Origin of the sequence: Kitasatospora sp. NPDC004669 (assembly GCF_040609455.1) — a bacterium.
In the GTDB taxonomy this organism is placed as follows: Bacteria; Actinomycetota; Actinomycetes; order Streptomycetales; family Streptomycetaceae; genus Kitasatospora.
Genome location: NZ_JBEXKB010000039.1, coordinates 8,839 through 64,276, shown reverse-complemented (window position 1 = coordinate 64,276; position 55,438 = coordinate 8,839). Strand labels below are relative to the sequence as shown.

Annotated in this window: 51 protein-coding genes, 5 pseudogenes and 1 riboswitch (1 of these 57 cut by a window edge); of the genes and pseudogenes, 37 read left to right on the top strand and 19 right to left on the bottom strand. The window is 71.6% G+C overall.

Annotated features, from left to right (window positions below; all coding sequences use genetic code 11):
- The 3 genes in view from ABZW30_RS28490 to ABZW30_RS28480 are tightly spaced (at most 49 nt apart) and all read left to right on the top strand, a layout consistent with a single transcriptional unit that may run on beyond the window.
- Nucleotides 1-92, top strand: partial view of an NADP-dependent oxidoreductase gene (locus tag ABZW30_RS28490; protein ID WP_355674060.1) — the 3' end only. 877 nt of this gene lie to the left of the window's left edge; the window shows 92 of its 969 coding nt (coding positions 878-969); its start codon lies off the left edge, out of view; the stop codon is at nucleotides 90-92.
- Nucleotides 93-122: 30 nt separating this feature from the next.
- Complete coding sequence (locus tag ABZW30_RS28485; RefSeq protein WP_355674059.1) at nucleotides 123-443, top strand: NIPSNAP family protein; 321 nt, start codon at nucleotides 123-125, stop codon at nucleotides 441-443.
- Nucleotides 444-492: 49 nt separating this feature from the next.
- Complete coding sequence (locus ABZW30_RS28480; protein ID WP_355674058.1) at nucleotides 493-939, top strand: heme-binding protein; 447 nt, start codon at nucleotides 493-495, stop codon at nucleotides 937-939.
- A gap of 59 nt (nucleotides 940-998) precedes the next feature.
- Here the strand turns inward: ABZW30_RS28480 and ABZW30_RS28475 are convergent, their stop codons facing one another.
- Nucleotides 999-1,181, bottom strand: coding sequence for a hypothetical protein (locus tag ABZW30_RS28475; RefSeq protein ID WP_355674057.1), 183 nt, complete (start codon nucleotides 1,179-1,181; stop codon nucleotides 999-1,001).
- A 563-nt stretch (nucleotides 1,182-1,744) separates the two neighbouring features.
- On the opposite strand from ABZW30_RS28475, the gene ABZW30_RS28470 reads away from it, so the two are divergent.
- Together ABZW30_RS28470 and ABZW30_RS28465 are read left to right on the top strand one after the other, a co-directional pair.
- A complete protein-coding gene (locus ABZW30_RS28470) occupies nucleotides 1,745-2,440 on the top strand; it encodes an alpha/beta hydrolase (protein ID WP_355674056.1) in 696 nt (231 codons plus the stop codon).
- 50 nt (nucleotides 2,441-2,490) lie between these two features.
- Nucleotides 2,491-2,661, top strand: coding sequence for a hypothetical protein (locus ABZW30_RS28465; RefSeq protein ID WP_355674080.1), 171 nt, complete (start codon nucleotides 2,491-2,493; stop codon nucleotides 2,659-2,661).
- A 102-nt stretch (nucleotides 2,662-2,763) separates the two neighbouring features.
- Here the strand turns inward: ABZW30_RS28465 and ABZW30_RS28460 are convergent, their stop codons facing one another.
- Nucleotides 2,764-3,054: a muconolactone Delta-isomerase family protein gene (locus ABZW30_RS28460; protein ID WP_355674055.1), complete on the bottom strand. Its 291-nt coding sequence runs from the start codon at nucleotides 3,052-3,054 to the stop codon at nucleotides 2,764-2,766.
- A gap of 169 nt (nucleotides 3,055-3,223) precedes the next feature.
- Between ABZW30_RS28460 and ABZW30_RS28455 the strand changes: the two genes are divergently transcribed.
- The 4 genes from ABZW30_RS28455 (at nucleotide 3,224) to ABZW30_RS28440 (ending at nucleotide 5,695) form a co-directional block, all read left to right on the top strand.
- On the top strand, nucleotides 3,224-4,138 hold the full coding sequence (locus tag ABZW30_RS28455; RefSeq protein ID WP_355674054.1) for a LysR family transcriptional regulator: 915 nt from the start codon (nucleotides 3,224-3,226) through the stop codon (nucleotides 4,136-4,138).
- A 191-nt stretch (nucleotides 4,139-4,329) separates the two neighbouring features.
- Entirely contained in the window at nucleotides 4,330-5,046 is a 717-nt protein-coding gene (locus ABZW30_RS28450; RefSeq protein ID WP_355674053.1) for an SDR family oxidoreductase, read from the top strand.
- 32 nt (nucleotides 5,047-5,078) lie between these two features.
- Complete coding sequence (locus tag ABZW30_RS28445) at nucleotides 5,079-5,462, top strand: hypothetical protein (protein WP_355674052.1); 384 nt, start codon at nucleotides 5,079-5,081, stop codon at nucleotides 5,460-5,462.
- 41 nt (nucleotides 5,463-5,503) lie between these two features.
- Nucleotides 5,504-5,695, top strand: a complete 192-nt coding sequence (locus ABZW30_RS28440; protein WP_355674051.1) for a hypothetical protein — start codon at nucleotides 5,504-5,506, stop codon at nucleotides 5,693-5,695.
- Between the two features lie 30 nt (nucleotides 5,696-5,725).
- Here ABZW30_RS28440 and ABZW30_RS28435 read toward each other — a convergent pair whose 3' ends face one another.
- A complete protein-coding gene (locus ABZW30_RS28435; protein WP_355674050.1) occupies nucleotides 5,726-6,334 on the bottom strand; it encodes an ABATE domain-containing protein in 609 nt (202 codons plus the stop codon).
- Between the two features lie 278 nt (nucleotides 6,335-6,612).
- On the opposite strand from ABZW30_RS28435, the gene ABZW30_RS28430 reads away from it, so the two are divergent.
- Together ABZW30_RS28430 and ABZW30_RS28425 are read left to right on the top strand one after the other, a co-directional pair.
- The gene (locus ABZW30_RS28430; protein ID WP_355674049.1) at nucleotides 6,613-7,329 is read left to right on the top strand and encodes an alpha/beta hydrolase; all 717 of its coding nucleotides are present in this window, start codon (nucleotides 6,613-6,615) and stop codon (nucleotides 7,327-7,329) included.
- Nucleotides 7,330-7,410: 81 nt separating this feature from the next.
- Entirely contained in the window at nucleotides 7,411-8,265 is an 855-nt protein-coding gene (locus ABZW30_RS28425; protein ID WP_355674048.1) for an alpha/beta hydrolase, read from the top strand.
- Nucleotides 8,266-8,450: 185 nt separating this feature from the next.
- Here the strand turns inward: ABZW30_RS28425 and ABZW30_RS28420 are convergent, their stop codons facing one another.
- Nucleotides 8,451-9,575, bottom strand: coding sequence for a ferritin-like protein (locus tag ABZW30_RS28420; RefSeq protein ID WP_355674047.1), 1,125 nt, complete (start codon nucleotides 9,573-9,575; stop codon nucleotides 8,451-8,453).
- Between the two features lie 515 nt (nucleotides 9,576-10,090).
- On the opposite strand from ABZW30_RS28420, the gene ABZW30_RS28415 reads away from it, so the two are divergent.
- From ABZW30_RS28415 to ABZW30_RS28400, 4 genes are all read left to right on the top strand, one after another.
- The gene (locus tag ABZW30_RS28415) at nucleotides 10,091-11,461 is read left to right on the top strand and encodes an MFS transporter (protein WP_355674046.1); all 1,371 of its coding nucleotides are present in this window, start codon (nucleotides 10,091-10,093) and stop codon (nucleotides 11,459-11,461) included.
- A 28-nt stretch (nucleotides 11,462-11,489) separates the two neighbouring features.
- Nucleotides 11,490-13,307: an asparagine synthase (glutamine-hydrolyzing) gene (gene asnB, locus ABZW30_RS28410; protein ID WP_355674045.1), complete on the top strand. Its 1,818-nt coding sequence runs from the start codon at nucleotides 11,490-11,492 to the stop codon at nucleotides 13,305-13,307.
- Nucleotides 13,308-13,337: 30 nt separating this feature from the next.
- Entirely contained in the window at nucleotides 13,338-14,618 is a 1,281-nt protein-coding gene (locus tag ABZW30_RS28405; protein WP_355674044.1) for a cytochrome P450, read from the top strand.
- A 78-nt stretch (nucleotides 14,619-14,696) separates the two neighbouring features.
- Nucleotides 14,697-15,641 (top strand): isocyanide synthase family protein, encoded by a 945-nt coding sequence (locus ABZW30_RS28400; protein WP_355674043.1) that lies wholly within the window; start codon nucleotides 14,697-14,699, stop codon nucleotides 15,639-15,641.
- A 42-nt stretch (nucleotides 15,642-15,683) separates the two neighbouring features.
- Here the strand turns inward: ABZW30_RS28400 and ABZW30_RS28395 are convergent.
- Nucleotides 15,684-15,818 (bottom strand): annotated as a pseudogene (locus ABZW30_RS28395) (ABC transporter ATP-binding protein); the annotation flags it as partial.
- 400 nt (nucleotides 15,819-16,218) lie between these two features.
- Here ABZW30_RS28395 and ABZW30_RS28390 point away from each other — a divergent pair.
- The 6 genes from ABZW30_RS28390 (at nucleotide 16,219) to ABZW30_RS28365 (ending at nucleotide 20,900) form a co-directional block, all read left to right on the top strand.
- Nucleotides 16,219-16,437, top strand: a complete 219-nt coding sequence (locus ABZW30_RS28390; protein ID WP_355674042.1) for a hypothetical protein — start codon at nucleotides 16,219-16,221, stop codon at nucleotides 16,435-16,437.
- Between the two features lie 373 nt (nucleotides 16,438-16,810).
- Nucleotides 16,811-17,557, top strand: a complete 747-nt coding sequence (locus ABZW30_RS28385; RefSeq protein WP_355674041.1) for a hypothetical protein — start codon at nucleotides 16,811-16,813, stop codon at nucleotides 17,555-17,557.
- A gap of 167 nt (nucleotides 17,558-17,724) precedes the next feature.
- Nucleotides 17,725-18,501 (top strand): YcnI family protein, encoded by a 777-nt coding sequence (locus ABZW30_RS28380; protein ID WP_355674040.1) that lies wholly within the window; start codon nucleotides 17,725-17,727, stop codon nucleotides 18,499-18,501.
- 98 nt (nucleotides 18,502-18,599) lie between these two features.
- Nucleotides 18,600-19,250 carry a hypothetical protein gene (locus ABZW30_RS28375; protein ID WP_355674039.1) on the top strand — a complete coding sequence of 217 codons (651 nt, stop codon included), beginning with the start codon at nucleotides 18,600-18,602 and terminating at the stop codon, nucleotides 19,248-19,250.
- 202 nt (nucleotides 19,251-19,452) lie between these two features.
- Nucleotides 19,453-20,238, top strand: coding sequence for a thioredoxin domain-containing protein (locus ABZW30_RS28370; protein WP_355674038.1), 786 nt, complete (start codon nucleotides 19,453-19,455; stop codon nucleotides 20,236-20,238).
- A gap of 17 nt (nucleotides 20,239-20,255) precedes the next feature.
- A complete protein-coding gene (locus ABZW30_RS28365) occupies nucleotides 20,256-20,900 on the top strand; it encodes a vitamin K epoxide reductase family protein (protein ID WP_355674037.1) in 645 nt (214 codons plus the stop codon).
- A 718-nt stretch (nucleotides 20,901-21,618) separates the two neighbouring features.
- Here ABZW30_RS28365 and ABZW30_RS28360 read toward each other — a convergent pair.
- Complete coding sequence (locus ABZW30_RS28360; RefSeq protein WP_355674036.1) at nucleotides 21,619-22,380, bottom strand: hypothetical protein; 762 nt, start codon at nucleotides 22,378-22,380, stop codon at nucleotides 21,619-21,621.
- A 310-nt stretch (nucleotides 22,381-22,690) separates the two neighbouring features.
- On the opposite strand from ABZW30_RS28360, the gene ABZW30_RS28355 reads away from it, so the two are divergent.
- Nucleotides 22,691-23,443: a DUF1775 domain-containing protein gene (locus tag ABZW30_RS28355; protein ID WP_355674035.1), complete on the top strand. Its 753-nt coding sequence runs from the start codon at nucleotides 22,691-22,693 to the stop codon at nucleotides 23,441-23,443.
- Nucleotides 23,444-23,501: 58 nt separating this feature from the next.
- On the opposite strand, the gene ABZW30_RS28350 is transcribed toward ABZW30_RS28355, so the two are convergent.
- The gene (locus ABZW30_RS28350) at nucleotides 23,502-24,242 is read right to left on the bottom strand and encodes a hypothetical protein (protein ID WP_355674034.1); all 741 of its coding nucleotides are present in this window, start codon (nucleotides 24,240-24,242) and stop codon (nucleotides 23,502-23,504) included.
- Nucleotides 24,243-24,629: 387 nt separating this feature from the next.
- A pseudogene (locus ABZW30_RS28345) lies at nucleotides 24,630-25,046 on the bottom strand (superoxide dismutase); the annotation flags it as partial.
- Here ABZW30_RS28345 and ABZW30_RS28340 point away from each other — a divergent pair.
- Nucleotides 25,045-25,326, top strand: a pseudogene (locus tag ABZW30_RS28340) (HoxN/HupN/NixA family nickel/cobalt transporter); the annotation flags it as partial. The pseudogenes ABZW30_RS28345 and ABZW30_RS28340 sit on opposite strands and share 2 nt — an antisense overlap.
- Before the next feature lie 344 nt (nucleotides 25,327-25,670).
- On the opposite strand, the gene ABZW30_RS28335 reads toward ABZW30_RS28340, so the two are convergent.
- Entirely contained in the window at nucleotides 25,671-26,102 is a 432-nt protein-coding gene (locus tag ABZW30_RS28335; RefSeq protein WP_355674033.1) for a hypothetical protein, read from the bottom strand.
- Between the two features lie 271 nt (nucleotides 26,103-26,373).
- Nucleotides 26,374-27,123, bottom strand: coding sequence for an FCD domain-containing protein (locus tag ABZW30_RS28330; RefSeq protein WP_355674032.1), 750 nt, complete (start codon nucleotides 27,121-27,123; stop codon nucleotides 26,374-26,376).
- 222 nt (nucleotides 27,124-27,345) lie between these two features.
- Here ABZW30_RS28330 and ABZW30_RS28325 point away from each other — a divergent pair, with 222 nt between their 5' ends.
- Genes ABZW30_RS28325 through ABZW30_RS28305 form a run of 5 tightly spaced genes read left to right on the top strand, consistent with a single transcriptional unit; the run spans nucleotide 27,346 to nucleotide 33,191 of the window.
- On the top strand, nucleotides 27,346-28,959 hold the full coding sequence (locus tag ABZW30_RS28325; protein WP_355674031.1) for an amino acid permease: 1,614 nt from the start codon (nucleotides 27,346-27,348) through the stop codon (nucleotides 28,957-28,959).
- Nucleotides 28,956-30,314, top strand: a complete 1,359-nt coding sequence (locus ABZW30_RS28320) for a glutamine synthetase family protein (RefSeq protein ID WP_355674030.1) — start codon at nucleotides 28,956-28,958, stop codon at nucleotides 30,312-30,314. Before ABZW30_RS28325 ends, ABZW30_RS28320 begins: the two co-directional genes overlap by 4 nt.
- A gap of 11 nt (nucleotides 30,315-30,325) precedes the next feature.
- Entirely contained in the window at nucleotides 30,326-31,039 is a 714-nt protein-coding gene (locus ABZW30_RS28315) for a gamma-glutamyl-gamma-aminobutyrate hydrolase family protein (protein WP_355674029.1), read from the top strand.
- Entirely contained in the window at nucleotides 31,036-32,409 is a 1,374-nt protein-coding gene (locus ABZW30_RS28310; RefSeq protein ID WP_355674028.1) for an aldehyde dehydrogenase family protein, read from the top strand. Before ABZW30_RS28315 ends, ABZW30_RS28310 begins: the two co-directional genes overlap by 4 nt.
- Nucleotides 32,410-32,423: 14 nt before the next feature.
- Nucleotides 32,424-33,191: a 3-oxoacyl-ACP reductase gene (locus tag ABZW30_RS28305; RefSeq protein ID WP_355674027.1), complete on the top strand. Its 768-nt coding sequence runs from the start codon at nucleotides 32,424-32,426 to the stop codon at nucleotides 33,189-33,191.
- Between the two features lie 62 nt (nucleotides 33,192-33,253).
- Here the strand turns inward: ABZW30_RS28305 and ABZW30_RS28300 are convergent.
- A pseudogene (locus tag ABZW30_RS28300) lies at nucleotides 33,254-33,861 on the bottom strand (aldehyde dehydrogenase family protein); the annotation flags it as partial.
- A gap of 436 nt (nucleotides 33,862-34,297) precedes the next feature.
- Between ABZW30_RS28300 and ABZW30_RS28295 the strand changes: the two are divergent.
- On the top strand, nucleotides 34,298-34,543 hold the full coding sequence (locus ABZW30_RS28295; protein ID WP_355674026.1) for a protease inhibitor I42 family protein: 246 nt from the start codon (nucleotides 34,298-34,300) through the stop codon (nucleotides 34,541-34,543).
- Nucleotides 34,540-35,022 (top strand): hypothetical protein, encoded by a 483-nt coding sequence (locus ABZW30_RS28290; protein WP_355674025.1) that lies wholly within the window; start codon nucleotides 34,540-34,542, stop codon nucleotides 35,020-35,022. The genes ABZW30_RS28295 and ABZW30_RS28290 overlap by 4 nt, the downstream gene beginning before the upstream one ends.
- A 54-nt stretch (nucleotides 35,023-35,076) precedes the next feature.
- Here the strand turns inward: ABZW30_RS28290 and ABZW30_RS28285 are convergent, their stop codons facing one another.
- Both ABZW30_RS28285 and ABZW30_RS28280 read right to left on the bottom strand, forming a co-directional pair.
- Nucleotides 35,077-38,541, bottom strand: coding sequence for a hypothetical protein (locus tag ABZW30_RS28285; protein ID WP_355674024.1), 3,465 nt, complete (start codon nucleotides 38,539-38,541; stop codon nucleotides 35,077-35,079).
- 368 nt (nucleotides 38,542-38,909) lie between these two features.
- Entirely contained in the window at nucleotides 38,910-39,461 is a 552-nt protein-coding gene (locus ABZW30_RS28280) for a helix-turn-helix domain-containing protein (protein WP_355674023.1), read from the bottom strand.
- 93 nt (nucleotides 39,462-39,554) lie between these two features.
- On the opposite strand from ABZW30_RS28280, the gene ABZW30_RS28275 reads away from it, so the two are divergent.
- The 5 genes from ABZW30_RS28275 (at nucleotide 39,555) to ABZW30_RS28255 (ending at nucleotide 44,002) form a co-directional block, all read left to right on the top strand.
- The gene (locus ABZW30_RS28275; protein WP_355674022.1) at nucleotides 39,555-40,802 is read left to right on the top strand and encodes an MFS transporter; all 1,248 of its coding nucleotides are present in this window, start codon (nucleotides 39,555-39,557) and stop codon (nucleotides 40,800-40,802) included.
- Nucleotides 40,803-41,238: 436 nt separating this feature from the next.
- A complete protein-coding gene (locus tag ABZW30_RS28270; RefSeq protein ID WP_355674021.1) occupies nucleotides 41,239-41,676 on the top strand; it encodes an ester cyclase in 438 nt (145 codons plus the stop codon).
- Between the two features lie 319 nt (nucleotides 41,677-41,995).
- Nucleotides 41,996-42,724, top strand: coding sequence for a prolyl oligopeptidase family serine peptidase (locus ABZW30_RS28265; protein ID WP_355674020.1), 729 nt, complete (start codon nucleotides 41,996-41,998; stop codon nucleotides 42,722-42,724).
- Nucleotides 42,725-42,747: 23 nt separating this feature from the next.
- Nucleotides 42,748-43,659: an MBL fold metallo-hydrolase gene (locus tag ABZW30_RS28260; protein WP_355674019.1), complete on the top strand. Its 912-nt coding sequence runs from the start codon at nucleotides 42,748-42,750 to the stop codon at nucleotides 43,657-43,659.
- Nucleotides 43,660-43,822: 163 nt separating this feature from the next.
- Nucleotides 43,823-44,002: a hypothetical protein gene (locus tag ABZW30_RS28255; RefSeq protein ID WP_355674018.1), complete on the top strand. Its 180-nt coding sequence runs from the start codon at nucleotides 43,823-43,825 to the stop codon at nucleotides 44,000-44,002.
- Between the two features lie 115 nt (nucleotides 44,003-44,117).
- Here ABZW30_RS28255 and ABZW30_RS28250 read toward each other — a convergent pair.
- Nucleotides 44,118-44,255 (bottom strand): annotated as a pseudogene (locus ABZW30_RS28250) (exodeoxyribonuclease III); the annotation flags it as partial.
- 98 nt (nucleotides 44,256-44,353) lie between these two features.
- Between ABZW30_RS28250 and ABZW30_RS28245 the strand changes: the two are divergent.
- Nucleotides 44,354-45,910: a recombinase family protein gene (locus ABZW30_RS28245; protein WP_355674017.1), complete on the top strand. Its 1,557-nt coding sequence runs from the start codon at nucleotides 44,354-44,356 to the stop codon at nucleotides 45,908-45,910.
- 383 nt (nucleotides 45,911-46,293) lie between these two features.
- Here the strand turns inward: ABZW30_RS28245 and ABZW30_RS28240 are convergent, their stop codons facing one another.
- The 5 genes from ABZW30_RS28240 to aceA form a co-directional block, all read right to left on the bottom strand.
- A complete protein-coding gene (locus ABZW30_RS28240) occupies nucleotides 46,294-46,722 on the bottom strand; it encodes a hotdog domain-containing protein (RefSeq protein ID WP_355674016.1) in 429 nt (142 codons plus the stop codon).
- A gap of 59 nt (nucleotides 46,723-46,781) precedes the next feature.
- Nucleotides 46,782-49,121 (bottom strand): 5-methyltetrahydropteroyltriglutamate--homocysteine S-methyltransferase, encoded by a 2,340-nt coding sequence (gene metE / locus ABZW30_RS28235; RefSeq protein ID WP_355674015.1) that lies wholly within the window; start codon nucleotides 49,119-49,121, stop codon nucleotides 46,782-46,784.
- A 148-nt stretch (nucleotides 49,122-49,269) separates the two neighbouring features.
- A riboswitch (cobalamin riboswitch) is annotated at nucleotides 49,270-49,464 on the bottom strand.
- 48 nt (nucleotides 49,465-49,512) lie between these two features.
- Entirely contained in the window at nucleotides 49,513-50,379 is an 867-nt protein-coding gene (locus ABZW30_RS28230; protein WP_355674014.1) for a 3-hydroxybutyryl-CoA dehydrogenase, read from the bottom strand.
- A 25-nt stretch (nucleotides 50,380-50,404) separates the two neighbouring features.
- On the bottom strand, nucleotides 50,405-52,015 hold the full coding sequence (gene aceB / locus ABZW30_RS28225) for a malate synthase A (RefSeq protein ID WP_355674013.1): 1,611 nt from the start codon (nucleotides 52,013-52,015) through the stop codon (nucleotides 50,405-50,407).
- Between the two features lie 168 nt (nucleotides 52,016-52,183).
- Complete coding sequence (aceA, locus tag ABZW30_RS28220; RefSeq protein WP_355674012.1) at nucleotides 52,184-53,476, bottom strand: isocitrate lyase; 1,293 nt, start codon at nucleotides 53,474-53,476, stop codon at nucleotides 52,184-52,186.
- Nucleotides 53,477-53,821: 345 nt separating this feature from the next.
- Here aceA and ABZW30_RS28215 point away from each other — a divergent pair, with 345 nt between their 5' ends.
- Nucleotides 53,822-55,213, top strand: coding sequence for a short-chain fatty acyl-CoA regulator family protein (locus ABZW30_RS28215; protein WP_355674011.1), 1,392 nt, complete (start codon nucleotides 53,822-53,824; stop codon nucleotides 55,211-55,213).
- Nucleotides 55,214-55,438 lie beyond the last annotated feature (225 nt).

Below are 55,438 nucleotides of genomic sequence, written 5' to 3'. Positions count from 1 at the left end.
AGACCTTCCCGCTCGAGCAGGCCGGCGCGGCCCACGCCCGCGGCGAGAACCTGCGCACCCGCGGCAAGCTCGTCTTGACCGTCACCAACTGAACTTCCCTGCAAGGACTTTGGAGCGACACCGTGTATTACGAGATCCGCCGCTACCAGGCAAAGCCCGGACGTCGGGCGGAGTGGGTGCGCTACATGGAGGACGTGGTCATCCCGTTCCAGGCCTCGCAGGGCATGGACGTGACCGCCTCCTTCGTCGACGATCAGGATGAGGACGGCTACGTCTGGATCCGCCGGTTCGAGGACGAGACCCAGAGCGAGGCCCTCAGTGCCGCGGTCTACCACCACGACCGCTGGAAGAACGAGATCGGCCCGGTCGTCCACAGCCTGCTGATTCCCGAGAAGTCCGTCGTCACCCGCGTGGTCCCTACCCCCGCCTCGCCACTGCAGTGAGGGCGGACCCGACCACTGCGACCGCAGAACAGCAAAGGAAATCCCGAGCGTGAGCACTGACACACTTTCGACCTCGTCCCCCGCCTCCTCGATCACTCAGGCCGCCGCCAACGCACTCGTCGACGCGGTGCACACGGTCGCCGCCCGGCTCGGCTTCCCGGCGGCGGTCGCCGTCACCGATCAGGGCGGCCACCTGAAGGCGTTCGACCGCGCCGACGACGCGCCCTTCCTCACCGCCGAGGTGGCCGTCGACAAGGCCTGGACCGCGGCCGCGTTCCACACCCCCACCCACACGTGGAACGGGTACCTGGCCGATCCCCAGGTCGCGCCGCTGGCGGGCCACCCGCGCCTGATGGCGGTCGGCGGCGGCTACCCGATCCTCGTGGACGGCCGGTGCGTCGGGGGCCTGGGAATCTCCGGCGGCAGCTACGAGCAGGACCAGCAGGCCGCCGAGGAGGCCCTGACCGCCCTCGGCTTCACCCAGCCCGCGCTCTAGCCGCCCGCCGGTCGGGCTCCGTCCTCGCCCGCGTGTTCGCCTCCGATCGAGCGGTACGGTCAACGGGAGGCGGACACGCGGGCGGTGAGGCTCCGCAGGATCCGCATGGACTCGCGGTCGTCCTCGGGCGACAGTCCCATCGCGTCACCGATGGCCTCGGGGTCGGCGCGGGCCCGGCTTCGCAGGTCGCCGCCCTCGTCGGTGAAGGAGTCACCCCGCGACGGTGGACTTCGACCTTCCAAGTCGGCGAGAAGATCGCGTAGCGCCGTGCACACTCGCTGACCTTCGTCCGGCCGAGTATCTCAGCCGCCTCGACCACTTCGTCGACGGTCATACCGAACCGGAGCGGTCCGACGCCGACAGTCGGCGAATAGGACCACTCGTCCCGTTCGACGACTTTGAAATCGGCTCCGGTCTTGAACGCCATAGTCGCTCCTCTGGAGACACCTGAGACTTGCCGCCGCCCATCACGTCAATCGCCGACCAGAAGGCTGCCGGGTGCCGCCGAACTCGCGAAGATCACTCAACGCGAGCCCCATCTGGGCTCGGCCGCGAATACGCGACACCTGAATATGCGAGCTCACCAGCCCCCCGGACCAAGCTCTGGTCGACTGATCGACGCAGACGCCCCACCCCGGTCGGCGCACCACCCCCCACGCCCGCAAGGTGATCCCGCTGCGGGAACGCCCTGCTCCTTGATGGCGAGCCAAGAGCCGAGCCTGTGATCATCGGTGATGAGGTGGGTGACGCGGCACTATGTGCAAAGGGGCAGTCGACGGCGGTCGAGGCCGACGTGGAGGTGGCGATGAGAGTCGTGTTCGTGCACGGGGCGTGCGTGCGGGACGGGCAGTGGTGGTGGCACCGTACCGCCGAGCTGCTGCAGGAGCGGGGGGTGCCGAGCGTGGCCCCGGCGCTGCCGAGCTGCGGCGAGGCGGGCCTGCCCGGCGGCGTCGGCGGTCCGGGGCTGCCCGAGGATGTCGCCGCGGTACGGCAGGTGCTGCAGGCCGGCGACGAACCGACCGTCGTGGTCGCCCACAGCTACGGTGGTGTCGTCACCGCGGAAGCCGCTGCGGGAATCGGGTCGGTGCGTCACCTGCTGCTGGTCTCCAGCTACCTGCCCGAGGTCGGGCAGAGCCTGTCGGAGTTCGGGGACGGCAGCCCCGCCCCGTTCCTCGACGTCGATCCCGACGCCGGCACGTTCGGGGTCCGCCCAGAGCTGCTCGTGGACACGTTCCTACAGGACTGCGACCCCGAGGTCCAGGCGCAGGCGGCGGACCACCTCGCCCGGCAGAGCGTGCAGGTGACCGGGCAGCCGGTCGGGGCGGCCGCATGGCGGCAGTTGCCCTCGACGTACCTCGTCTGCGCTCAGGACCGGGGCACCCCGCCGCGGCTGCAGCGCGAGTTCGCCCGCCGGGCCGGAAGTGTCGTCGAGCTCGACGCCGGCCACCACCCGTTCCTGTCCCATCCTGCAGCGGTCCTGGACCTGCTGCTGAGCCTGTGACGGCAGCCGCGGACGAGCCGGGCCGGCGATCCGGGGGCCAGGAGGCCGTCGTGAGCGCCGCGGAAGAACTGCTGTCGGGGGCATACCCGGCCGCCGGCCTCGCCCTTCCGCATCACAACGGCCGGACCGAAGGCGTCGACACCCGCACCAAACGGATCGTGAGGCAGATGCACGGGCGTGCCGGGTTCGCCCTTCTCCGCCACCGAATCCTCCTGCAGTGATCGCCACATAGCGCCACCACCGATTACGGGACGGAGCCGAATTCCATGACACTCCCGCCCGGAGCAGGCGCGTCGACCGGGCGGGGTGGGTCGGCAAGGGAGTCAAGGCTGGCCCGGGTCGTTGGGGTGGGGTTCGAGGACGGTCACGGTGAGGGTCATCCACGGGCGTAGCGGGAGCGTTTCGAGGACCTCGTCGTGCAGCTCGTGCTCGTCGGTGGCGCGCCAGATGCCGATGCTGCGCAGTTCGCCGACCGGGCGCCAGAGGCGGGCCAGGTGGCCGGCGGCGGCGAGTTCGCGGGCGCGGACGGCTTCGGCGGCCCCTCGGCGGTGGACTTCGTCGGGGGTGGTGCCTTCGGGCACGGTGGTGGTGATCTCGACCAGGAATTCGCGCATCGGGACTCCTCGGTGGGCGCCCCGGCGAGGGGCCGGGGTGTTGTGGGGGTGTGCCGTGGTTCCGGAGCACCGGCGTGACCTCATGGTGCGTCGGGCTCAGGGGGGGATGCCACGACAGGTGTCCTCGTTGCTGGTAGGCGTGGCCTCCTACCGGCCGTACCATCGGGGCGTGGAGCTGCGCCAGCTGCGGTACTTCGTCGCGGTCGCCGAGGAGCTGAATTTCGGGCGGGCCGCGGCCCGGCTGCTGATCGCCGGCCCGTCCCTGTCCCAGCAGATCAAGGTACTCGAACGCGATCTCGGGGTGCGACTGTTCGACCGCGACCGGCGCTCGGTGGCCCTCACTTCGGACGGCGCCGCGCTGCTGCCCCACGTGCGCGCCCTGCTGGAGCGGGCCGACGACCTCCAGCGCCGGGCCGGGCGGCTGTCCGGGTCGAAGCCGGTCCGGCTGGGGTACGTGAACTGGCTGCCGTCCGACCTGGCCGCCCGTACGTCCGCGGTGGCTCGGGTGCACGTCGACGCGTGGGTGGCGCCCTCACACGCCCAGGCGGCCCGGGTCGCCGACGGCGGTCTGGACCTTGCGGTGTGCTGGGTGCGGGAGGAGGACCTGGAGCGGCTGGGCCTGGTGGCGCGGCTGGTCGGTGCCGACCGGCTCTACGCCGTGTCGGCGGGGGCCGCCACCGGCGCCGTGCCCGCCCGGGACACCGTCGTGCTCCTCGACGAGGACGTCACCTCGTGGGCGTCCTGGAACGTCTATGCCGAGGAGCTGGCCCGCGCCACGGGCGCACGGGCCGAGCGCATCTCGGACGGCGGCGTCACCGGCCCCGCGTTCTTCGACCATGTCCGCCGGATCGGCCGACCGGTCGTCAACACCCCCAAGGGCCAGACCGCTGCGCTGCCGCCGGACCTGGTTCGGCGCCCGGTGGTGGCACCGGAGGTCCACTGGACGTGGTCGCTGGTCCGGCGTGCCGACGAGGTCCGCCCGGCGGTGCTCGCGGTGGTCGACGCGCTCTGTGACGGTGTCGGGGACCTCGGCCTGCACGGCGCGCAGGCGTGGCTGCCAGCCGGGGACCCCTACCGGCGCTGAAGCGCTGACCAGGCCTGGAAGGCCGGGCCTTCCAGCAGGGAGGAAGCCGGTCCCGGCGCCGGGCCGGTTCGGCGTTGCCTCGCATGTGGTGGCCTGCCTACCGTCGAGGAGTCGACCGGCGGCCCGAGCCGTGGTCGGGAAGACCCCACTCCACCGCCGTGCCCCGCGCGGCCACATTCAGGAGGAATGTCATGAGCATGATCCAGCAGGCGAAGGTCGCCGTCATCACCGGTGCATCGCAGGGCATCGGCGCCGGCCTCGTCGACGCCTACCGCAAGCTCGGCCACGCCGTCGTCGCCACCTCACGCACCATCGTCCCCGTCGATGACGCCGGCGTGCTGACCGTCCCCGGTGACATCGCCGACCCCGCCACCGCCGAACGCGTCATCACCGCCGCCGTCGAGCGCTTCGGCCGGGTCGACACCCTGGTCAACAACGCGGGCGTCTTCATCGCCAAGCCGTTCACCGACTACACCCCCGAGGACTACGCCACCGCGACCGGCGTCAACCTCACCGGCTTCTTCCACCTCACCCAGCTGGCCCTCGGCCAGATGCTCGCCCAGGGCGGCGGACACATCGTCACCATCACCACCAGCCTGGTCGACAACGCCGACGCCCGCGTCCCCTCCGTCCTCGCCTCGCTGACCAAGGGCGGGCTGCAAGCCGCCACCAAGTCCCTCGCCATCGAGTACGCCACCCGCGGCATCCGCGCCAACGCCGTCTCCCCCGGAACCATCCGCACCCCCATGCACGCCGAGGAGACCCACGAGTTCCTCGCCGCCCTGCACCCCGTCGGCCGACTGGGCGAAATCGACGACATCGTCGACGCGGTCGTCTACCTGGAGAACGCGCCGTTCGTCACCGGCGAGATCCTCCACGTGGACGGCGGCATGAGCGCCGGCCACTGAACCCTCCGCCCCCGAACACCGAGGAGCACGTGATGCACGACAGCACGACGGACGAGCGAACCATCCTGCGCGGCGTCCTCGACCGGTGGAAGGCCGCGGTCGACGGACACGAACCCGAGCTGGTCGCAGCCGAGTTCACCGAGGATGCGGTCTTCCAGGGGCTGCACCCGTACAGCGTCGGACGCAAGGGCGTCGCCGAGTACTACGACTCCCAACCCCTGGGCCTGGCCGCCGAGTACCGGATCCTGGAGACCAGACGCCCGGCCGAGGGTCTTGTCCTCGGGTACCTGTCCGTGGACTTCTCGTTCACCGACCGGCCGACGACCAGCGTGTACCTCGGCGTCCTGCTGACCCGGACGACCGACGACTGGGCGATCATGCACTACCAGGTCTCCCGGCTGAGCGACGGCACCTGACGAGCGCCGCGGCAGGCCCGACGGCGGCCCACGTCGGCCAGGTGCCCGGCTACTCCAGCGAGGACTACACCGCCGCCGCCGGTCGTCGCACGGTGTCCGTCTTCACGACCACCGTCTTCGGCCTGGCCGAGCCGCAGGCCGCCGCCGCTCACCAGGCTCTGGTCGACACCGCGGTCTGCGCGATGCTCGGCAAGCCCGTTCCCGCGAGCCCGCCCCCCCGGCCGGCTCGCTGACCCTTGGTTGTGGCGCTCGTCGTCGGTCACCTACGGGCTGTTCCTGGTCTCCCCGCGTGTGCGCTCGTAGTGGCGGGCGACCCTGACCCGGTTGCCGCACACGTTGGCCGCGCACCAGGTCCTCCGCTTGGTCGCGGCGAGGAACAGCATCGAGCAGGACGGATTCGCGCATCGACGCAGGGTGGCCAGTCGCGCGGGCGAGGCGAGCAGTTCGATGGTCTCGGCTGCGACGGCGGCGAGGGCGGCGTTGCCGCCCTGCTCGGTGTGCCAGCGGGTCTGGGTGGTGATGCCGGCCTCGGTCCTGACGATGCGCGGGCTCGTGGGCACGGCCGCCGCGGCCGCGTTGATGTCCTCGATGGAGGTGTCCTGAGGGGGTCGGCCGGCCAGGTGGGAGTCGAGTACGTCACGGACCGCGGCCCGAAGCGCCCGGGTGGCCTCAGGGGTGGGGGTGGGTGCCTCGGGCAGCCGTGGCGCCTGCAACGTCCACCAGGTGGCGCTGGTCGCCGGTGAGTCGATCAGATCGACCGGCGGTTGGGCGGCGAGCATCAGGGTGTCCGCCAGGTCCAGGGCGGCCAAGGGTTCGCCGCCCATGGGGAAGCCGGCGCGCTGCATGTCCTCAAGCCGAGGCCGTGTCGTCATGCACTCCATGTTACCCATTAGTTTGCTCTGCCTTCCTGTCCGCCAGTCGCAGTGACAGCCATGGCTCTAATGGATTGCAGCGGCTGCTTGCCATTAGTGAACTAATGGATATAGCCTTCCATTAGGCATTAGGCCAACCTGGCCGGCCTTCACCTGGTGTGTGAAGAGCCGACGGCTTCATCCGGCAGGCGCCTCCGTCCGCCATCGATCAGGCCTGATGACACGGCTCATCCGGGCCGGCGGGGGACATCGGGATGGCAAGAACAAAGGAACGCAACATGTCCAACAACCGCATCGACGTCGTACTCGTGCACGGCGCCTGGGCTGACGGATCGAGCTGGGGCAAGGTGATCGGCCCGTTGAAGTCCGACGGCATCAACGTCGTCGCGGCGCCCCTGCCGCTGACCTCCCTGACCGACGACGTCGCGGCGCTCAAGCGCGTTCTGGAGCGGCTCGACGGCCCGGTCGTCCTGGTCGGCCACGCGTACGGCGGCGCGGTCATCGCGGCGACACACGACCCGAAGATCGCCTCGTCCGTCTACGTCGCGGCACTCGCGCCCGACGGGGGAGAGTCCGCAGGCGACGTCTTCCACCGCACTCAGCCGCACCCGAGAACGCCGACGCTGGAGCCCGACCCCCACGGGCTGGTATGGCTGCCCGCCGAGGCCTTCGCCGACGCCTTCGCGCAGCACGCCTCCGCCGAGGAACAGGCGATCCTGGCCGCCGCGCAGCGGCCCATCGCCCTGCCCTGTATCGGCGCCCCGATCGAGCGGCCTTCGTGGAAGGACCGACCGAGCTGGTTCCTGATCGCCGAGGACGACCGCATGATCGCCCCGGAAACGCAGCGCTTCACGGCCGAGCGGATGGGCGCCCACGCCCGCACCCGCCCGGTCGACCACACGCCGCAGGTCACCGCCGCCCAGGACGTCGTGGACATCGTCCTCGACGCCGTGCGCGACGTGGTGACGACCGCGCACCCGGCCCACAGCAGCTGACCGGCAACCCGAGGGCGGGCACGAGGTGGCGACCACCGCGCAGCGGCCCGTCTAGAACCGACACCCCGGAAAGGGCACACCATGACCCCGATCACCTACCGCAGCACCGACGTGAACGGCCTGAAGGTCTTCTACCGCGAAGCAGGGCCGTCGGACGCCCCGAAGCTGCTGCTCCTGCACGGTTTCCCCAGCGCCGGCCACATGTTCCGGGACCTGATCCCGCACCTGGCCGACCGCTTCCACGTCGTCGCACCCGACCTGCCCGGTTTCGGGCAGTCCGACATGCCGGAGCGGGACAGCTTCGCCTACACCTTCGAAGCCCTCACGGACGTCATCGAAGGCTTCACCGACGCAGTGGGCTTCGACCGGTACGCGCTCTACGTGTTCGACTACGGCGCCCCGACCGGGTTCCGGCTGGCCCTGCGGCGACCGGAACGGATCGCCGCCATCGTCACGCAGAACGGGAACGCCTACCAGGAAGGGCTGAGTGACGGCTGGAACCCCATCCGCGCGTACTGGAAGGAGCCCACCCCGGCCAACCGCGACGCGCTCCGCACCCTGCTCCAGCCCGAGACGACGGTGTGGCAGTACACCCACGGCGTCACCGACCCGACCGCGCTCTCACCCGACGGTTACACCCTCGACAACCACTACCTCGCCCGCCCGGGCGCACACGAGATCCAGCTGGACCTCTTCCTCGACTACGCGAGCAACGTGCGGCTCTATCCCGCGTTCCAGGAGTACTTCCGCACCCACCGGCCGCCACTCCTGGCCGTCTGGGGCCGCAACGACCCGTTCTTCCTGCCCGCCGGGGCCGAAGCGTTCAAGCGCGACATCCCCGATGCCGACGTCCGCCTGCTGGACACCGGCCACTTCGCGCTCGAGACGCACGCGAGTGAGATCGCCGCGGCCATCCGCGGATTCCTCACGAACTGACCATCACGGCCCAAGCCAGGCCGGCGGCCACCAGAACACGGACGCGGCCGCCGGCCCACGCCACCCCGATGGCACCCGTCGACGCGCGGGACGGTACAAGCTCTTGCACCGTTCCGCGCGCCGGATCGCACCGCGCCGCCCACGAAGGCGCTGACCACCACCCGCCCGCCTGGGCGACCCGGGCGCTATGACCCCGCACCGGGTCCCGCCGTCGTTCCGGGCCACGGGCGGAACTGCGGGCCGTAGGTGCCGGTGCCGTCGGGCAGGGGGATCTCCATGAGCTGGACGGCGGGTTCCTCCAGCGCGCGCATCGCGTCCACGGCGGCATCCAGGGGGCCGTCGTCACCCGTGGCCCAGGCGTCCTGGAGGCCGTGGAGCATGTTCGTGAACGTCTCGTCGAACTGCTGGAGCAGCCGTTGAACCTCGGTGGACGGGGAGGGCCAGCCGCCTGCGGGGACCGTACCCATCGGACGGGCGTCGGGGAACGGGATGGGCTCGCCGCTGAACTCCCAGCTCCCGTCCGCCTGTCGCAGTCGTCGTTCGTGGTAGATCTCGCCGAACGCGTAGTAGTGGGCGGGCGCATCCTGGGCGAACGGTGCGTCGGGTGAGGCAGAGGTCCCCTCGCCCTGCTCCCTGATGGTTTCGATCGACTGCTCGACGTCGTCGAGGTTCGTCACCGGCGTCAGGGTGTTCGGGCGGATCTGCCGTCCGAGCTGGCGTTCTGTCGAGAGGTCGGGGCGGACGTCGTGGAACGCGTCCAGTAGCGCGGCGTAGAACGCGCCGATGGTCGCCGGCCCGGCCTCTCGCGTGAGCGGAGTCTCGGGAGTCTCGATGCCCATCAGGACCTCGCGTACGTACTGTTTGGTGAGCCCGGAGAGGTACACGGTCAGCTCGCCGCGCACGCCACCGGGCAGCGGACCAGGGTAGGAGGGGAGCGCGTCGGCGATCCGAGGGGTCCCGCCCACCGCCACGAGCAGGTTGCAGGCCAGTCCCATGTGGTACATCTCGTCGTCGATGATGCTTCGGATGAGCGTGGCGGGCTCGCTCGTACGCTCCTTGACGGACCACCAGGCACACAGGTACGGCGGGATCGTGGCCAGTTCCAGCTCCACCGCGATCTGCAGCGCGTGCCTGATCCAGCTGTCGTCGCGACGGCCGTGCGGGACCTCCAACAGGCGGGCGACGGATCCGGTGCCGCCGTTCGGGAGTGCTTGACGGGTCGCCGCGTGTACTGGAGTTCCCAGGACCACCGGGCCTGCCGCGGCCAGTGTGGCCGACTTGAGGAACCCCCGGCGGCCCAGCGAGGGCATACGTCGGCTGTCTGTACTCTCGGCCGGATCGACCACGCCTGATTCCCGTTCGCCAGTGGCAGGCTCCGCTCGGACGAGGAGCCCAGCCCGGATGTCGCATCGGGTGGCGAAGCTACCAGGAGCGCGGACGCGGTTCCGGACTTGTCACCGGGTGGCGCGTGTGCGCCACCCGGGCGGAGTAGACGACCGCGCGGAGTCGGCGAACACCGGACGGCCGGACAGCGGGGAAGGGCGGGTGCGACGACGGTGGGCATCGTGACGGCCTGCAGCTCCGGATGCCCCGCGTCGCGGTCTTCGCTGCGGCGCAGGGTGCTCCGAGGATCTCGCTCGAAACAATTTCCGAAAATCACCAGTCTGTGCTGGAACTCGGCTGAGCCATGGGCCGACTGATGTGACGGACGCCGTCGACCGGCGGCGTCCGTCACGACGGAGGGATGGACCATGCCGCAGCAGGGCCACGGCTTCCGGTACCGCCGCAGAAGACCGGCCGTGCGACGGACACCGGGAGCAGCGGAATGACCCGCGCCGTGGAGGTCAACTCGCCGCAGAACATGGACCGTTGGAGCCTGGTCGCGGTGGCCGGGATGTTGTCCTTCGTGGCGATGCTCGATATGAACATCGTCAATCTCGCCCTCCCCGATCTCTCGCGCAGCTTCGGTGTCTCCGCCGAGGCCGCGCAGTGGGCGGTGCTCGGCTACCAACTCCCGGTGGTGGCCCTGCTGCTGCCCGCCGGGCGCTGGCTCGACCAGGTGGGGACTCGCCCTGCCCTGATGTTCGCCGTGGGCGGCTTCGCCCTGTGCAGCGCGGCAGCCGCGGTCTCCCCGTGGGCCGTCTGGCTGATCACCGCCCGGCTGGCCCAAGGGGCGTTCGGGGCCGTCCTGTTCGTCCTGATGCCGGTGCTCGCCGCCCGTTCGGTACGGCCCGAGCTGCGCGGGCGCGCGATGAGCGTGCCGGCCACCCTCGGACCGCTCGGAGCGGTCGCCGGACCGGCGGTGGGCGGACTGCTGCTCGACCACCTCGGCTGGCGGGCCATCTTCCTCGTCAAGCTTCCGGTCTGCGTGGCCGCCCTGCTGATCGCCCGTCGGAACGCACCGCCCGGCGGGCGGCTGCGCCTGCCCGACCGGCCCTCGCTCGGTGACGCCGGCCTGGTCGGCGGCGCCGTCGCAGCGCTCCTGCTGGCACTGACCCTCTCCCCGGGCTCGCCCGCCTGGCTGCTGCTGGCCGTCCCGGCCGTCCCGCTGACCGCCCTGTGGCTGAGAAGGCCCGGCGGGAGGCCCGTCAGCTCGACGCTGCGGGACTCCCGGACGTACGGGGTCAACGGAGCCGTCCTCGCTCTGGCGGCGGGATTCGCCGCGATGCGTTACGTGCTCGCCCTGCACCTGCAGCTGGACGATGCGGTGAGCGCCACCGCCACCGGGCTGACCACGCTCTGCTTCCCACTCGGGATGGGCCTGGCCGGGCCGCTCGGCGGACGGCTCGCGGACCGGTTCGGGGCCCGGCCGCTCGCCACCGCCGGCGCCACCGTGACCGCCCTCGGCCTACTGCTGCTCGTCCCGCTGGACGCCGGCTGGTCCCTGGCCGACATCGCGTGGCGGTTGGCTCTGGCCGGTGTCGGCATGGGCCTGTACGGCGGGCCCGTCCAGTCGCTGGTGATGACCGCCGCACCACCGGACCGGATCGCCACCGCGGGGTCGGCCGTCCAGCTCGCCCGCAGCCTCGGCTTCACCCTCGGGCCCGCGCTCGCCACCGCCGCCTGGGGCTTGGGCGGGGCCGGCATCGGCGGCGTACGGGCCGGACTGGGACTCGCCGCAGCCGCCGCATGCGTGGCCGCACTCCTGCTCGCCGTCCACGGCCGACGGACCGCCGGCCTCGCACAGACCGACTGACTGCACGCCACCTCAAGGAGAGCATCCGATGTGCGGAATCACCGGCTGGGTGTCGTTCCACCAGGACGCCCGCACCCAGGCCCCGGTCGTCGAGGCGATGACCGCCACCATGGCCCGCCGGGGCCCCGACGCCGACGGAGTCTGGCTCGGCGCGCACGCCGCGCTCGGCCACCGCAGGCTGTCCGTCATTGACCTCACGGGCGGAGCGCAGCCGATGGCCGACCCGTCCGGTGTCGTGCTCAGCTTCAGCGGCGAGGTCTACAACCACCACCAGCTGCGCGCCGAACTGCTCCGCCTCGGCCACGAGTTCCGCACCCGCAGCGACACCGAGGTGGTCCTGCGCGCCTACCAGGAGTGGGGCGAAGGCCTCGTCGACCGGCTGGAGGGCATGTACGCCTACGCGATCTGGGACGAGCGCAGCGAGCAACTCCTGCTGGTGCGCGATCGGTTGGGTGTCAAGCCGCTGTTCTGGGCCGAGATCGACGGCGGCCTCGCCTTCGGCTCCGAGCCGAAGGCGCTCTTCGCCCACCCCGAGCTGAGCCCCCGGGTCGACGCGGCCGGGCTGCGCGAGGCGTACAGCCTCCTGTTCAACACCGGGCCCACCGTGTGGGCCGGCGTCCGCGAGGTCCAGCCGGGCGGGCTGCTCACCATCGGCCGCGACGGCGTGCGCGAGCGACTGTACTGGCAGCTGTTGGCCCGCCCGCACGAGCACGACCGGGCCGCCACCGTCGAACAGGTACGCTCCCTGGTGAACCGGGCCGCACGAGCCCAACTGGAGGCGGACGTACCGCTGTGCAGCCTGCTCTCCGGCGGGCTCGACTCCACCGTCATCACCGCGCTCGTCGCCGACGAACTGCGACTCAGCGAAGGGCCGCAGGCCCGCCTGCGCTCCTACGCCGTCGACTACAGCGATCAGGCCGAGCAGTTCACCGGCGACATCCTGCGCACCGGCCACGACACCCCGTACGCCGCCGAGGCCGGGGAGTTCATCGGCACCGAACACTCCACCGTCGTCCTCGACCCGCGTGCACTGCTCGATCCCGAGCACCGCAGGGCCGTGGTCGTCGCCCGGGACTCGCCGATCGGCGTCGGCGACATGGACACCTCGCTCTACCTGCTCTTCGGACGGATCAGCGAGCATTCCACCGTCGCGCTCTCCGGCGAGGCCGCCGACGAGGTCTTCGGCGGCTACCCGTGGTTCCACAACCCGAAAGCACTCGCGGCGCAGGCCTTCCCCTGGCTGCTGGTCACCGGCGACGACGCCGCGGTGCCGCTTCACCCGGACCTCGCCGCCACCCTGCGCATCGGTGAGTTCCGCGCCGACACCTACCGCGACGCGCTCGCCGCCGTCCCCCACCTGGACGGCGAGAACCCCGTCGAGCACCGCCAACGCGAGATGCAGCACCTCTCCCTGACCCGCTGGCTACGCCAACTCCTGCACCGCAAGGACCGGCTCAGCATGGCCCAGGGCCTGGAGGTCAGGGTGCCCTACTGCGACCACCGCCTCGTCGAGTACGCCTTCAACACCCCCTGGTCCATCAAGAGTCACGACGGACGCGAGAAGAGCCTGCTGCGCGCCACCGGCACCGGCATCGCGCCGGAGTCCGTCCTGTGGCGGCCCAAGAACCACTACCCCGCCACCCACCACCCCGAGTACAACAGCGGCCTCCAGCAGCTGGCCCGCGAGGTCCTGCCCACGGTGAAGGACCTGGTCGACGAGAGCCGGATCAAGCCCGGCCTGGACACCCCGGCCGACCAGCTCCAGTGGGGCCACCGGCTGCGCCTGGAGCGAGTGGTCGACCTCGCCCTGTGGCTGGACCACTACCGCCCGGCCATCACTCTCTGATACCCCACCCGTCCCCGAAGGAAGACCGGCATGACCCAGTCCGAGCAGAACCCGCCCGCCGCACCCCGCTGCCCCGTCACCGGCGCCACCGCCGACGAGCCGATACCGCTTTACGGAAGCGCCTACAAGAGCGACCCCTACGACCTCTACCGCGAGATGCGCGAGGCCGGCCCCGTGCACCGGGTTCGCTTCCCCAGCGGCATAGCCGCCTGGCTGGTCACCGGCTACGAAGCCGCGCAGCAGACGCTGGGCGACCCGCGCCTGGGCAAGAACCACTCACTCGGCAACGACAACTGGCGCAAGCTCGCCTCGATCATGCCCGAGCCCCAGCACTCCCAGCTCCAGGTCCACCTGCTCCACCAGGACCCGCCCAAGCACACCGGCATGCGCCGCCTCGTCCTCGACGCCTTCGCACCCCGCCGCATCGAGGCCCTGCGCCCCCGCTTCCAGGAGATCGCCGACGCCCTGGTGGACGATCTTCCGGGCGAGGGCGGCGCCGACCTGGTCCAGGGCTTCGCCGCACACTTCCCGTTCCGGGTACTTGCCGAAGTCATCGGCCTGCCTGAAGGGTTGGCCCGCCGCTTCGACCGCGACTGGGGCAAGGTCGTCCAACCGGTCGGTCCCCAGGACCCTGGCCGACCCGCCTACGAGGGCCGGCTCCGCGCCCTGCAGACGTACATCGCCGACGTGGTCGCCCACAAGCACGAGCACTGGCAGGACGACCTGCTCAGCCGGCTCGTCGTGGCCAAGGACCGAAAGGAGCTCAGCCAGGAAGAACTCGACTCCATGATCTTCCAGCTGCTCGTCGCCGGCCAGGAGCCCGTCACCAACCAGATCAGCACCATGCTGATCACCCTGCTGCGCCACCCCGACGAGCTCGCCCGCCTGCGCGACGAACCCGCGCTGCTGCCCCGGGCCGTCGAGGAACTGATGCGCTACGACAGTGCGTTCGAGTTGACCACCTGGCGGTTCTTCGCCGAGGACAGCGACCTGCACGGCACCCGTATCCCGGCCGGGGACTCGGTGATCGTCTCGCTCTGCGCGGCCAACCGCGACCGCGAGCAGTTCCCCGACGCCGACACGCTCGACCTCGACCGCACGCCCAACTCCCATCTGGCCTTCGGACACGGCATTCACTTCTGCCCCGGCGCCGCCCTGGCCCGCGCCGAACTCCAGATCGCCATCGGCACCCTGCTCGCGCGCCTGCCCGGCCTGCGGCCTGCCACCGACCTCGACGAGCTCGAGTGGATCCCCGCCGTCCTCGCCCGCGGCGTCAACCAGCTGCCCGTCAGCTACGACAAGCGCACCTGACACACCTCTGAATCCCTGACCACGCGCCCCGACATCAGCGCCGGGGCGCTATCCCGCCATGCCCTCGTGGAGGACCGCATGCCGCCCGTCGGCACCAGACCATCACCCCGGCCATCCGTCGAACACACCTGCGCCGCCATCCTGGAGCTGCTCCTGCCCTACCGCCGCGCCGCCGACCCCGATGCTCCGGCGCCCGTCTCCGCGTTCCCGATCCAGCTCCGGCAGCTCGCCGGGTTCGTCGCCGCCGGCGACCAGATCGTGTTCACCCTGCCCGGCTTCCCCTGCAAGTCACCCAGCCCCGCCAAAGTCCTCGGACACCTCCCCGACGAGGGCGAGCGCCTCTCCCTCACCTTCCTCAACGAGCTCTGCGCGGCGGTCCACCAGGTGTACCCGCCCGGCGCGCGGATGGTGATCTGCTCGGACGGGCACATCTTCGGCGACCTGATCCGCGTTCCGGACCACCACATCGACGCCTACTCCGACGAACTGGCCGCGATGATCGACCGCGAACACCTGCGCCACCTCTCGGTGTTCGACCTGCGCGACGTCCTCGGCGACCTCCCCTACGACGAGAAGCGCGCCCGGGTGCACGCCCAGTACGCGCCCACCGTCGAGGAGCTGCGCGCGGAGGTCAAGGCGGACGACGCCGCCCTGGCCCTCTACCTGGGCATCACCCGCTTCCTGACCGACGACACCGTCGACTTCGAGGGCACCCGATCCGCCCTCCAGCGCGAGTGCAGGCAGCGCGCCTACGGCGTCATCCAGCGAAGCCGGGCCTGGGGCGACCTGATCGCCGAACGACACCCCCGCTCGGTCCGGCTGTCCATCCACCCCCAGCGGCGCGGCGCCGCCAAGTTCGGCATCCGACTGCTCGACACCAAGGACGCCTGGACCACCCCCTGGCACTCCGTCGTCGTCCACCGCCCCGACGGAGTCTGGGAGTTGATGCGGCGCAGCGAGGCCGAACGGCTCGGCCGCACCGTGCTGCGTGACGGCCGCCCCAGTCACGTCGAGACCTCGTAGGCCTCCGGCGGCCCGGGGTCCACCTACGGGTGGCCCCCGGGCTCACACCGGATCGGCGACCGGACCGCTCGCAGCTCCCGCTGATGCGCGGTGGTCGAAAGCGATCAGCGGGTCACCGGTGAGCGGATGCTCGACCACCGCCGCCCGCACCCCGAACACCTTCTCCAGCAGCTCAGGGTGACCTTGACGGGGTAGCCGGCAACCGTGGACGTGCTCGCCCCGACCGTCGTCGCCGCACCGCCCGACTCGGTGCTGCTGCCGCAGCCCGTGGCGAGGAGGGCAACCGCGGCGGCCACGCCGCACAACGCGCGAGAACGCATGGAACCCTCCTGGTGATCCGGGTACATCGGAGCTCGCTGATACGGGCCCGGACCAGGTAGTCGTCCGAACCACCGACCCAGTTCCCACGCCGAGCGAATGGGTTCGGCTCCACCCCGGCCGGGACCGGCGGACCGCCGGAAACCAGCCACCGACGCGGTCCCGCCGGTGCGCGGCAGCTGGTTTGAGGACACGCGACGCGCGGGCATCGAGGAGGTGAGAACGCACGCCCACGACAGAGGCGACCGAGGTGGAACAGATGCACGACACCGGCCCGGAACCGATTGCGACCTTCTGCGGCAACTGCAACTGCGGCTGCCCGCAGCTGTTTCTGGATCCGGCGGCCCCGGCGGAGAAGCGGGTACGGATCACCGACGATTTCGGACAGCAGGTGCAGATGAGCGAGGACCAGTTCCGCGACCTCGTCGCACAGGCCAAGAGCGGTGCGCTGGACGACCTGGCCGCCTTGATCGCCTGACGGCCGGTCGGCCGGCCCGATCCGGGTGCAGGAACAGCACTGAGGCTGAGAACGTCCGCGATGTAGCGCGTGGTCCGGGCCGGGGCATTGAACGCCTCGGCCCGGACCCGCAGGTCACAGTGACACTGAGCTGCCCGGCGACCTCACCTGCCCAGCTGCGTCGGCAGACCCCGGAGCAGTGCGGCCAGGAACACCCGATCGCTTGGTGCGAACCGTACCCGCTGTGCGCCCGCTGAGCCGTCACGAATGTGCAGCACCGTGCACGGAGTCTCGGCACGGATGGCATGATGTGCCCGCCATGTCTGTCCCCGGAACCGTGAACGTGCCCGTTCCGGCACGTTCCGCCGCAATCGACTTTCGCGTACTGCGCGCCGTGCCGTTCGCGACGGTCTGCGTCGTGCTGGCCGCAGCCGGTCACGCGCTGGCCTCCGGCGCCGGGGTCCCGATCGGCATGGTGCTTCTGGCCTGGGTCCTGACTTGCGGCGTTGCCGTGCTCGGCGCGCGGCGGGAGCGGTCGCTGTCCGCGATCACCGGAGGACTGGCCCTCGGCCAGCTCGGTCTGCACCTCCTCTTCCACTTCGGGCAGATGCCGGTACGGGCCCGGGCCATGCGCGATCCGGGTGGCAGGGACAGGATGCCCGCCATGCCGGGAATGCCCGGGATGGCGGGCATGGGAACGGCCGGCAGCGCTCACTCCCGGGCCGTGGCCGCCCACCTGGCCGGGCCGGCCGGCCTCGGTTCCCACACCTCGGCGACGGCTGCGCCGCACGTCGCCGTGTGGTGCCACGCCTTCCTGCTCGGGTTGAGTCCCGCGATGTTCGCCGGGCACCTTGCCGCGACCCTGCTGGCGGGGTGGTGGCTGCGACGTGGCGAGGCGGCCGTGTGGACGCTGGTCCGCACGACCGCCGAGGCGGCCTCGGCCACCGCGCACGCGTACGCGGCCCGGCTGCGCGAGACGGTCGCCCGGTTCGACGCCGTGCTGTCCGGCGACCTCGGGCGAGGGCGGCGGCCGCAGGTCGCATGGTTCATGAGGACGAGCGGACGGTGGCGGCTTCCGTCCCCGGTTCTGCTCCGGCACTGCGTGAGCAGGAGAGGCCCGCCGGCGGCTGCCACTGCCTGACCGGACGGACGAGCGCACCCCAGCGCCCCCGGACCGGTGGCAGCTCTGCGCCCCTGACCACACCAGCACGCTTCAGCCAACCCAGGGCGGACGGTCATCCCTGCTCGGAAGCAGGCCCTCCCGCCGACGGGTGCGCGTGCACGTTCCCACACGGAGAACAGACAGCCATGAGACTGTCCCCCAGAAACCGCCTTGCCGCCGCGACCGCCCTGGGCGCCGCCGCCGTACTGCTGATCGCAGGCCCTGCGTCCGCGCACGTCACCGTGCAGCCGTCCAGCGTGCCGAAGAACGCGACCGACCAGACCTTCGCGTTCCGCGTGCCCAACGAGGACGACAAGAACAGCACGGTGAAGGTCGAGATCGACTTCCCGACCGACCACCCGATCCCCTCCGCCCTGGTCGCGCCCGTGCCGGGCTGGACCGACACGATTCAGACCACCAAGCTCGCCACCCCGATCCACACCGACGACGGCGACATCACGGACGTGGTCTCGCAGATCGTCTGGACCGGCGGCCAGATCGCCCCCGGTCACTACCAGGACTTCACCGTCGACCTCGGCGCGCTGCCCGACGGCACCGACAAGGTCGTCTTCAAGGCACTCCAGACGTACAGCGACGGCAACATCGTGCGCTGGATCGACGAGGCCCGGGACGGCCAGCCCGAGCCGAAGAACCCGGCCCCGGTCCTCAAGCTGACCGCCGCCACGGCCGACGGCGACAGCGCCGCCTCCGGCGCCAAGGCCGAGCCGAGCGCCAAGGCTGACCAGAGCGCCAAGGCCGAGCCGTCCAGCCAGACCGCCACCACGGCCGCGAAGAGCAGCAGCGACTCCACCGCCCGTGCTCTTGGCATCGCGGGCATCGTCGTCGGCGTCCTCGGCGCCGCGGCGGGCGTCGTGCTCGGCCGCCGTGGCCGCAGGGCCGACGGCTCCAACGCCTCGGCGTGACCATCCGGGGCCGGTGCGGGACTCCTTCCGTACCGGCCCCGACCGACCCTCCCTCCGGGCGGGGTCGGATTTCAGAAGGCCGTGCCATACTCGGCCGCATGGAGCCCGGGATAGCGGTTCGCACAGCGCGCGCGGCAGTGTTCACCGCGTTGCTGCTGACGCTGTCCGTCGGCGGCCACGTCCTGCTGACCGGTACCCCGTTGCCGGGCACCGTCGTGGTCATGGCCACCGTGGCCGTCTTCGGCGCCGCCCTCCTGCTGTCCTCGGCCGAGCGGGCGTTCGTCCAGATCGCCGCCGTGCTCGTCCCGCTGGAGCTGACGCTCAACGCGATGTACTACGTCGGCCAGGACACCTGCCGGGCCGGCGCCCGGCCGGGCGGCGACCTGCTGCCCGACCTGCTGTGCGGCGGAAGCCCGGTCCACGGGCTGGGGTCCGTCCCTGCCCTGCCCGGACAGCTCACCGGCGCTCAGCTGGCCGGCGTCTTCTTCCTCCACCTGACCGCCGCGCTGGTCGCCGCGGTGTGGCTGCGGCTGGGCGAGAAGGCGGTCTTCCGTACGCTCACCGCGCTCACCGCCCTGGCCGCCCGCCCCGTGCGGATCCTGCTGGCGTGGCTGCTACCCGCAGAGCCCGCCGAGACCGGCCCCGCACCGGCTTTCCCCGACCAGCACCGGCCGGGACCGCAGGAGGTCCTGCGAGGCGGCACCCGGCGCCGCGGCCCGCCCTGGCTCGTCCTGGCGCTGACCGGCTGACCGGGCGGCCGACGCTCACCGATTTCCCGAGCGTGCCGCCTGCGGGGTGACCGCCCCGGCAGCCCGTCGTCGCCTCTCCGCCAGCCCACCGGGGCAGTGCCGCACCGAGCGTGCGCCTGCCCGCCTTCCACGGAGACGTCCCGGACCCGGACGTGGCCTCGCGGCCTTACCCGGTGTCCGGTGGACGGGAGACGAGACCACCATGAGCAACAGGAACAGCCAGGGCGCCAAGGGCTCCGCCCGCGAGCAGATGCGCGCCGAGCGGGAGCGTCAGCAGCGGGCCGCGGCCCGCCGCAAGAAGATCCTCATCGGCGGCATAGCCGTCGCCGTCGTCGGCGCCGCCATCGGCATCAGCATCGCGACGGCCGGCAGCGGCGGCAGCGGCGGCCCGCTGGTCGTGCCCGCCAACACCACCGGCACCAACGGCACCGTGATCGTCTACGGCGACCCCAACAACAAGAACGTCCTCGACGTGTACGAGGACTTCCGCTGCCCGGTCTGCGACAAGCTGGAGACCACCGACGGTGCGACCGTCCAGCAGCTCGCCGACAACGGCACCTACACCATCCACTACCACCTGGCGAGCTTCCTGGACGCCAACCTCGGCGGCAGCGGCTCCAAGAACGCCCTCGCCGCCGCCGGCGCGGCCCTCAACGAGAGCCCGCAGAAGTTCAAGCAGTTCCACGACGTCCTCTACGCCAACCAGCCGGGCGAGCAGTCGGACGACTTCGCCAACACCAGCCACCTGCTCGACCTCGCCGCCAAGGTCCCCGGCCTGGTCACCCCCGACTTCACCAAGGCCGTCCAGGACGGCACGTACAAGCCCTGGGCGGGCAAGGTCAACGACGCCTTCAACAGCAGCGGCGTGTCCGGCACCCCCACGCTCAAGCTCAACGGCAAGCAGCTCACCGTGTTCGACAGCCAGGGCAACCCGATCACCCCGGCCCAGTACACCGAGCTGATCCAGCAGACCATCGCCGCCAAGTGAGCCACGGGAGCCCGCACATGACCACCGCAGCCAAGCCCGCCCCGGGACCGAGGGCCGGACGGTACACCGCCCCCGTCGACAGCGGTCGGGCCTTCGGCCTGCTGCTGCTCGTCGCCGGGGCGATCGGTCTGGCCGCCTCGATCACCCTCACCCTGGAGAAGATCCGGCTGCTGGAGAACCCCGCTTACGTCCCCAGCTGCAACATCAACCCGATCGTCAGCTGCGGCTCGGTGATGCGGACCGCTCAGGCAGCGGCGTTCGGCTTCCCCAACTCCCTGATCGGCCTGGGCGCTTTCGCGGTCGTCGTCACCATCGGGGTCGTCGTGCTGACCGGCGCCCGCCTGCCGCGCTGGTTCTGGCTGGGCCTCCAGGCCGGCACGCTGTTCGGCGTCGGCTTCGTCACCTGGCTGATGGACCAGACCCTGTACTCGATCGGCGCGGTCTGCCCGTACTGCATCGTCGTGTGGATCGCCACCATCCCGCTGTTCTGGTACACCACCCTGCACAACGCCAGGTACGGGGTGATCCCGTTGCCCGCCCGGTGGCGCCCGGCCGTCGAGCTGGCCGCGCGCTACCACTGGGTCGTCCCGGCCGTCTGGTACCTGATCATCGCCCTGCTGATCCTCAACCGCTTCTGGTACTACTGGAGCACCCTCCTCTGAACCCCGCCCGAGAGCGAGCCACCCCCGCTGCGGCGGCCTCCCCGGCCGCCGCAGCGGGGGTGAACGGCGGGCGACCGGTGGGTCATCAGCGAGTCCCGCCATTGACGGTGCGGATGGCACGGGCGAGTAACCCGCGGGGTACGGCCATCGTCGTCCTTGGCAGGCGATCCCGGCCGGGGCCGCGCGCGGGTGAGGGGCGGCGTGCTGACCGGCACCGCCGGCCCCGTCTCCGGAGCCCCGGGGCCGGTCGTCCTCTACGCGTCTCGGTGTCCGAGACCGGGAGCATGGCTCGCATGGCCTCCCCTTTCTCGGACACCGAGACGCGTAGAGAACTGGCTGATCTGCTGACACACGTGCGCTGGATCGCCGGCGGCACGGGTGCCGGCAAGAGCACGCTGGCCCGGGCCCTGGCCGACCGGCACGACATCGCGGTGTACGACGGCGACCGTGCGGAACACGGCTGGCTGGCGCGGTGCACGCCGCAGCGTCACCCGCGCCTGTCGGCCATGCGCGAAGCGCCCCCGGGCGGGATGTGGCGGGACCGCACCCCTCAGCAGGTGTTCCAGACGATGCCGAGCCTGCACGGGGAGACTGCCGGCTTCTCGGGAAGGCGGGGAAGCGGCCGGTGGCCGCGGGTGACCGTGCCGGGGCACGCGCAGGCAGCGCCGCACCCGAGCGGGCGCGGCGTGGGCGCAGGTGTCCCCGGGGAGGAGAGCCGTCAGACGGAAGCGGTCACGGCCGGAGGGCCCCGAGACGTGATGGCGTGGACGAGCAGCAGCTGCCGGAGCCGCTGTGCGGAACGGGTCCGCACGGGCCGCAGGCGCGGGCGGTGGGGCGGGCAGGCCAGGCGCAGCAGCAGGAGCAGTGGCGCGAACAGGCGGGCGGCAGCGGCACGCCCGAGCCGGAACACGGCCCGCTCGCCGGCCGACAGCCACAGGCCCATCAGCACGGCGGCGAGCAGGTGCGCTGCCAACATGCCGACGGCCCCGCCCGCATGGTGGTGCATCGGCATGGCCATCGCGGTGGCGGCGTGGTGCGCGTGGGAACCCATCTCCATGTCGGCCATGGGCATGTCCGGCATGTCGGCCATCGTGACCGTCAGGCCGTCACCCGACCCGCCCCCCGTGCCGAGACCGGCGGCCTCCGCCAGTTGCGCGGCGTGCTCGGGGGAGACGTGGTTCGGGGTGCACAGCAGGAGCCGCGCCCACTGGGAGGTCAGTCCTCCCGCCGACGGCGGGGTGGAGGCGGCCTGGCCGAGTGAGAACAGCGTGTGCAGGACGGCCTGGACACCGACCGTCAGGCCGGTCACCAGCCACGGTCCGCGCTCCCGGTCGGCGAGCCACCACGCGGCGCCGCCGGTGGCGGCGAACGCGGCGAGCAGCGCCCACCCGGGCACGGACGTGCCGGACATCAGCACGTGGCCGAGGGACGCGAGCAGTACGCAGACGGCCGCGAACACCGCGGCCCGTCCTGTACGCACTCCCCGTCCCACATCCATGGCGGGCTCATGGTCGCACCCCCGCACTTCGGTGCCACAGACCCGGGTCGGAAGAATCGCGCGCGCACCGATGCGTTCGATCGCGGTGCACGGGCCCTCACACCGGGTCTCCGGGGCGGCGGCCAAACACAGGTAGTCGTTCTGCGGAGGCGGCTGGTTCCCGCCGTTACGAGATTTTCTTGGCCGTGCTGACCTGCCCGTTTCATCGTGCATCATGGACGCCGCCCTCACCCTGACCGGCCCGGCCTGCCTCGGCTGGATGCCGCCTTTCCCCCTTGGAGTGCCTTCCCCGATGAACACCTCTCGCCTGTTCGGCCGGGCCGCCACCGTCACGGCGGTCGTGGCCGGTTCCCTCGTCCTGGCCGTGCCGGCCTTCGCCCACGTGGAGGTCGCCTCCGAGACCGCCCAGGCGCTGGCCACCAACGCCACGGTCACCTTCACCGCCGAGGCCGAGTCGAGCACCGCCGGCCTGGCCAAGTTCCAGGTCGTCCTGCCTGAGGGCATCGCCCCCTCGGACGTCGCGCTCGCCGACGCGCCGCAGGGTTGGACCTTCGCGGCCACGGCCGACGGCTACACGGTCGGCGGGCCGGCGCTGCCCCAGGGCAAGGACGCCGTCTACAAGATCACCATCAAGCAGCTGCCCGACGCCAAGGAACTGGTCTTCAAGACCCTGGAGACCTACAGCGACGGCCACATCGACCGCTGGATCGAGCTGCCCCAGGGCGGCGCCGAGCCCGAGCACCCCGCGCCCACCCTCAAGCTCGCCGCCGCCGCGCCGGGCGCGACTCCGATCGGCACGCCGTCCGCCGCGGCCACCGGTGCCGCGCCCTCCGCCACCCCCTCGGCGTCGGCCACTACGTCTGCATCCGCCGCCGCGTCCGGTGCCCCGAGCGTGACGGCCTCGCCCAGCGCTGCGTCGACCGCGTCGAACAGCAGTGACAGCTCGTCCTCGGCCACCCCCATCGCCATCGGTGCCGCCGTCGTGGTCGTGCTCGCCGTGGGCGGCGCGTGGTGGTGGCGCCGCAAGCGCTCCGCGGCCAGCTGACGTTGCGCAACTGCCCCAGCGCCCGGCCCCCGTGACGCGGGCGCCGGGCACTGGGGCTTCAGTCGACGTGCACGGTGAGCTGTGCGGTGTGAAGCTGCCCGGCCGTCTGGAACTGCAGGAAGACCCGCCAGTTGCCCGGTTCGGCAAGCAGGGCCTGGAAGGTCAGCGTCGGTCCGCCGTGGTCACCGTTCACCGCGTTCGCCGGGTGGAGGTGGGCCAGCGCCTGGTCGCCTTCGTGGAAGGCGCTGAGGTGTGCGTAGGCGTCCAGGTAGGGCTGGAGGTCGGTGACCGGGTGGCCGTCCTGGCTGATGGTTGCGGTCAACTGGTGTGCGCCGGACATCGGTTGGGCGTGCAGGGTGACGGTGTAGCCGTCGACGGTGGTGGTGTCGGCCGGGGCGGGCAGCGGCACGGGGGCTGGCTCGCCGGGCACGGTGACGGTGCGGCTGAGGACGAGCTCGGCGGCGTGCGGGCCGGTGTTCGGGATGAAGTCGGCGTACAGCCGCCAGGTGCCGGGGGTGAGGGCGGCGAGGTCGGCGGTCCAGGTGCCGTTGTCGGCCATCTCCGGATGCAGGTGCTGGAAGCCGGTGAGGTCGGTGCGGATCGCGTAGAAGTGCAGCTTCTTGGTCTGGTGGACGGCGAAGTCGGTGACGGGGGCGCCGCTCGGGCCAGTGACGGTGAACTGGAAGGCCGTCGGTCGCCCGGCGGGCACGCCGCAGGTCGCGGTGTTCAGTCGGTAGCCGTCCTGCTCGGCGGCGAGGCCCCGGGCGAGGCCCTGGGAGGCACCGGTCGCATGGGTCATGCCCGGCATTTCCGGCATGCTCGCCGTCGCGGCCTGCGGGGAACCGGAAGCGGCGCGCGGGACGGATGCGGCCATCCCGAGCACGAGCAGCACGGGCAGGCAGGACGCAAGCAGCCAACCTCGGGAGAACGGACGAGGAGGAGAAGCTGTCATCGGTAGGCCCTTCCCGTTGCGGGCGCGTCGGAATGGACGCCGTCCGGGGCCGAGGGGATTCGGCCTCACTGCATAGGAGACCGGTGACGTTGGTCGCGATAACCGAAAGTCGAGCCAGGAGCGCGGAGCCCTCCGCGGCACCGACGGTGGTCGGGCTACGGAGGGCTCTGCGTGTGGCCGGGGATGCAAGCCTGGCCCAGGCGGACCGGAGGCGGTCCGACCGGAGGGGGCGGATCAGCCCTGGGCGGTGGCGGCCTCGAAGCGGGCGTGGGCGTCCTGCCAGTTGACGACGTCCCACAGGCGGGTGACGTAGTCCGGTCGGACGTTGCGGTACTGCAGGTAGTACGCGTGCTCCCAGGCGTCGAAGGCGAGCAGCGGGGTGGTGTTCCGGCCGACGTTGCCGTGGTGGTCGTAGACCTGCTCGACGATCAGGCGCTTGCCGAGGGGCTCCCAGGAGAGGATGCCCCAGCCGGAGCCCTGGACACCGGTGGTGGCGTTGGTGAGCTGCTTCTTGAAGGCGTCGAAGCTGCCGAAGTGCTCGGCGATGGCGTCGGCCAGCTCGCCCTCGGGTCGGTCGCCGCCCTCCGGGGAGAGGTTCTGCCAGAACAGCGAGTGCAGGACGTGCCCGGACAGGCGGAAGGCGAAGGTCTTCGCCTACGGCTGGGCGTTCTCCAAGCCGCTCCGCAAGGTGTACTACAACCTCACCATCACCGGCCTGTCCGTGGCCGTCGCCCTGATCATCGGAACGGTCGAGATCCTCGCGCTGGTGGCGGACAAGCTCGACCTGCACGGGGCGTTCTGGGACTGGGTCGGCGGGCCCGACCTCAACGTCATTGGTTTCGTCATCGTCGGCCTGTTCTTCGTGGCTTGGGCGGTGGCGCTGGCGGTCTGGAAGTTCGGCCGGATCGAGGAGGGGTGGTCGGCGGGGCTCCGGCCGTCGGAGGAGGACGGCCCGTCGCGACAGGCGGCGCGTAACCGCGGTCGACGGCCATCAGGGTCGGCGCAGCAGCCGGGGTCGGACTCCCGGGAGTCGGCGGCCGCCGTCGCGATCCCCCCGCCGTGGAAGATGACGTCGGCCTCGTCATGCCGCGCACGGACATCGCCGACGTCCGTGGTCACTACCGGCTGACCGCTCATTCCGATTCCCTTCAGTTGCCTACAATCAGTGCCGCATGACTACCCATGGCCGTCGGGTCGTGAACGTGGACCTGATCGCCCGGGGGTCCGGTGCCGGATCACCGATCGGAGGCCGCCGGGCGGCGTCCGCTGCGGCTGCTACGCCGGGGACAGGTCAGGCCGGACGAACGGGTCGTGGTGGATGCGCTCGACCGGGACGCCGCCGCGGTACAGGACCTCGGTGGCGTCGATGATCATCGGGCCGGGCCCGCACAGGTAGGCGTCGTGTCGGGGCCACGGCCCGCACTGCGCCAGTACCTCGGGCAGTGGGCGGTCGGCGTCGTTGAGGGCGGCCCGGACGCGGAGCCAGCGATGCCGCTCGGACAGTCGTAGGAGGTCCTCCGCCTCGTGCAGGTCATCGCAGGTACGGGCACTGACGAACAGCTCGACCCGCGTTCCGACCCGTCCAGGACGGCCTTTGTCGTGTTGGACGTCCATTTGCGGCGGGAAAAGATCACGTACTCCCGGATAGCGGCGGAACAGCTGGTCGTAGAAGTACCCCAGAAGATCCGCGGCATACGGCTCCACCACGGCCACACTGCCCCTGACCAGGGAGATGTCCTGGTCGGACAGGGCGGCGTCGATGGTGTGGAAGCTCGCGGCGGATACTCTCCAGGGCGATCACGGGCGGCAAACGGGCAACATTTTGCACATACCTGCGATCGGGCTGGCAATCCGGATTTGGTGAAGCATTTGTGAATCGGATAACAGAGCTGAACGATCATGCCGTCGTATAGCGCTGAATGCTGACGGATAATCATTTTCGGAGGGGTCCCAGCCCCCTGAAGCCGTGGGCCGGTGGTCAGGCCAGGAATCCCCGGAGCAGTGCGGCCGTGGCGGCGAGGTGTTCCTCGGTGGCGCGGCGGGCGGCGTCACCGTCGCCGGACAGGATCGCCCGGACCATCGCCCGGTGCTGCTCGGCGGCGTGCTCGATGTTCCGGTCCAGCATGGGAATGGCGTTGAGCAGGTCGTTGAGACGCATCCTGGCCTCGGTGATGGCCGCGGCCAGGGTGGGGGAGCCGGTGAGTTCGCCGATGGCGAGGTGGAAGCGAGAGTCCAGCTGGCGGTAGTGCTCGAGCGGGGCTCCCTCCAGGTCGGCCAGCCGGCTCTCCAGCTGGGCCCGCTGGGCGGGGGAGAGGGTGCGCCGGGCGGCCGCCTCGGCGGCGCCGGTCTCCAGGACCTGGCGGTAGGTCAGGGCGTCCTCGAGGGCGCCGCCGAGGTCGCGGGCCGCCCGGCGCAGGTCGGCGACGTCCGGCGCGGGCATCCGGTAGGTGACGAAGGTGCCGCCGTAGCGGCCGCGGCGGGGTTCGACGCAGTCGGCCTGCTGGAGCGTGCGGAGCGCCTCGCGCAGGGTCTCCCGGCTGACCCCGAGCCGGGCGGCGAGGTCGCGTTCGGCGGGCAGTCGGTCGCCGAAGCCGAAGACGCCGAGCTTGATCGCCTGGAGGAGTCTCTCGATGGTCTCCTCGAAGGCGTTGCCGGTCCGGACCGGGCGGAAGATCGCCCCGGCCTGCCAGTCCTGCCGCGCCTGTTCGCGTGCTTCGTCGAGGTCCACGCCGGAATCGTACCTACGAGTGGATTCTCGGACTCGTTCCGGCCCGTTTCCTCCTCGGCCCTTGACGCGGCCCCGACTCGGCCGGAACGATGCTGCTCACCCACCCAATGGTCTGGTTTCAGACCATTGAAGAGCCGTTCGACCGTCGACCCGTCGGGGTGACCGCGCCACGCCGTCGTGGCCGGGTGCTCCCCGGCACACCCTCAACCCCCAGGGGTGCCCATGACCGACGCACGCTCACCCGACCACCCTGTCCCCGAAGTGTTTCCGGCGAACACCGCCCCCGTTTCCGCTGACGTCTCCGCCGACGAACAACGGCTCCGCGAGCTGGGCTACACCCAGGAACTGGCCCGCTCGATGTCCGGCTTCTCCAACTTCGCCGTCTCCTTCTCCATCGTCTCGATCCTCTCCGGCTGCCTGACCCTGTACGGGACGGGGATGAAGACCGGCGGCCCGGCCCTGATCATCTGGGGCTGGCCGGTGGTCGGCCTGCTGACGCTCTGCGTCGGGCTGGCGATGGCCGAGATCTGCTCCAGCTACCCGACCGCCGGCGGGCTCTACTACTGGGCCGCCAAGCTGAGCCCCACCGCCGGCCGCGACAGGAACCGCAGCCGCGGCAGCGGCCCGGCCTGGAGCTGGTTCACCGGCTGGTTCAACTTCCTCGGCCAGGTCGCGGTGACCGCAAGCGTCGACTACGGCGCCGCCTTCTTCACCAACGCGTTCCTCACCCTGCGTTTCGGAGTCGAGGCCAGCCCCGCGCACACCATGGAGATCTTCGCCGTCATCCTGCTGCTGCACGGCCTGCTCAACACCTTCGGGGTGCGCCTGGTCGCCGTCCTCAACAGCGTGTCGGTGTGGTGGCACCTGATCGGCGTCGCCGTCATCGTCGGCGCGCTCGCGCTGCTCCCCGACCGGCACGCCTCCGTCTCCTTCGTCCTCACCGAGTTCGTCAACCGGACCGGCTTCCACAACCAGTTCTACGTCGCGATGCTCGGCCTGCTGATGGCCCAGTACACCCTCACCGGCTACGACGCCTCCGCGCACATGACCGAGGAGACCCACGATGCCGCCCGCTCCGGCCCGCGCGGCATCGTCAACGCCATCACCGTCTCCCTGGCGGCGGGCTGGATCCTGTTGCTCGGCATCACCTTCGCGATCCGCGACTACGACGGCGCGCTCAACAGCGACACCGACGTCCCGCCCGCGCAGATCTTCATCGACGCGATCGGCGCCGGCGGCGCCCAGTTCCTGCTGCTCATCGTCATCGGCGCCCAGTTCTTCTGCGGGATGGCCTCCGTCACCGCCAACTCCCGCATGATCTACGCCTTCTCCCGGGACGGCGCGCTGCCCGGCTCCCGCCTGTGGCACCGCATCGACCCGAGAACCCAGACCCCCACCAACGCGGTCTGGCTGGCGACCGGCGGCGCGCTGCTGCTCGGCCTGCCCGCGCTCTGGAACACCACCGCCTACACCGCCGTGACCTCCATCTCCGTCATCGGCCTGTACATCTCCTACGTCATCCCGGTGTACCTGCGGCTGCGCCAGGGCGAGGAATTCCCGCGCGGCCCCTGGCACCTGGGCCGCTGGAGCCGGCCGATCGGCATCGTCGCGGTCGGCTGGACCGCGGTGATCACCGTGCTGTTCATGCTCCCCACCGAAAATCCGATCACCGCCGAGAGCTTCAACTACACCCCCGTCGCCGTGGCCGTCGTCGTCGGCTTCGCTGGCCTGTGGTGGCTCGTCTCGGCCCGGCGCTGGTTCACCGGGCCGGTCGTCCACGGCACGCCGCCCGAACCCGACGCGCACGCGCAGGACACCGAAGTGGAGGCCCGATGACCAGCCCCCGACTCACCCTCGACGAACTGCGCGCCCGCGTGGCCGACGGGTCCGTCGACACCGTCGTGCTCGCCATGACCGACATGCAGGGACGCCTCCAGGGCAAACGCGTCGCCGCCGAGTACTTCCTCGACGACGTCGTGCCGGGCGCCGCGGAGGGCTGCGGCTACCTGCTGGCCGTCGACGTCGACATGAACACCGTCGACGGGTACCAGATCTCCTCCTGGGAGAACGGCTACGGCGACCTGACGCTGCGTCCCGACCTCGCCACCCTGCGGGCCGTGCCCTGGCACCCCGGCACCGCCATGGTCCAGTGCGACGTCGTCGACCACGACGGCAGCCCGGTCGCCGTCTCCCCGCGCCAGATCCTGCAACGCCAGCTGGACCGCCTGGCCGGCTACGGCTGGCAGGCCCACGCCGCCACCGAGCTGGAGTTCATCGTCTTCCGGGACAGCTACGAACAGGCCTGGGACAAGGACTACACCCGGCTCACCCCGGCCAACCAGTACAACGTCGACTACTCGATCCTCGGCACCGGCCGGATCGAGCCGCTCCTGCGCCGGCTGCGCAACGGCATGGCCGGGGCCGGCCTCACCGTCGAGTCCGCGAAGGGCGAGTGCAACCTCGGCCAGCACGAGATCGCCTTCAAGTACGCCGACGCCCTCACCACCTGCGACAACCACGCCGTCTACAAGACCGGCGCCAAGGAGATCGCCGCCCAGGAGGACTGCAGCCTCACCTTCATGGCGAAGTACGACGAACGCGAGGGCAATTCCTGCCACATCCACCTCAGCCTGCGCGACCAGCAGGGCGCGCCCGTGTTCGCCGGCGACCGGCCGCACGGCTTCTCCCGCACCATGGAGCACTTCCTCGCCGGGCAGCTCGCCTGCCTGGCCGACTTCGCCCTGCTGCTCGCACCCACCGTCAACTCCTACAAGCGCTACGTGCCCGGCAGCTTCGCGCCCACCGCCATCGCCTGGGGCCGCGACAACCGCACCTGCGCCCTGCGCGTGGTCGGCCACGGCCAGTCGCTGCGCTTCGAGAACCGCGTCCCCGGCGGCGACGTCAACCCGTACCTCGCGGTCGCCGCCCTGATCGCGGCCGGTCTGCACGGCGTCGAGCAACAGCTGGAGCTGGAACCGGAGTTCACCGGCAACGCGTACGCCTCCGACGCGCCCCGGGTGCCCGCTACCCTGCGCGACGCGGTCGACGCCTTCGAGCGCAGCGCTGTCGCCACCGAGGCCTTCGGCAAGGACGTCGTCCGCCACTACGCCCACGCCGGACGCACCGAACTGGCCGCCTACCAAAGGGCGGTGACCGACTGGGAGCGGCGCCGCGGATTCGAGCGGCTGTGACCCACGAGGCTGTGACCCACGAGGACAGCCGACGACCGCTGATCGGCATCACCAGTTACCAGGACAAGGCCGCCTGGTCCGTCTGGCACCAGCGCGCCTCGCTCGTGCCGCAGACCTACGTCGACGCCGTCGTCCGCGCCGGCGGCACTCCGGTGCTGCTGCCGCCGCAACCCGGCGGGGCCGGCCACCTGCTCGACGCCCTGGACGGGCTCGTCCTCGCCGGCGGGCCCGACGTCGACCCTGCCCGGTACGCGGCGGCCGCCGACCCGCGCACCGGACCGCCCCACTATGCCCGCGACGCCTGGGAGAGCAGCCTGCTGCACGGCGCCCTCGCCCGCGACCTGCCGCTGCTCGGCGTCTGCCGCGGCATGCAGCTGCTGAACGTCGAACTCGGCGGCACCCTCCTCCAACACCTGCCCGACGAGAGCCACCAGATCGTCCCCGCCCGCTTCGTCCGCCACCCGGTCGGCCTGGCGGACGGCAGCCGGCTCGCCGCCGTCCTGGGGCCGACCGCCGAGGTCTCCTGCTACCACCACCAGGCCGTCGACCGGCTCGGCACCGGCCTGCGGGTCACCGCCCGGAGCGCCGACGGCACCGTCGAGGCGCTCGAACTGCCCGACCACCGCTTCGCGTTGGGCGTCCAGTGGCACCCCGAGACCGACCCCGACGACCCGCGTCTGTTCCACGCGTTCATCACAGCCAGCCAGAGGGAGACCACCCGATGACCGAACCGGACCTCTTCGAGGTCGTCAACCCCGCCACCGAGGAGGTGATCACAACCATCGAACTGGCCGGCCTCGCCGAGACCGACGCTGCCGTCGCCCGCGCCCGCGCCGCCTTCGACACCTGGCGCAAGGTCGCCCCCGCCGACCGGGCCCGGATGCTGCGCGCCTTCGCCGCCGCCGTCGACTCCGACCGCGAACACCTCGCCGCGCTGGAGGTCGCCAACGCCGGCCACACCCTCGGCAACGCCCGCTGGGAGGCGGGCAACGCGCGCGACGTCATCGAGTACTACGCCACCGCCCCCGAGCGGCTGTTCGGCCGGCAGATCCCGGTGGCCGGCGGCATCGACCTCACCTTCCAGGAACCGATCGGCGTGGTCGGGGTCATCGTGCCGTGGAACTTCCCGATGCCGATCGCCGCCTGGGCCCTGGCCCCGGCCCTTGCCGCCGGGAACACCGTCATCGTCAAGCCGGCCGAACTGACCCCGCTCACCGCGCTGCGCCTCGGCGAACTCGCCCTCCGGGCCGGCCTCCCGGACGGCGTGCTGCAGATCCTGCCCGGCCGCGGCCCGGTGGTCGGACAGCGCTTCGTCACCCACCCCGACGTGCGCAAGGTGGTGTTCACCGGCTCGACCAAGGTCGGCAAGGAGATCATGGCGGGCTGCGCCGCCCAGGTGAAACCCGTCACCCTCGAACTCGGCGGCAAGAGCGCCAACATCGTCTTCGCCGACGCCGATCTCGCCAAGGCCGCCGCCACCGCGCCGTATGCGGTCTTCGACAACGCCGGCCAGGACTGCTGCGCCCGCTCGCGGATCCTGGTCGAGGCGTCCGTGTTCGATGACTTCCTGGCGCTCCTGCAGCCCGCCGTCCGCGGCGTGCGGGTCGGTGACCCGACCGACGAGAAGACCGAGATGGGCCCGCTGATCTCCGCCGCCCACCGGGCGCGGGTCTCCTCCTACGTCCCCGACGGGTCGGCCGTCGCCTTCCGCGGCAGCGCCCCCGACGGGCCCGGCTTCTGGTACCCGCCGACCGTCCTCGCGCCCGTGCGGCACGACGACCGCGCCTTCACCGAGGAGATTTTCGGCCCGGTCGTCGCCGTCGTCCCGTTCCGCGACGAGGAGGACGCCCTGCGGATCGCCAACGCCACCGAGTACGGCCTGTCCGGCTCCATCTGGACCAGGGACGTCGGGCGGGCCCTGCGGGTCTCGCGCGGCGTCGAGGCCGGCAACCTCTCCGTCAACTCGCACTCCTCAGTGCGCTACACCACGCCGTTCGGCGGGTTCAAGCAGTCCGGCCTCGGCCGCGAACTCGGCCCGGACGCCCTGGACGCCTTCACCCAGACCAAGAACGTCTTCATCTCCACGGACGAATGAGAGGAATGATCAGCATGACCCAGCGACTCGACGGCCGGGTGGCCGTCATCACCGGCGCGGGCAGCGGCATCGGCCTGGCCACCGCCCGCCGGTTCGCCGCCGAGGGGGCGAAGGTGGTCTGCGTCGACCTCGACGCCGAGACCGGGGCCAAGGCGGCGAACGAGGTCGACGGCCTGTTCATCCAGGCCGACGTCACCGACGAGGACGCGGTGCGCGACGTCTTCCAGCGGGCCGTCGACGAGTACGGCCGGCTCGACATCGCCTTCAACAATGCGGGCATCTCCCCGCCGGACGACGACTCCATCCTCACCACCGGCCTGGACGCCTGGAAGCGCGTCCAGGAGGTCAACCTCACCAGCGTCTACCTGTGCTGCAAGTACGCGATCCCGCACATGCAGCGGCAGGGCAAGGGCTCGATCATCAACACCGCCTCGTTCGTCGCCGTGATGGGCGCGGCCACCTCGCAGATCTCCTACAGCGCCTCCAAGGGCGGGGTGCTGGCGATGTCGCGCGAGCTGGGCGTGCAGTTCGCCCGCGGGGGCATCCGGGTCAACGCCCTCTGCCCGGGGCCGGTGAACACCCCACTGTTGCAGGAACTGTTCGCCAAGGATCCGGAGCGGGCCGCCCGCCGCCTGGTCCACATCCCGCTCGGCCGCTTCGCCGAGCCCGAGGAGATCGCCGCCGCGGTGGCCTTCCTCGCCTCGGACGACTCCTCCTTCATGACCGCCAACACCTTCCTCGTCGACGGCGGCATCTCCGGCGCCTACGTCACGCCGCAGTAGCGGCGAGCGTGGCCGGCCGGCGGGTGCCCCCGCCGGCCGGCCGGGGCCCGGCCCCGGAGGGCTCAGGCGAGGGGCCTGTCGACGATGGCCTTGGTGTGGCTGAAGGTGTCGATGGAGTACTCGCCGTGGTAGCGGCCCATGCCGCTCTCCCCGACACCGCCGAACGGCAGCTCGGGTATGGCCAGGTGGGAGACCGGCAGCCCGAAGGTGAGGGCACCGGAGGAGGTCTCCTCGGTCAGCCGCTGCTTGGTCCGCGTGGACTCGGTGAAGGCGTACAGGGCGAGGGCTTGTCGCGCTCGTTGATGAAGGCGATCGCCGCGTCGAGGTCGGGCACGGCGACGATCGGCAGGATCGGGCCGATTCGCTGCGCGGTGACCGCGAGGTCCACACCGGGCTCGACCACGACCGGGCTCTTGCCGTCCAGCTCCAGGGTGACCGGGGTCAGGTGCCGGGCGGCCGCCGCCATGACGATCCGGCCGACCGTGCCGTTGCCGGTGTAGAAGATGTGGTCGAAGCGCTGATCCAGCAGGGCGGTGGTCTCCGGGACGCCGCCCTCGACCACCACCACCGTCTCCGGGTCGAGGTAGCGGGGCAGCAGCCGGGCGATGGCGGCGGAGGTCGCGGGAGCGAGTTCGCTGGGCTTGAGGACGGCCGTGTTCCCGGCGGCCAGGGGGATGGTGAGCGACAACGCGCAGCCGGCTACCGTGCGCCGCCCATGGTGTCTGCTGAAGGACCGCCAGATTGCTGTCACTCGCCGCGACTGGGGCAGGTACGGAACCCTGCTGGGGGTCAAGGGGCCGCAGGTTCAAATCCTGTCGTCCCGACTGTGAAGTTGCTGGTGGGAGCGGGTACTTGGGAATCCTGATACCCGCTCTCACTCGTTTCCGGAGGACGCGTGGTCGCGTCCGGCGCTCTGACCTGGAGGTTTACGGGTGGGATGGGTGCGAGGTGATCGCGCCAGACCGCCAGTTGATCTCGCGGGGGAGGTCTGCGTGGTCGAGTGCATCGGCGAGGGCGGTGACCTTCGCGAGCCGCTTGGGGGAGCAGGTGGCCGTAGACGTTGACAGTGGTGGCCAGAGTGGAGTGCCGCAGGGTTCTGGAGCATCGTGGACCCTACGCCGGACGCCGCCGTGGTGACCAAGGTGGACGAGAAGCTCGACGTGCCGGACGACGCCAAGAACAAGGTCGGCGCCGGCGGTACCCGCTACTACACCTTCGAGGCCAAGGGCCGCGGCACCACCACCATCACGCTCTTCACCTGCTTCCGGGGGCTCTGCCACCATCCGGAACTCATCCACGCCGACGACAGGGAATGGCTCGTGCGCAACACCTACACGGTGACGGTCCGATGAGCACCGACGACCGCTTCCGTCCCAAGACGGACGACGAGCTGCGGCAGCTCGACGTGCCCGCCATGCTCCGCTACGGCCTGGAGTTCGCCGGGCCCCACCGGTCCGCGCTGTTCGGCGAGGGCGCCATCGCGGCGGCGCTGGCCAGCGATGCCCTGGGGGTTGTCCCCCGGTCGACCTCCTTCCTCGCCGAGGTGGTTCGCAGTGGCGGCGCCCGGTACGCCGCCGACCTCACCGAGCCGCTGCCCGGGGCGGAACCGACCCGGCTCGCCCGGGATCGGCTGACCTCGGCGGCAACCACCGCCACCACCGTCGACGGGGACCAGCTGCTCGCCCGCTGGCTCGACGCCGTCGCGGAGATCCTGGGCCTGCGTCGGGACATCCGTTCGGGCTGGAACGAGAAGTCATGGTCATCGAGTGCCCGTTCGGCTGCCCCGGCAGCGATGATGAGTGCTCCGACGTTGCGTGGTAGGCCTTGCTGAAGATCTCGTGCGCCGTGGTCGCGCCTGGTGTGGGTGGGTCGCTCCACCGCACCCCTACTCCACCGCCGTCCGCACCGCCAGTGCCGCCTCCCGGACGTCGGCCTGCGGGTGTTGCCGCAGTGTGCGCAGCAGGGCGCGCCACTGAGGTGGCCACCCGGTGCGCGGGCCCAGGGCGTGGGTGAGGCCGACCGCGAACAGGCCGTGCGCGCAGCCGCCGTGCGCCGCGAGCCGGTGGACCACGCTCAGCAGCGCTGCCGGGTCGCCGGGGCGGCGCGGGGTGTTGAGCCGGCTCCGCAGGGCCTCCGCCGTGCGGGCGGCCAGCACCGGGCGGTCACGGTGCAGGGAGGCCAACTGGTCGAGCCCGACGAGCAGGTCGTCGTGCAACGCGTCGAGGTCCAGGGTGGCGGTGCGCAGCCGGATGGCATGTGGTGTGAAGTCGGCTGCTTCGGAGAGGAGTTCAGCTGATGCGTCGGCAGCGGCCCGGGCCGCCGCCGACGGGCGGTCGGCCATGCCCGCGCTGAGCCGGGCAACCAGGAGGTCGATCCGCTGCCGGGCCGGCCGGTCCCGGTCGGCAGCAGCGTCCAGCCCAGGCCCGTCCCCGTGCTCCGTGCTGTCCGCGGCCTCCGTCTCGATCGCCACGAGCTGCGCCAGTGCCTCGGTGAGCCGGCGGCCCGTGCCGGCGGTGGCCAGCGCTGCCAGGCCGGCTGCCGCGGCTCGCCAGGAGGCGCGGTTGGCGAGGTCGACGGTGCCCGCCACCAACAACGCTTCCGCTTCGGGGTACCAGGGCGACCAGCCGGCCAGCAGATCGAGCGCGGCATGGGCGGTCGCGAGGTCGTCCCCGCTCGCCACCCGGCCCACCAAGGCGGCGTAGCGGGGGCGGTCGGTAGTAGGCAGGTCCAGCGGCCGGGTGCGCAGCACCTCGGACCGGGCCGCCGGGGTGCTCGTCGCGGCACCTTCGAGCAGCCGCCAGGCCGCGGGTGCGGGGAGCAGCCCGACGGCCGCAGCCACGGCAGCCGTCCGTACGTCGCGATGCTGCCCGGGCAGGTCGTGTACCTCGGTGAGGAGCACGACGGCGGCGTCCACCGGCAACAGGCGGGCGACCAGCCGTACCAGCTCCTTCCGGCTGGTGACCTTCGCCCCGCCGCCGGCCTCACCGCCGCCGGCCCCGCCGGCAGCCGCCGACCTCGGGCCGTCTGCCACCGGTAGCAGCGCCGCCCGCAGCACGGGCGCCAGCCGTGACGGCGCGACGAACCCGGCGGCCCGCCCGGCCGCGTACAGGGCCACCCGCGCCCGGTCGTTGCCCGCCTGGGCGAGCAGCAACGGCAATGCCTCGGCGGGCCGGTCCGTCCAGATCAGGGCCCCGAGCGCGGCCTCGGCGAGCACGGTGTCCGGGGACTCGGCGTACCGGCGGACGGTGGCGAAGCCGAGCTCGGGGATCGCCGCCAGGGTGCGCAGGTGTCCGGCCCGCGCGGGCACGGGCAGCACGGCGTCCCCCGCCGCCCTGGCCAGCAGGCGCGCTGCGGCCGCGCGCTGCCTGGGGACCCAGCACTCGATCCCGTCGACCGGCGGCAACCAGTGCGCTCCCGTCACCAGGAAGCGCCCGTACGGCGGGGTGTCGGCGAGCACGGTGTCCAGCAGGTCGGTGCGCCGGCGGGCCAGCACATCGAGCACCGGCGGCAGGACGGCTGCCGACGGCTCCAGCTCCAGCACCGGTGCCACCCGCTCGTCCCGGGTCGCCGGGTCGGCGAGCCAGTACCGGAGGGCCTGGATGACGGTCGCGTTGTCGCCGAACTGGACGGCCTCCCAGAGGAGTTCCTGCAGCTCGGGCAGGTGGTGGGCGCGTCGGCCCAGGGCCTCGGCCAGGGCGAAGGTCAGGGTGTGGTCGACCTGGTCCGCGCCGGCCGCCAGCCACGGCCGCAGCGCTTCGAAGACCTGGACCTCCTGGCCGCGCCGCAGCACGGTGTCCAGCCGGCCCAGCGGTACGCTGCCGAGCGTCCCGGAGAGCTGCCGCAGGGTAGCCAAGGACCAATCCAGCAGCGGATGTTCACCGCTCGCCGCGTGCTCCCGCAGCACCCCGAGGGCCAGCCGGGAGAGTGCCTGGCGGGTCGGCCAGGAGGTGTCCCGGGCCTCGACGGCGTCGGTGACGATCCGGCCGAGGGCGTTGGCCGCCGCCGCGGTGAAGAGCGCGGGCGGGACCGCGGCCAGCGCGACCAGTGCGGGGGAGCGGACCGGATCCTGCTCGTTGCGCAGCCGCAGCAGCTCGTCGAGCAGCTCGCCGACGGCGGCCGGCTCGCCCGAACGGGCCGCGTTGTGGACCAGCAGCGGGTAGGCCAGCGCCCGGTCCTCCGCTGCGGGCCGACGGGTGGCGGCGAGCAGCCGCGGCCGGGCCTCGGCCACCGGCAGGTGGGCGATGTGGGCCAGCACGACCGACCACGCGGCGCCGCGCTCGGCGGCCTGCGCGGCCATCCGCCGGGCCTCGGCCTGCGCCCGTCGGCGGGGCAGCGCATCGAGCACGGCCTCGGACAGCTCGCTGCGGCTCAGGTCCCGGTCGGCGGTGGCGTGGTCGTAGAACGCTTCGCGCCGGGACGGCGGCAGGGCGCGCAGCAGCCGGGCGAGCCACATCGGGGCGGTGCTCCAGGCCCGGCCGAGGTCCGACAGCTCGGGCGGGTCGAGCCGGGCGGCCCGGGTCAGCGCGCTGCGGGAGATCGATGCGGCGGCGGCTCGTTCGGGCAGCGTGATCAACCGGATGGTCCGGCCCGGCGCGGCGGTCAGCAGCCGGCCCAGGCACTCCTGCACCGGCCGCGGCAACCGCGTGGGGCAGTGACGTTCCAGCAGGTCCAGCACCCGCTTCGGTCGTGGCCCGGCAACGGCCGCAAGGGCGTCCGCGTTGCGCTGCCACCACGCTGCGCGGGCCGGCTCGGGCAACTCGGCGAGCTGCCGGGCCACCTCGTCCAGCAGCAGGTCGGGGTGGCGACGGGCCAGGTTGCGCCACTGCGCCACGGCCAGGAAGAGCTCGGGCAAGACCTTCGCGACGGTCTCGGGCCCGCACCCCGGCAGCAGTCGGGCGGCCGCCGCGTCCCCCCACGACTGCCGGACGGAGACCAGCAGCCGCTCCGCCAGCGCGGTGCGCCCACGGGCCACGATCAAGGTGGTGAGCCGGTGGCGCAGGACGGCGGGCGCGTCGGCCAGCGCCGCGGCCAGCGCCTCGTTCGCGACCGACAGGCGGAGCGCGGCCTTCAGGGCTTGGCGGCTGACGGCCGGGTCGGGATCGGTGAGCCGCGCGACGATGAACCCGACGTCCTCGGCGATTGTCGCGGCGACCCCGGCCAGCCCTCGGCCGTAGGCCCCGCGCGTGTCCAGTTCCGCCAGCAGCGGCCTGAGCCGTTCCGCTCCGCCGCCCTGGCACAGCCCCGTCGTCCAGACGGCGAGCCGCCGCATCCGGACCGGGTAGGCGAGCGGATCGAGCTCGGCGAGGAGGTGGTCGACGGCTTCGGCCGGGCTTTGCGGTGTGCTGGACATGCAGGCCATTCAACAGGCCCGTCGCCCCCGCAGTCGCACGGTTTTCGGGTGGACGACGGAGGTAGAGGACGACCGCGTGCCGACGAGTGGAGACTTACGTCCGGGCTCCTGGCCAAGAAGACCTGCGGGAGCTGGGACGACCAAGACGCGCTACCTCGCAGGCCGCTCACGAGCGCGGTCTTGTCGATGCCGGCCGCTCCGCTGACGAGCACCACTCCTCCAGAGCCGTGCCGGCTGGCGGCACGGACCACGGTCAGGGCCCGCTCCGTCGACTCGCTACGGCCGCGCAACGTTCGGGGCTGCGGCCACACCACTCCTTGACTTTTCTGACGAGCCGTCAAGGCACTTGGCAGGCATGCGACGGACGGTCAGTTCAAGCGGTCGCCCAGCTGGTCGACGAGCGAGCGCGCGTCCACGTCGGGCAGGGTCCAGGGCAGGAAGATCACCCGGTAGATGATCGGGGCGACCACCTTGTCGATGACGTCGTCGCCGCTGAACGCGGCGCCGGGCCGCGCGGCGAAGGCGGCCGCCTCGGCCCGGCGATCGCGCAGGCAGTCGGACTCGCCCTCACCGGCCGCGGCGGCCCCACCGCGCAGGAGGGCGGCATTGACGGGCAAGCCGTAGTGGTCGAGCAGTTCCTGCGCCCAGGTAGCGAGGTCGGCCCGCACGTCCCCGGTGTCGGCGAGGGGGCGATCCGGGTCGAGCCGGTAGGTCGCCAAGTCGTTGATCATGGTCCTGGCATCTCCCCACCTCCGGTAGATGCTCGAATGGTTCACTCCCGCGCGCTCGGCAACCATCGGGATGGTGACCGCGTCGCTGCCCTGCTCGGCGATCAGTTCCTCGACCGCCTTGCGGATCGAGGTCAACACCACCGCGCTGCGCCCACCGGTGCGGCGCCGGGGAGACGGTTCTGCACTCATGCAACCAGATTAATGCACATCGCTTGGCAATAAGAACGAACGAGTTTATGTTGAGTCCTAAGGCACACATCTTGGCCTTAGGAGATGCCCACCATGACCATCACCGAAGCGGAGCCGGTCCTTGGCTCCGGCCTCACGGCACCCGCCGTCCGTCGGCCCCGCAGGAGGCTTCCCTCCCACGCGGCGTTCGCCGGCTCGGCGGCCGCGTTCGCGGCGCTCTACGTGGCCGCCGGCGCGCCCGCCCCCCTCCTGGTCGTCTTCGAACAGCACTGGCACTTCCTGGCCTGGGTGCTGACGGTCGCCTTCGCCGCCTACGCCATCGGCCTGCTCACCGCCCTGCTGGTGACCGGATCGCTCTCCGACCACATCGGGCGCCGCCCGATCCTCATCGGATCGCTTCTGGTCGAGCTCGCGTCGATGGTCATGTTCGCCGTCGCCCCGAACATCGGCTGGGTCATCGCCGCGCGCACCATCCAGGGCATCGCCACCGGTGCCGCCACCAGTGCGTTCTCGGCCTCGGTCGTGGAACACGCGCCGGAACGCCACAAGAGGCTCGGCACCGTCGTCACCAGTGTCGCCCCGGCGGGCGGGCTGGGCTTGGGGGCCCTGCTGACCGGCGCCGCGGTCCAGGTCAGCAGCCGCGCGGGCCTGATCGTGTTCACCACCCTGGCAGTGATCATGGCTGCCGGCACGGCCATCGAGGTCTTTTCCCACGAGACCGCCCCCGGCAAGCCCGGAGCGGCACGCTCGCTGATCCCCCGGGTCTCCGTTCCGACGGCGGCGCGCCGCGAGTTCATGGCGGCCGTCCCCGTCCACATGGCCGCGTGGATGCTCGCCGGACTGTTCATGGGCCTGGTGCCCACGATCATCGAGAACATCCTCCACCTGCACAGCGGCCTGCTGAACGGCGCCACGGCGTTCGTCGAACCGGCGGCTGCGGCCGCGGCGGGCCTGTTCCTGGGCCGTCTCAGTGCCCGGCGCACCATCCTGATCGGCGCGGCCTCGGTGCTGCTGGGGACCGCGGTGATCGAGGCCGGGGTCGCAGCCGGCGCGCTGGCCCTGCTCTGGCTGGGCGGCATCATCGGCGGCGTGGGTTTCGGCGCCTCGTTCTCCGGCGCGATCCGCCAGATCGCCCCGCTCGCCGAGCCGCACCAGCGGGCGGGCCTGTTCGCGTCGGTGTACGTGGTCGCATACCTGAGCTTCGGGATCCCGGCGGTCATCGCGGGCCTCCTGATCGCCCCTGTCGGCCTGCTGGCCACTGTGCTCGGCTATGGCGTCGCCATCCTCGCCGTCGCGATCCTGGGACTGTTCGCCCAGCGCCGGATCGAGCCGATCCACTGAACCGGACCAAGCCCCCGGCACACCGACACCGCGCCGGGCCATGGGTACGAGCAGCGGCTCCCACGCACGTGTGGGAGCCGCTCCGACACTTGCAGCTCAGGCGCCGGACGGCTGGCGATGGCAGCGCCGTGCCCCCGGATCCAGGCCGGACAGATCGGGACGGTCGGCGGGTCCGTCGGCCGGCGTCGAGGAGCCGGAGTTCCGTCGGACCCGTCTCACCCATGCACGTGAGGGATGCGGACTCGATCACTGTAGGAGACTCAAGCCGTGACGTGAACGCAACGAGCTCGACCTCAACAGGGCAGCCTGTCGGCTGCCGAGCCGGCCGGAGGAAGGTCCTGGACTTGACGGGTTGTCAGGGGGAACGCGTACAACGGAGTTGACCCGACTGGTCACCAATTCGGTGGCCAGGGACGACATTCAAGGAGTTGGCCACTTGACCACCATCAACGAGTCCGTTCTCACCGTCGACGAAGCGAGGCGGATCACCGCTCCGTTCTACGACTCCCTGAACCGACCGGCGGAGAAGGACGTACCGGGCCTGCTCGCCCAGGCATGCGTCGACGACTATGAGTCGTACCACACGAACGAGGAGTTCCTGACGCGCGACCAGCTCGCCAACGTGTTCGAGTCGATGGGCGAGGCGATCCCCGACCTCGAGTGGGAGGTCGTCGACCTGCATGTCGTCGACGACAAAGTCATCGTGCGCGGGCGGGCGACGGGGACGCCGGTGGCGGAGTTCTGGGGCGCGGCCCCCACCGGCAAGTCCTTCAAGACGATGGCGATCGACATCTTCACTGTCCGCGACGGCAAGCTCGCGAACTGCTACCACACCGAGAACTGGATGACCGCGCTCGATCAGTTGAAGAGCTGACGCGGGCGCCAGCGGCGACGCCCCAGGCCGGAACCACCGGCAGTGCCGGCTCGTCCCGCCGAGTGCGCGGGCCCCTGGGCGTCCGCCGGCGACGGGGGCTCGTGTGGACGGGGCCGCAGCCGAGCAGTCCTGCTCGGTGCAGTGGGTGGTCACGTCTGCCGGGGAGCCCCACCGCGTGAGCTGCGAGAAGGCACCCGCGAAGTGGTCGCCTAACCTGTTCATGTGATGTCGGCGAGGCCGGCGCGGTGGTGACCTTGGTACAGGCCGACGGATCGGGGCCGGTTGCGGCGTCCGTGGGCAGGTGCGGAGGTGGTGCGCTGTGAGCGATCGACTCGACACCCGACTGGCGGATCGCGAGCAGACCGGGAGCGTCCCGTCCCCGGTGACGCACGTGATCGTGCTGCCGGGCGGGGGTCATGCGGAGCACGCCTCGCACGAGGCGGAGCCGGTCGTCGCCTGGCTCTCAGGACCGGGCTTGTCGGCGAGCGTCTTCCGGTATCCGCTCAACGTGCGGCATCCCGAACCGCTGCTGGCCCTGCGGGCGGAGATCCGGCGTCTGCGGGGACAGGGGGCCGACCGCATCGGGGTGGTCGGCTTCTCCGGCGGTGGCCATCTGGCCGGGCACGTCGCCCTCGCCCCCACCGACGACCCGTCCGAGCAGGTGCAGTTCGCCGTCCTGGGCTACGCGATCACGTCGATGGAGACGGAGACCTACCGGCCCTCGCGCGTGATCCTGCTCGGTGAGGACGCCTCGCCCGCTCTGCGCCGGGCCACGTCGCTCGACTCCCTGGTGACCTCCAGGTCGCCGCCGTTCTTCCTGTGGCACACGGCCGAGGACATCTACGTCCCGCCCGAGCAAACCTACCGGCTCGCCGCGGCCCCGGCCACGCACGAGGTCCCGCACACCGTGCACGTCTTCCCGCACGGCCCGCACAGTCCCGGCCTCGCCCAGGGCAACGGCGGTGCGGCCGCCTGGACGGCCTTCGCCAAGGTGTGGAGCGCCGAGCAGGTCCGCGCCCCGATCCCTCCCCACGCTCGTCGCTCCTGACTGCGACACGAAGGAGACCAGCCATGACGAACTTCGCTCCCGTTCCGGACTTCGCCAAAGGCCCCGACATCCACGAGTCGGTGGGCTACCACGTCACGGACCTCGGCGGCGGCGCCCACGGCATCACCAGCGGGATGGTGAACACGCTGTTCCTGGAGACCCGGCGCGGCGTCGTCGTCGTGGACGCACCGCCGGACCTGGACCGCCGGATGCTGCAGGGCATCGAGGAGGTCACCTCGAAGCCGGTCACCCACCTGATCTACAGCCACGCGCACGCCGACCACATCGGCTCCGCCCACCTGCTGGTACGCGAGGGCGTGAAGGTCATCGCCCACGAGCTCACCGCGCAGTTCATCCAGGAGGCGAACGACCCCCGTCGGCCGGTGCCGAACGAGACCTTCAGCGGAACCAGCACCGAACTGAAGATCGACGGGGAGCGGTTCATCCTCGAGTACACCGGTGACTGGCACCAGCCGGGAAACCTGTTCATCCAGCTCCCCGAGCAGCGGATCCTGGTCGCGATCGACAGCTTCACCGTCAAGAACGCGCCGTTCTTCCGCCTGCTCTTCGCCCCTCACGTCCCCGCGTACTACAGGGGCATGGACCAGATGCTCACCTACGACTTCGACACCGTCGTCTCCGGGCACATGGCGCTGTACGGCACCCCCGAGGACGTGCAGACCAACCGCGAGTACCTGAAAGACCTGCGCGACTGCGCCACCCAAGCGCTCGGGGAGGTGGACCTGAAGCAGGCCGCCGTCGCCGCGGGCGTGGCGGCGGACAACAAGCAGGCCCGGCTCAAGGTCTGGATCGACGCTGTCGTCGCCCGCGCCGCGGAACTCATGCCCACGTCCTGGGAGCAGCGCGTCGGAGGGCACGACATCTTCCTCAGCGACAACCTCAACGCGGTCGCCTGGAGCGTCTTCATGGACTGACCAGCCCGCCTGAGCGGCCTCGGATCCCTAGCCCGCCTCCGCCCCTCCAGGTGCCCGGCGCCCGGGTCCGCCGGTCCAGCGCGGCCGCAGTCGTACACCCCCGGCACCTCTAGGGAATGCCCCCCAGCCCCAGGGGCGACACGCCTCGAAAGGGATGACCAGGATGACGACGACGAGCATGGCCGGCCATGCGCTGGTGACCGGATCGGCCGACGGTCTGGGCATCCGAACGCTCGACACCGGCGAGGGCCCCGGGCCGACCCTGCTCATGACGAGCCCGTGGCCCGGCCGAGGTGACCAGTTCAGCCGTGGGCCTGTTGGCGCCCGGCAAGTGTGGTGGTGAGTTCGACCGCGGCCGGGTACCACCAGAAGATCCAGCCGAGGAACGCTTCGCTTGGACGGGGGCGCCCCCGCCGACCACTCAAGCCTGAGCAGGGGGCATCTCCCGTAGAGGCGCGTCAGAAGTCGTGGTCGTACACCACGGTGACGGGCGCGTGGTCGGACCAGCGCTCGGCATGGGTGTCGGCGCGTTCGACGTACGCCTCGACCGCCTTGGCGGTGATGCCGGGCGTTGTGCAATGCAGGTCGATCCTCCAGCGGATAGACGCCTTTTCGAAAAAGGTTCACCCGTTCGAGAGTGGCTTGTTCGAGGGTGCCTGCTGGCCTGGGCGGTAGGGGGCTTCCCGTGGGCAGTATGACGTCGTTGGCGCCGGTTCGGGCGGTTGTTGGTTCGCGTGTGTCGGACACGCATGGGGACGTGGGCAAGGTGTCGCACCTCGTGCAGGCGGAGTCGGCGACCCGGCACGCTCTGTCGAAGGAGTGGGAGATCGTCGGCTCCTTCGAGGACCTGGACGTGTCGGCAGAGGTCACGCCGTGGAAGCGGCCGGATCTGGGCCCGTGGCTGACCGAGCGGCAGGGGGAGTGGGACGCGATGGTGTGGGCCAAGGTGGACCGGGCGTTCCGGTCGGCCAAGGACTGCGCGGATGTTGCCCACTGGGCGGAGGAGAACCACAAGGTCCTGGTCTTCACCGATGACGGGATCTCCCTCGACTACCGGGAGGGCCGCGAGTCGTCCTTCGGGAACGAGCTGGCGAAGGTGTTCCTGATGCTGGCCTCGATCTTCGCCGAGATGGAGCTCAAGCGGATCAAGGCCCGGGTCACCGCGGCTCACAAGCATCTACGCAAGACGGATCGGTGGGCGGGTGGGCAGCCGCCGTACGGGTACCGAATCGTGGATCGTCCCGGCGGCGGGCGGACCCTGGAGCCGGACCCAGTGACCTCGGAGGCCGTCCGGTACATGGGCCAGCTCCTGCTTCAAGGCCAGAGCCAGTGGATGGTCGCCGCGGCCCTCGAAGCCGCCGGCTTCGACACTCCGGCGACCCACGCGTACAAGAACCAGGGCGACACGTACACGAGCAAGCGCAAGACCGCTCCGTCGAACCACTGGAACCCGACCAGCGTCGGCAAGATCCTGCGCTCGCCAGCAACGATGGGCCTGAAGCTGACCGGCCGTTCCGTCAAGGCGCGCAAGATCGCCCGTGACGCGAAGGGTCTGCCGATTCGAATGGCGAAGCCGTTGTTCACGGAGGAGGAGTGGGCTGCGGTCCAGGCGGCGATGGACAAGCGGTCGGTGACCAAGGAGCGTTCCAACGGGGCGTCGCCGTGGCTGGGGGTGGTGCACTGCGACCGGTGTGGTGACCGGTTCTACCGGCAGGTGAACCTCGCCAAGAACGGCCGCACCTATGAGTACTACCGGTGCGCGAAGACGGCCGGCAAGCCCGCCTGCAAGGGCCAGTCCGTCAAGGGGGAGCGTGTCACCGCCGCGATCACCGCTTTGGTGGATCGCCTGGCGGGGCTGGCGATGACTGTGCGCAGGTTCATCCCCGGCGAGGACCACACCGAGCAGCTCAACCATGTCACCCAGGCCATGCGCGACCTGCGCGAGGAGAAACGCCGTGGCCTGTTCGACTACCCCGGCGGCGATGACGAGTACTCCGAAGCCCTCGAAGTCCTCGTCGACGAACGCCGCCGCCTTGCAGCCCTCCCGCAACGCGCCTCCGCGTGGATCGACGTCGAGACCGGCGAGACCTTCGCCGACGCCTGGACCGCGGCGGACCAGGAACACCGCCGCCAGCTCCTCCTCGGCCTCAAGGCCCGCCTCTACATGACGCCCACCGTCGAAGGCTGGTACCTGCCCGCAGAACTCGAAGCACGAGTGCTGAAGCTGGCGTGCGCGGGAAGCCCGGCATAAGCCGACGAACCGCAGGACATCGCTCATCGCCCTGCGCACTCATAGGGGAGTCGATGGGCCGGGGGAGCAACCCCCGCGCTCGCGGGGGTTGCTCCCCCGGCCCGCGGGTCAGCGTCCCGTTGGCCCCGCACGCTCGAAGGTGATCGTGTGGACGCTGCACATGTACCCCCGCTCACAGGCGAGCTCAGGTCGGGGTCGAGGAACTCACGGGCCGCGGCCTGTTCGGGCTCGACGCCCGGATTGACCTCTGAGCAGCTCTGCGATGCGCATCCATGCACTGGCATTGACCGTCAGACAGCAGATCGCGACAGCCGGTCACCTGCCGGCCGGGCATGAGGTGCTGTTCGTGCCGGCCGGTCCAGGGTGGACCGGCCGGCACTGGGCTATTCGGTGTCGGTGTGTCCTGGCCGGGTGTGTCGGCGTTGGTCGCGGGCGTGTCGTTCGCGGCGTCGGTCGGGTGCGGTGACGGGGTCGAGTGCGGGGACGCGGTGTGGTTGGCCGTCGGCGTCGATGGCGACGAAGATGAGGTGGGCGGTGGCGACCCGGCTGACCGGGCCGGTGGTGTTCCAGCGTTCGGCGGTGACGACGACACCGACGTCCATCGAGGTGCGCCCCGCCCGGTCCACCTGGGCTCGGACGGTGAGCAGATCGCCCGCGTGGACCGGGGCGAGGAAGGTCATCTCCTCCACCGAGACGGTGACGGCCGGTACGCCCGCGTGCCGGCCCGCCGCGGCGGCTGCCGCGTCGTCGATCAGTTTCATCACCACGCCGCCGTGGACGGTGCCGTAGAGGTTGGTGTCGTGCTCGCTCATGATGTGCGCCAGCGTCACCGCCGAGTCGGCTGGCGTGCGCGCGGGGGCGGCGGGGGCGGTCACCGGCCGCCGTCCGGGGTGGCGAGGGTGGCGCGGACCGCGCGGGCGGCGGCGACGAGGTTCTCCAGGGCGGGGCGGACCTCGGCCCAGTGGCGGGTCTTGAGGCCGCAGTCGGGGTTGACCCACAGGCGTTCGGCGGGGAGGTGGGCGAGGGCGGTCCGGAGCAGGCCGGTGATCTCCTCGGTCGTGGGCACGCGCGGGGAGTGGATGTCGTACACGCCGGGACCGGCCTCGCGCGGGTAGCCGGCGGTGGCGAGTTCGGCGGCGACGGCCATCGCGGAGCGGGCGGCTTCCAGGGAGATGACGTCGGCGTCGAGGTCGTCGATGGCGCTGAGGATGTCGCCGAACTCGGCGTAGCACATGTGGGTGTGGATCTGGGTGTCGGCGCGGACGCCGCTGGTGGTGAGGCTGAACGCCTCGGTGGCCCAGGCGAGGTAGGAGGCGTGGGCGGTGCGCCGCAGCGGGAGGGTCTCGCGCAGGGCGGGTTCGTCGACCTGGACGACGGCGGCGCCGGCTGCTTCGAGGTCGGTGACCTCGTCGCGCAGGGCGAGGGCGACCTGGCGGACGGTGTCGGCGAGCGGCTGGTCGTCGCGGACGAAGGACCAGGCGAGCATGGTGACGGGGCCGGTGAGCATGCCCTTGACCGGACGGTCGGTCAGGTCCTGGGCGCAGCGGTACCAGTCGATGGTCATCGGGTGCGGGCGGGAGACGTCGCCCGCGATCACCGGGGGCCGGACGTAGCGGGTGCCGTAGGACTGCACCCAGCCGTGTCGGGTGGTGAGGAAGCCGGTGAGCTGCTCGGCGAAGTACTGGACCATGTCGTTGCGTTCGGGTTCGCCGTGCACCAGGACATCGAGGCCGGTCTTCTCCTGGAAGGCGATGACCTCGCGGATCTCGGCCGCCATCCGCTCCCGGTAGCCGGCGGCGTCGATCCGTCCTGCCCGCAGCTCGGCGCGGGCGGTGCGCAGGTCGGCGGTCTGCGGGAAGGAGCCGATGGTGGTGGTGGGCAGCGCCGGCAGGCCGAGTCGGGCGTGCTGGGCGGTGGCGCGCTCGGTGTACGGGGTGGTGCGGCGGGCGTCTTCGGGACGGACGGCGGCACAGCGGGCCCGTACGGCGGGGTCGTGGGTGAGCGTCGAGGTGGCTCGGCTGTCGCGGGCGGCGCGGTTGGCGGCGAGTTGGGGTGCGATGGTGTCGCGGCCTTCGGCGAGTCCGCGGGCGAGGGTGACCACCTCGTCGGTCTTCTGGCGGGCGAAGGCGAGCCAGCGCCGGACCTGCGGGTCGAGGTCGCGTTCGGCGGTGGCGTCGAGCGGGACGTGCAGGAGGGAGCAGGACGGGGCGATGTCGACGTGGTTGGCGAGGCCGAGGAGGGTGGCGGAGGTGGCGAGGGCCTGTTCGAGGTGGGCGGTCCAGATGTTGCGGCCGTCGACCACGCCGGCGACCAGGCGCTTGCCGGGCAGGCCGCCGAGCGAGGCGAGGGCGGGGAGGTTGGCGGCGGCGGGGCCGGTGAAGTCGAGGGCGAGGCCCTCGACGGCCGTGCGGGCGAGGACGGGCAGGGCTTCGCCGAGGGCGTCGAAGTAGGAGGCGACCAGCAGCCGGGGCCGGCTGGTGAGGGCGGTCAGGTCGCGGTAGGCGCGGGCGGTGGCGTCCAGTTCGGCCGGGGTGCGGTCCTGGACGAGGGCGGGTTCGTCGAGCTGCACCCACTCGGCTCCGACGGCGCGCAGGTCGGCGAGGATCTCGGCGTAGACGGGCAGCAGGCGGTCGAGCAGGGTGAGCGGCTGGAAGCCCGCGGGTGCGTCGGCGTGCGGCTTGGAGAGCAGGAGGAAGCTGATGGGCCCGAGCAGTACGGGCCGGGTGGTGTGGCCGAGGAGTTTGGCCTCGGCGAACTCGGTGAGCGGCTTGCCCGGGTCGGCGCGGAAGACGGTGTCGGGGCCGAGTTCGGGGACGAGGTAGTGGTAGTTGGTGTCGAACCACTTGGTCATCTCCAGCGGTGCGACGTCGGCGGTGCCGCGAGCTGCGGCGAAGTACACGGCCAGCATGTGCTCCGGGGTACCGGGCCGGGCGTCGGCCGGGGCGGCGGCGCGGTGCCGGGGCGGAACGGCACCCAGCATGAAGGCGGCGTCCAGCACGTGGTCGTAGAGCGAGAAGTGGTTGCTGGGGATCTCGCCGATGCCGGTGGCGGCCAGCTGCTGCCAGACGTCGCGGCGCAGCTTGGCGGCGGTGGCCAGCAGGTCCGCGGCGGTGGCGTGGCCGGCCCAGTAGGCCTCGGTGGCGCGCTTGAGTTCACGCCCGGGGCCCTGGCGGGGGTAGCCGTGGACGGTGGCGATGGGATGGGTGGTCACGGAACTCTCCTTCGCGAGTTCGCACGGACCCCGAGGGGGAGGGTGCGCGAAGGAGCGGGCCCGGGGAGTGAGTCCGCCGTGCCCGTGCCGCCGCCGACCTTCCCGCGAGGTCCCGGTGAGACCGCGCGCCGCTGCGGCGCACGGGCAGTGGCAGGTCTTCGGACTCGCGGGCGCGCCGGGCCCGTTGGGCCGTACCGGCTCCTACCGGCCGTCGCTTCCCAGGGCCCATCGGGCTCCCAGTGCTGTTGACGGCTTTCGTTCCCACTCACCGCTGCGGGGCAGTTCCGGATTCCCACCGGATTCCCTCTTGCGACGCATCCCGCCTGGCGGACGGGGCGAACCAGCTGCACCGCTCACCCTAGCCGCACCCGGCGCCTCGGGTCGATCGGGTTCACCGGGTGGGGTGCCGGTGGAAGCCCCGGCCGGACTTGCGGCCGAGCAGGCCGGCCTCGACCATGCGCGAGAGCAGCGGCGGGGGCGCGTAGAGCGGCTCCTTGTACTCGTCGTACAGCGACTGTGCGATGGCCTCCACCGTGTCCAGGCCGATGAGGTCGGCGAGTTGGAGGGGGCCCATGGGGTGGGCGCAGCCGTGGATCATGCCGGCGTCGATGTCCTCCGGGGTGGCGTGGCCGGCTTCGGCCATGCGGATCGCGGAGAGCAGGTAGGGCACCAGCAGCGCGTTGACGACGAAACCGGCCCGGTCCCGGGAGCGGATGACGTGCCTGCCGAGTGCGACCCGCGCAAAGGTCTCCACCCGTTCCAGCACCGCTTGGTCGGTGTGCAGCGACGACACCAGCTCGACGAGCGGCATGACGGGCGCCGGGTTGAAGAAGTGCAGACCCAGGACGTGGGAAGCGCGGCCGGTGGCGATGCCAAGGCGGGTGACCGGGATGGCCGAGGTGTTGGTGGCCAGCACGGCGTTCTCGTCGGCGAGCACCTTGTCCAGGGTGCTGAGGACGTCGGTCTTGACCCGCTCGTCCTCGACGACGGCCTCGACGACCAGTTGACGGTCGGCGAGGGCCTCCAAGTCGTCGGCGAACAGCAGGTGCGCCCAGGCATCGGTACGCTGCTCCTCGCTGATCCGGCCGCGGTCGGCGGCGCGGTGGAGGGAGCGGTCGATGCGGGCGCGGGCGGCTCGCAGTGCGGCCGGGCCGTTCTCGCAGACGATGGTGTCCAGGCCGGCGCGGGCGAAGACCTCGGCGATGCCGGAGCCCATCTGTCCGGCGCCGACGACGGCGACTCGTCGGATCTCGTTCATGGCTATGCCTCCGTACGGGGTTGGTTCAGGCTGCGGTGCGGACGCGGACGAGGTGGCGGGCGTAGGCCTCGGTGGTGAGGAAGGCGGGGAGGGTGTCGCCGAGGGCGGTCTCCTCCAGGATCCGCACCGCGTTGTCGACGAGTTCGGGGTCGGCGCCCTCGGCGATCAGGGTCGCCCGCTCGCGGTCGATCAGCCGCCGCACCGCGTCCGCGGTGGCGAGCGTGCCGCCGGTGAGCCGGGTGCAGTGGTGCTGCCACTGCCAGATCTGGCAACGGGCGATCTCGGCGGTGGCGACGTCCTCCATCAGCCCGAAGACGGCGACCGCCCCCGAGCCGCCCAGCCAGGCAGTGAGGTAGCGCAAGGCGACGGCGACGTTGGAGCGCAGGCCCTGGTCGGTCGGCAGGCCGGCGGAGAGCCGGTGGACGCCCAGCAGGTCGGCGGCGGTGACCTCGACGTCCGCGCGGGTGCGGTCGAGCTGGTTCGAACGCTTGCCGAGGACGGCGTCGAAGGCAGTGCGGCAGATGTCGACGAGGCCGGGGTGGGCGACCCAGGAGCCGTCGAAGCCGTCGCCGGCCTCGCGCTCCTTGTCGGCGCGGACCTTGGTCAGGGCGACTTCGTTGGCCTCGGGGTCGCGCTGGGGGATGGCGGCGGCCATGCCGCCGATGGCGTGGGCGCCGCGGCGGTGGCAGGTGCGGACGAGTAGTTCGGTGTAGGCGCGCATGAAGGGCTGGGTCATCGTGAGAGTGGCACGGTCAGGCAGGACGTAACGCGGGCCGTGGTGGGCGAAGTTCTTGATCAGGCTGAACAGATAGTCCCAGCGGCCCGCGTTCAACCCGGCGGCATGCTCGCGCAGCTCGTAGAGGATCTCGTCCATCTCGAATGCGGCGGTGATCGTCTCGATCAGGACAGTAGCGCGGATCGTCCCGTGCGGGATGCCCAACTCGGCCTGGGCGAAGGTGAAGACGTCGTTCCAGAGCCGGGCTTCGAGGTGATTCTCCAGCTTCGGCAGGTAGAAGTACGAGCCGGAACCGGCCGCGATCTGCGGTCGGCCGCAGTGGAAGAGGTAGAGGCCGAAGTCGACGAGCGCGCCGATGGCCGGGCGGCCGTCGATCAAAAGGTGCTGCTCGTCGAGGTGCCAGCCGCGGGGGCGCACGACGATGGTGGCCGGGTTGTCCCCGATGTAATACCGCTTGCCCTCGGGGGTGGTGTCGTCGATCCGGCGCTCGATGGCGTCGAGCAGGTTGAGGTGGCCGGTGATGAGGTTGTGCCAGGTGGGCGCGGTGGCGTCCTCGAAGTCCGCGAGCCACACCTTCGCACCGGAGTTGAGGGCGTTGACGGTCATCCGGCGCTCGGGCGGGCCGGTGATCTCCACGCGGCGGTCGGCGAGGCCGGGGCCGGCGCCGGCCACCCGCCAGGTCGGGTCCTCGCGGATGGCGCGGGTCTGGGGGAGGAAGTCCAGGGTGCCGCCGGCGGCCAGCGCGGTGGCGCGGCGCCCGCGTTCGGCGAGCAGCTCGGTGCGCCGGGTGGCGAACCCGTCGTGCAGACGGGCGAGGAAGGCGAGGGCCTCGGGGGTGAGGACCTCCTCGAAGCGGTCCTCGGGTTCTCCGAGGACCTCGACGCGACGGGACTGGCTCATCCGATTCTCCAGGAAGCAGGAAACGTGAAGTGGGTGGGGCCCGGGACCGCGTCCCTCAACGCGGCCCCGGGCGGGTGGGCGGCACGGAGCTCCCTCGCTCCGCTGTGCGAGCCGCCGGGGATGGCACGCTCCGACGGGATGTGACCGAGCCCGCCGGGCGGCCGGGCATCAGTGGAACTGCTCGGCCTCGGTGGAGCCGGTCAGGGCGAGGGTCTCGGCGTCGGGGTTGAGCGCGGTGGAGACCAGGTCGAAGTACCCGGTGCCGACCTCGCGCTGGTGCTTGACGGCGGTGTAGCCGTCCGGCACGGCCGCGAACTCGGCCTCCTGCAGGTCGACGTACGCCGTCATGCCGTGCTCGGCGTAGCCGCGGGCGAGCTGGAACATCGAGTGGTTGAGCGCGTGGAAGCCGGCCAGGGTGATGAACTGGAATCGGTAGCCCATCGCGCCCAACTCCCGCTGGAACTTGGCGATCTGGTCGTCGTCCAACGCCGCCTTCCAGTTGAACGACGGCGAGCAGTTGTAGGCCAGCATCTTGTCCGGGTACTCGGCCTTGACCGCCTCGGCGAACTCGCGGGCCTGGGCGAGGTCCGGGGTGCCGGTCTCCACCCACAGCAGGTCCGCGTACGGAGCGAAGGCGAGGCCGCGGGAGATCACCGGTGCCATGCCCGGCTCGACCCGGTAGAAGCCCTCGGCGGTGCGCTCGCCGGTGCAGAACCGGGCGTCGCGCTCGTCCACGTCGGCAGTCAGCAGGTTGGCGGCCAGCGCGTCGGTACGGGCCACGATGACGGTGGGCACGTCCGCGATGTCGGCCGCCAGACGCGCGGAGTTGAGGGTGCGGATGTGCTGGGCGGTGGGGACGAGCACCTTGCCGCCCAGGTGGCCGCACTTCTTCTCCGAGGCCAGCTGGTCCTCGTAGTGGATGCCCGCCGCACCGGCCGCGATCATGCCCTTGGTGAGCTCGAAGGCGTTCAGCGGGCCGCCGAACCCGGCCTCTGCATCGGCGACGATCGGCACCAGCCAGTCCGGGCCGCCGTTGCCCTCCGCCGCGTCGATCTCGTCGGCGCGCAGCAGCGCGTTGTTGATCCTGCGCACCACCTGGGGAACGGAGTTGGCGGGGTAGAGACTCTGGTCGGGATACGTCTGGCCGGCCTGGTTCGCGTCGGCCGCCACCTGCCAGCCCGACAGGTAGATCGCCTGCAGCCCGGCCTTCACCATCTGCACGGCCTGACCACCGGTCAGCGCGCCCAGCGCGTGGACGTAGTCCTGGTCGTGCAACTGCCGCCACAAGCGCTCAGCGCCGCGCCGGGCCAGCGTGTGCTCCTCACGCACCGTCCCCGACAGACGAACCACGTCCGCCGCCGTGTAGGTCCGCTCGACACCGGCCCACCGGGGGTCGGACGTCCACCGCGCGGTGAGCTCTGCCGCCTGCTGCTCCTGCTGCTGCCGAACCGACTGGGTCATGGTGATCCGCTCCCGAGGGTGCTTTGCGAAGGATGTGAGGCACCTCTCACCACGATGGTGAGAGGGCGGCCGGGCGGCGCCGGGCAGCGATGGAACACCGCGGGACGTGGTCACCCGGACAGCGGACCGGAGCAGTTGACCTGCCCTTTCGATGCCGTCCTGTGCGCCTCCCGGCCGCACCACCGACTCTGGCACCGAGCGCCGCCGCCGTCACCGCTGGAGCACTGCCAATTTCTGCGAAGCATGATCAGCGAATCTGCGAAGCATGCGAAGGCGTTATCCGTATCCCTGCGGCTAGGCTGCCCCACCATCCGGTCGACACGTGGAGTAGGGAGACGGGCGACGATGGGAAAGACCTTCGCCGGTGCCAGACTTCGCAGGCTGCGCGAGGAACGCGGACTCAGCCAGGCCGCCATGGCCCGGCTGATCGACCTGTCGCCCAGCTACCTCAACCAGCTGGAACACGACGCCCGCCCGCTCACCATCCCCGTCCTGCTGCGCCTCACCGAGGCACTCGGTGTCGACGCCGGATACTTCGCCCCACCGGACACCGCCCGCCTCACCGCCGGCATGCGTGACGCCCTCGGCGAGGAGATCACGGCCGGCCGCGTCACCCCCGGCGACCTCGACGAGGTCGCCACCCGGCTCCCCACCGTCGCCCAACTGCTGACCGACCTGGCCCGCGACCGACGGGCCGTCGCCGAGCAACTCGCGGTCCTCGCAGGCGAACGCGGCCCAGCCGGCGACGTGCTCACCCCGCACGAACAGGTCCGCGAGTTCTTCTACCGCCGCCAGAACTACCTCCACGAACTCGACACCGCGGCCGAGGAACTCGCCGAAGACATCCACCTCAGGCGAGGCGAGGTCAGGGCCGTGCTCGCCGAACGGCTCTCCTCCCAACACGGCGTCCGGATCACCACCGGCAGCGACCACCTGCACCAGTACGACCCGCACGCCCAGGTGCTGCGGCTGTCGGACCGGCTGCGCCCCGGCCAGCAGGCCTTCCGCATGGCAACCCAGCTGGCGTACCTGGAGCACGACGCGCTGCTGTCCGAACTTGCCGCCCAGGACAGCCCGGTGGACTCCACCGCCTGGTCGCTGACCCGCATCGGGCTGGCCAACTACTTCGCCGCCGCGCTCGTCCTTCCGTACCGGACCTTCCACACGGAGGCCGAGCGCTCCCGGTACGACATCGAGCACCTCACCGACCACTTCGGTGTCGGCTACGAGACGGTCTGCCACCGGCTCAGCACCCTCCAGCGGCCCCGGCTGCGCGGCGTGCCGTTCTCCTTCGTCCGGGTCGACCGCGCGGGCAACGTCTCCAAGCGGCAGTCCGCCACCGGCTTCCACTTCTCCCGCACCGGCGGCACCTGCCCGCTCTGGAACATCTACGAGGCCTTCGCCGCCCCCGGCCGCGTCCACGTCCAGGTCGCCGCGATGCCCGACGGCCGGCGCTACCTGTGGACCGCCCGCGCCGTCACCCGCTCGCCCGGCGGCTGGGGGCGGCCCGGCAAGACCTTCGCCATCGGCCTGGGCTGCGAACTGCGCCACGCAGGCCGGCTGGTGTACTCCGCGGGCCTCGACCTGGCCGACGAGGCGGCCGCCACCCCGATCGGCCTCGGCTGCAAGGTCTGCGACCGCCCGGCTTGCCCGCAGCGCGCCGCGCCCGCCATCGGCCGGCCGCTGGCGGTCGACGAGCGCACCAGCACCTTCGTCCCGTACCCGATGTCCTCCTGAGCGGCACAGTGCCGAGCCACCCGACCGGACGTTCGCCCTGACCGCTGGTGCAACGGGTGGATCTTCGGACGGTTCGTCGTACGCCCGGTGCGGGAGCGGGAAAGCCTGTGGGGGGGGGGCGGGCGGGGGGGCCCCCCCCCCGGGCCACAAACACCGCCGAGCCCCGGGCGGGGGGCGGCCGGGGCCCCCCCCCGGGAAAAGGTGGGGTATAAACCGCAGGGGACG

Excerpts from the sequence above, each read along its gene's own strand:
- ABZW30_RS28260 (WP_355674019.1), top strand. The coding sequence starts at position 42,748 with ATGACGAACTTCGCTCCCGTTCCGGACTTCGCCAAAGGCCCCGACATC.
- asnB (WP_355674045.1), top strand. The coding sequence starts at position 11,490 with ATGTGCGGAATCACCGGCTGGGTGTCGTTCCACCAGGACGCCCGCACC.
- ABZW30_RS28290 (WP_355674025.1), top strand. The coding sequence starts at position 34,540 with ATGAGCACCGACGACCGCTTCCGTCCCAAGACGGACGACGAGCTGCGG.
- ABZW30_RS28365 (WP_355674037.1), top strand. The coding sequence starts at position 20,256 with ATGACCACCGCAGCCAAGCCCGCCCCGGGACCGAGGGCCGGACGGTAC.
- ABZW30_RS28310 (WP_355674028.1), top strand. The coding sequence starts at position 31,036 with ATGACCGAACCGGACCTCTTCGAGGTCGTCAACCCCGCCACCGAGGAG.
- ABZW30_RS28375 (WP_355674039.1), top strand. The coding sequence starts at position 18,600 with ATGGAGCCCGGGATAGCGGTTCGCACAGCGCGCGCGGCAGTGTTCACC.
- ABZW30_RS28425 (WP_355674048.1), top strand. The coding sequence starts at position 7,411 with ATGACCCCGATCACCTACCGCAGCACCGACGTGAACGGCCTGAAGGTC.
- ABZW30_RS28450 (WP_355674053.1), top strand. The coding sequence starts at position 4,330 with ATGAGCATGATCCAGCAGGCGAAGGTCGCCGTCATCACCGGTGCATCG.
- ABZW30_RS28215 (WP_355674011.1), top strand. The coding sequence starts at position 53,822 with ATGGGAAAGACCTTCGCCGGTGCCAGACTTCGCAGGCTGCGCGAGGAA.
- aceB (WP_355674013.1), bottom strand. The coding sequence starts at position 52,015 with ATGAGCCAGTCCCGTCGCGTCGAGGTCCTCGGAGAACCCGAGGACCGC.
- ABZW30_RS28355 (WP_355674035.1), top strand. The coding sequence starts at position 22,691 with ATGAACACCTCTCGCCTGTTCGGCCGGGCCGCCACCGTCACGGCGGTC.
- ABZW30_RS28245 (WP_355674017.1), top strand. The coding sequence starts at position 44,354 with ATGACGTCGTTGGCGCCGGTTCGGGCGGTTGTTGGTTCGCGTGTGTCG.
- ABZW30_RS28415 (WP_355674046.1), top strand. The coding sequence starts at position 10,091 with ATGACCCGCGCCGTGGAGGTCAACTCGCCGCAGAACATGGACCGTTGG.
- ABZW30_RS28390 (WP_355674042.1), top strand. The coding sequence starts at position 16,219 with ATGCACGACACCGGCCCGGAACCGATTGCGACCTTCTGCGGCAACTGC.
- ABZW30_RS28430 (WP_355674049.1), top strand. The coding sequence starts at position 6,613 with ATGTCCAACAACCGCATCGACGTCGTACTCGTGCACGGCGCCTGGGCT.
- ABZW30_RS28275 (WP_355674022.1), top strand. The coding sequence starts at position 39,555 with ATGACCATCACCGAAGCGGAGCCGGTCCTTGGCTCCGGCCTCACGGCA.
- ABZW30_RS28470 (WP_355674056.1), top strand. The coding sequence starts at position 1,745 with ATGAGAGTCGTGTTCGTGCACGGGGCGTGCGTGCGGGACGGGCAGTGG.
- ABZW30_RS28460 (WP_355674055.1), bottom strand. The coding sequence starts at position 3,054 with ATGCGCGAATTCCTGGTCGAGATCACCACCACCGTGCCCGAAGGCACC.
- ABZW30_RS28445 (WP_355674052.1), top strand. The coding sequence starts at position 5,079 with ATGCACGACAGCACGACGGACGAGCGAACCATCCTGCGCGGCGTCCTC.
- ABZW30_RS28255 (WP_355674018.1), top strand. The coding sequence starts at position 43,823 with ATGACGACGACGAGCATGGCCGGCCATGCGCTGGTGACCGGATCGGCC.
- ABZW30_RS28405 (WP_355674044.1), top strand. The coding sequence starts at position 13,338 with ATGACCCAGTCCGAGCAGAACCCGCCCGCCGCACCCCGCTGCCCCGTC.
- ABZW30_RS28325 (WP_355674031.1), top strand. The coding sequence starts at position 27,346 with ATGACCGACGCACGCTCACCCGACCACCCTGTCCCCGAAGTGTTTCCG.
- ABZW30_RS28370 (WP_355674038.1), top strand. The coding sequence starts at position 19,453 with ATGAGCAACAGGAACAGCCAGGGCGCCAAGGGCTCCGCCCGCGAGCAG.
- ABZW30_RS28400 (WP_355674043.1), top strand. The coding sequence starts at position 14,697 with ATGCCGCCCGTCGGCACCAGACCATCACCCCGGCCATCCGTCGAACAC.
- aceA (WP_355674012.1), bottom strand. The coding sequence starts at position 53,476 with ATGACCCAGTCGGTTCGGCAGCAGCAGGAGCAGCAGGCGGCAGAGCTC.
- ABZW30_RS28350 (WP_355674034.1), bottom strand. The coding sequence starts at position 24,242 with ATGACCCATGCGACCGGTGCCTCCCAGGGCCTCGCCCGGGGCCTCGCC.
- ABZW30_RS28435 (WP_355674050.1), bottom strand. The coding sequence starts at position 6,334 with ATGACGACACGGCCTCGGCTTGAGGACATGCAGCGCGCCGGCTTCCCC.
- ABZW30_RS28305 (WP_355674027.1), top strand. The coding sequence starts at position 32,424 with ATGACCCAGCGACTCGACGGCCGGGTGGCCGTCATCACCGGCGCGGGC.
- ABZW30_RS28380 (WP_355674040.1), top strand. The coding sequence starts at position 17,725 with ATGAGACTGTCCCCCAGAAACCGCCTTGCCGCCGCGACCGCCCTGGGC.
- ABZW30_RS28230 (WP_355674014.1), bottom strand. The coding sequence starts at position 50,379 with ATGAACGAGATCCGACGAGTCGCCGTCGTCGGCGCCGGACAGATGGGC.
- ABZW30_RS28420 (WP_355674047.1), bottom strand. The coding sequence starts at position 9,575 with ATGCCCTCGCTGGGCCGCCGGGGGTTCCTCAAGTCGGCCACACTGGCC.
- ABZW30_RS28285 (WP_355674024.1), bottom strand. The coding sequence starts at position 38,541 with ATGTCCAGCACACCGCAAAGCCCGGCCGAAGCCGTCGACCACCTCCTC.
- ABZW30_RS28280 (WP_355674023.1), bottom strand. The coding sequence starts at position 39,461 with ATGAGTGCAGAACCGTCTCCCCGGCGCCGCACCGGTGGGCGCAGCGCG.
- ABZW30_RS28240 (WP_355674016.1), bottom strand. The coding sequence starts at position 46,722 with ATGAGCGAGCACGACACCAACCTCTACGGCACCGTCCACGGCGGCGTG.
- ABZW30_RS28320 (WP_355674030.1), top strand. The coding sequence starts at position 28,956 with ATGACCAGCCCCCGACTCACCCTCGACGAACTGCGCGCCCGCGTGGCC.